Annotated in this window: 57 protein-coding genes and 1 riboswitch (2 of these 58 running past the window's edge); of the genes, 33 read left to right on the forward strand and 24 right to left on the reverse strand. The window is 67.5% G+C overall.

From position 1 onward, the window contains the following. Together LCI23_RS03100 and petA are read right to left on the reverse strand one after the other, a co-directional pair. Positions 1-586: the start of a cytochrome b N-terminal domain-containing protein gene (locus tag LCI23_RS03100; RefSeq protein ID WP_224943874.1), read on the reverse strand. The gene continues 830 nt to the left of window position 1, outside the view; only the first 586 of its 1,416 coding nucleotides appear in the window; the start codon lies at positions 584-586; its stop codon lies off the left edge, out of view. Position 587: 1 nt separating this feature from the next. After that, a complete protein-coding gene (petA, locus tag LCI23_RS03105) occupies positions 588-1,202 on the reverse strand; it encodes a ubiquinol-cytochrome c reductase iron-sulfur subunit (RefSeq protein WP_224943877.1) in 615 nt (204 codons plus the stop codon). Between the two features lie 236 nt (positions 1,203-1,438). Between petA and mscL the strand changes: the two genes are divergently transcribed. From mscL to LCI23_RS03125, 4 genes are all read left to right on the forward strand, one after another. After that, positions 1,439-1,852, forward strand: a complete 414-nt coding sequence (gene mscL, locus LCI23_RS03110) for a large conductance mechanosensitive channel protein MscL (protein WP_224944274.1) — start codon at positions 1,439-1,441, stop codon at positions 1,850-1,852. 85 nt (positions 1,853-1,937) lie between these two features. Next, positions 1,938-3,068, forward strand: coding sequence for a Do family serine endopeptidase (locus LCI23_RS03115; RefSeq protein ID WP_224944280.1), 1,131 nt, complete (start codon positions 1,938-1,940; stop codon positions 3,066-3,068). A gap of 16 nt (positions 3,069-3,084) precedes the next feature. Further along, a complete protein-coding gene (locus LCI23_RS03120) occupies positions 3,085-3,792 on the forward strand; it encodes a DUF2461 domain-containing protein (protein WP_224943880.1) in 708 nt (235 codons plus the stop codon). Between the two features lie 20 nt (positions 3,793-3,812). Continuing rightward, positions 3,813-4,187: a cupin domain-containing protein gene (locus LCI23_RS03125; protein ID WP_224943883.1), complete on the forward strand. Its 375-nt coding sequence runs from the start codon at positions 3,813-3,815 to the stop codon at positions 4,185-4,187. An 8-nt stretch (positions 4,188-4,195) separates the two neighbouring features. On the opposite strand, the gene LCI23_RS03130 is transcribed toward LCI23_RS03125, so the two are convergent. From LCI23_RS03130 to LCI23_RS03150, 5 genes are all read right to left on the reverse strand, one after another. Beyond that, on the reverse strand, positions 4,196-5,227 hold the full coding sequence (locus tag LCI23_RS03130) for an NAD(P)H-dependent glycerol-3-phosphate dehydrogenase (RefSeq protein WP_224943886.1): 1,032 nt from the start codon (positions 5,225-5,227) through the stop codon (positions 4,196-4,198). A gap of 14 nt (positions 5,228-5,241) precedes the next feature. Then, positions 5,242-5,694: an SH3 domain-containing protein gene (locus LCI23_RS03135; RefSeq protein WP_224943889.1), complete on the reverse strand. Its 453-nt coding sequence runs from the start codon at positions 5,692-5,694 to the stop codon at positions 5,242-5,244. An 88-nt stretch (positions 5,695-5,782) separates the two neighbouring features. Further along, entirely contained in the window at positions 5,783-6,241 is a 459-nt protein-coding gene (gene secB / locus LCI23_RS03140; RefSeq protein ID WP_224943893.1) for a protein-export chaperone SecB, read from the reverse strand. A 143-nt stretch (positions 6,242-6,384) separates the two neighbouring features. Next, positions 6,385-6,648: a glutaredoxin 3 gene (gene grxC, locus LCI23_RS03145; RefSeq protein ID WP_224943897.1), complete on the reverse strand. Its 264-nt coding sequence runs from the start codon at positions 6,646-6,648 to the stop codon at positions 6,385-6,387. Between the two features lie 23 nt (positions 6,649-6,671). Next, the gene (locus LCI23_RS03150) at positions 6,672-7,073 is read right to left on the reverse strand and encodes a rhodanese-like domain-containing protein (RefSeq protein WP_224943899.1); all 402 of its coding nucleotides are present in this window, start codon (positions 7,071-7,073) and stop codon (positions 6,672-6,674) included. 100 nt (positions 7,074-7,173) lie between these two features. On the opposite strand from LCI23_RS03150, the gene gpmA reads away from it, so the two are divergent. The 18 genes from gpmA (at position 7,174) to LCI23_RS03240 (ending at position 26,692) form a co-directional block, all read left to right on the forward strand. Further along, positions 7,174-7,920, forward strand: coding sequence for a 2,3-diphosphoglycerate-dependent phosphoglycerate mutase (gene gpmA / locus LCI23_RS03155; RefSeq protein ID WP_224943901.1), 747 nt, complete (start codon positions 7,174-7,176; stop codon positions 7,918-7,920). Positions 7,921-7,929: 9 nt separating this feature from the next. After that, complete coding sequence (locus LCI23_RS03160) at positions 7,930-9,342, forward strand: murein hydrolase activator EnvC (protein WP_224944282.1); 1,413 nt, start codon at positions 7,930-7,932, stop codon at positions 9,340-9,342. Positions 9,343-9,352: 10 nt separating this feature from the next. Further along, entirely contained in the window at positions 9,353-10,825 is a 1,473-nt protein-coding gene (locus tag LCI23_RS03165) for a S41 family peptidase (protein WP_224943910.1), read from the forward strand. 96 nt (positions 10,826-10,921) lie between these two features. Next, the gene (locus LCI23_RS03170) at positions 10,922-11,713 is read left to right on the forward strand and encodes a HesA/MoeB/ThiF family protein (RefSeq protein ID WP_224943912.1); all 792 of its coding nucleotides are present in this window, start codon (positions 10,922-10,924) and stop codon (positions 11,711-11,713) included. Between the two features lie 103 nt (positions 11,714-11,816). Further along, on the forward strand, positions 11,817-12,260 hold the full coding sequence (gene gspG, locus LCI23_RS03175) for a type II secretion system major pseudopilin GspG (RefSeq protein WP_224943926.1): 444 nt from the start codon (positions 11,817-11,819) through the stop codon (positions 12,258-12,260). A gap of 8 nt (positions 12,261-12,268) precedes the next feature. Further along, entirely contained in the window at positions 12,269-12,748 is a 480-nt protein-coding gene (locus tag LCI23_RS03180) for a GspH/FimT family pseudopilin (RefSeq protein ID WP_224943927.1), read from the forward strand. Between the two features lie 9 nt (positions 12,749-12,757). Further along, on the forward strand, positions 12,758-13,138 hold the full coding sequence (gene gspI / locus LCI23_RS03185; protein WP_224943928.1) for a type II secretion system minor pseudopilin GspI: 381 nt from the start codon (positions 12,758-12,760) through the stop codon (positions 13,136-13,138). Further along, positions 13,135-13,770 carry a type II secretion system protein J gene (locus LCI23_RS03190; RefSeq protein WP_224943929.1) on the forward strand — a complete coding sequence of 212 codons (636 nt, stop codon included), beginning with the start codon at positions 13,135-13,137 and terminating at the stop codon, positions 13,768-13,770. Before gspI ends, LCI23_RS03190 begins: the two co-directional genes overlap by 4 nt. After that, positions 13,770-14,828 (forward strand): type II secretion system minor pseudopilin GspK, encoded by a 1,059-nt coding sequence (gspK, locus tag LCI23_RS03195; RefSeq protein ID WP_224943930.1) that lies wholly within the window; start codon positions 13,770-13,772, stop codon positions 14,826-14,828. The genes LCI23_RS03190 and gspK overlap by 1 nt, the downstream gene beginning before the upstream one ends. A gap of 16 nt (positions 14,829-14,844) precedes the next feature. Further along, the gene (gene gspL / locus LCI23_RS03200) at positions 14,845-16,086 is read left to right on the forward strand and encodes a type II secretion system protein GspL (RefSeq protein WP_224943934.1); all 1,242 of its coding nucleotides are present in this window, start codon (positions 14,845-14,847) and stop codon (positions 16,084-16,086) included. After that, positions 16,083-16,613 carry a type II secretion system protein GspM gene (gene gspM, locus LCI23_RS03205; RefSeq protein ID WP_224943937.1) on the forward strand — a complete coding sequence of 177 codons (531 nt, stop codon included), beginning with the start codon at positions 16,083-16,085 and terminating at the stop codon, positions 16,611-16,613. Before gspL ends, gspM begins: the two co-directional genes overlap by 4 nt. After that, positions 16,610-17,383 carry a type II secretion system protein N gene (gene gspN, locus LCI23_RS03210; protein ID WP_224943940.1) on the forward strand — a complete coding sequence of 258 codons (774 nt, stop codon included), beginning with the start codon at positions 16,610-16,612 and terminating at the stop codon, positions 17,381-17,383. The genes gspM and gspN overlap by 4 nt, the downstream gene beginning before the upstream one ends. Continuing rightward, positions 17,383-19,734, forward strand: coding sequence for a type II secretion system secretin GspD (gene gspD / locus LCI23_RS03215; protein ID WP_224943943.1), 2,352 nt, complete (start codon positions 17,383-17,385; stop codon positions 19,732-19,734). Before gspN ends, gspD begins: the two co-directional genes overlap by 1 nt. 7 nt (positions 19,735-19,741) lie before the next feature. Further along, the gene (gene gspE, locus LCI23_RS03220) at positions 19,742-21,163 is read left to right on the forward strand and encodes a type II secretion system ATPase GspE (protein WP_224943946.1); all 1,422 of its coding nucleotides are present in this window, start codon (positions 19,742-19,744) and stop codon (positions 21,161-21,163) included. A gap of 16 nt (positions 21,164-21,179) precedes the next feature. Further along, positions 21,180-22,400: a type II secretion system inner membrane protein GspF gene (gene gspF, locus LCI23_RS03225; protein ID WP_224943950.1), complete on the forward strand. Its 1,221-nt coding sequence runs from the start codon at positions 21,180-21,182 to the stop codon at positions 22,398-22,400. 22 nt (positions 22,401-22,422) lie between these two features. After that, positions 22,423-23,082 carry a hypothetical protein gene (locus LCI23_RS03230; RefSeq protein WP_224943953.1) on the forward strand — a complete coding sequence of 220 codons (660 nt, stop codon included), beginning with the start codon at positions 22,423-22,425 and terminating at the stop codon, positions 23,080-23,082. 107 nt (positions 23,083-23,189) lie between these two features. Beyond that, positions 23,190-24,482 (forward strand): amidohydrolase family protein, encoded by a 1,293-nt coding sequence (locus tag LCI23_RS03235; protein ID WP_307727695.1) that lies wholly within the window; start codon positions 23,190-23,192, stop codon positions 24,480-24,482. A 98-nt stretch (positions 24,483-24,580) separates the two neighbouring features. Next, entirely contained in the window at positions 24,581-26,692 is a 2,112-nt protein-coding gene (locus tag LCI23_RS03240; protein WP_224943955.1) for a hypothetical protein, read from the forward strand. 109 nt (positions 26,693-26,801) lie between these two features. On the opposite strand, the gene LCI23_RS03245 is transcribed toward LCI23_RS03240, so the two are convergent. The 13 genes from LCI23_RS03245 to LCI23_RS03305 form a co-directional block, all read right to left on the reverse strand. Next, positions 26,802-27,458 (reverse strand): hypothetical protein, encoded by a 657-nt coding sequence (locus LCI23_RS03245; protein ID WP_224943963.1) that lies wholly within the window; start codon positions 27,456-27,458, stop codon positions 26,802-26,804. Positions 27,459-27,911: 453 nt separating this feature from the next. Beyond that, positions 27,912-28,646 (reverse strand): helix-turn-helix transcriptional regulator, encoded by a 735-nt coding sequence (locus tag LCI23_RS03250; protein WP_224943965.1) that lies wholly within the window; start codon positions 28,644-28,646, stop codon positions 27,912-27,914. A 179-nt stretch (positions 28,647-28,825) separates the two neighbouring features. Next, positions 28,826-29,029 (reverse strand): hypothetical protein, encoded by a 204-nt coding sequence (locus tag LCI23_RS03255; protein WP_224943966.1) that lies wholly within the window; start codon positions 29,027-29,029, stop codon positions 28,826-28,828. Between the two features lie 19 nt (positions 29,030-29,048). Continuing rightward, positions 29,049-30,392, reverse strand: coding sequence for an ATP-dependent protease ATPase subunit HslU (gene hslU, locus LCI23_RS03260; RefSeq protein ID WP_224944284.1), 1,344 nt, complete (start codon positions 30,390-30,392; stop codon positions 29,049-29,051). A gap of 14 nt (positions 30,393-30,406) precedes the next feature. After that, positions 30,407-30,943 (reverse strand): ATP-dependent protease subunit HslV, encoded by a 537-nt coding sequence (hslV, locus tag LCI23_RS03265; RefSeq protein WP_224943969.1) that lies wholly within the window; start codon positions 30,941-30,943, stop codon positions 30,407-30,409. Positions 30,944-31,053: 110 nt separating this feature from the next. Then, positions 31,054-32,346, reverse strand: coding sequence for a hypothetical protein (locus LCI23_RS03270; protein ID WP_224943971.1), 1,293 nt, complete (start codon positions 32,344-32,346; stop codon positions 31,054-31,056). Between the two features lie 219 nt (positions 32,347-32,565). Continuing rightward, positions 32,566-33,018, reverse strand: coding sequence for an RNA polymerase-binding protein DksA (gene dksA, locus LCI23_RS03275; RefSeq protein ID WP_224943975.1), 453 nt, complete (start codon positions 33,016-33,018; stop codon positions 32,566-32,568). Between the two features lie 245 nt (positions 33,019-33,263). Further along, positions 33,264-34,331, reverse strand: coding sequence for a GTP-binding protein (locus LCI23_RS03280; protein ID WP_224943978.1), 1,068 nt, complete (start codon positions 34,329-34,331; stop codon positions 33,264-33,266). Positions 34,332-34,474: 143 nt separating this feature from the next. Continuing rightward, positions 34,475-35,410, reverse strand: coding sequence for a tyrosine recombinase XerC (gene xerC, locus LCI23_RS03285; protein ID WP_224943983.1), 936 nt, complete (start codon positions 35,408-35,410; stop codon positions 34,475-34,477). Between the two features lie 4 nt (positions 35,411-35,414). Next, a complete protein-coding gene (locus LCI23_RS03290; RefSeq protein ID WP_224943986.1) occupies positions 35,415-36,080 on the reverse strand; it encodes a DUF484 family protein in 666 nt (221 codons plus the stop codon). A 106-nt stretch (positions 36,081-36,186) separates the two neighbouring features. Further along, a complete protein-coding gene (locus tag LCI23_RS03295) occupies positions 36,187-37,467 on the reverse strand; it encodes a porin (protein ID WP_224943988.1) in 1,281 nt (426 codons plus the stop codon). A gap of 225 nt (positions 37,468-37,692) precedes the next feature. Further along, positions 37,693-38,745 (reverse strand): porin, encoded by a 1,053-nt coding sequence (locus tag LCI23_RS03300; RefSeq protein WP_224943991.1) that lies wholly within the window; start codon positions 38,743-38,745, stop codon positions 37,693-37,695. A gap of 445 nt (positions 38,746-39,190) precedes the next feature. Further along, positions 39,191-40,105: a LysR family transcriptional regulator gene (locus tag LCI23_RS03305; RefSeq protein WP_224943994.1), complete on the reverse strand. Its 915-nt coding sequence runs from the start codon at positions 40,103-40,105 to the stop codon at positions 39,191-39,193. Positions 40,106-40,175: 70 nt separating this feature from the next. Between LCI23_RS03305 and LCI23_RS03310 the strand changes: the two genes are divergently transcribed. Continuing rightward, positions 40,176-40,547, forward strand: coding sequence for a cupin domain-containing protein (locus LCI23_RS03310; protein WP_224944016.1), 372 nt, complete (start codon positions 40,176-40,178; stop codon positions 40,545-40,547). An 89-nt stretch (positions 40,548-40,636) separates the two neighbouring features. Continuing rightward, on the forward strand, positions 40,637-41,488 hold the full coding sequence (locus LCI23_RS03315) for an oxygenase MpaB family protein (RefSeq protein WP_224944023.1): 852 nt from the start codon (positions 40,637-40,639) through the stop codon (positions 41,486-41,488). A 9-nt stretch (positions 41,489-41,497) separates the two neighbouring features. On the opposite strand, the gene dapF is transcribed toward LCI23_RS03315, so the two are convergent. From dapF to LCI23_RS03330, 3 genes are read right to left on the reverse strand one after another with little or no spacing between them, the layout of a single operon-like run. Next, the gene (gene dapF / locus LCI23_RS03320; RefSeq protein ID WP_224944024.1) at positions 41,498-42,349 is read right to left on the reverse strand and encodes a diaminopimelate epimerase; all 852 of its coding nucleotides are present in this window, start codon (positions 42,347-42,349) and stop codon (positions 41,498-41,500) included. Between the two features lie 17 nt (positions 42,350-42,366). Beyond that, positions 42,367-43,230 carry a lipid A biosynthesis acyltransferase gene (locus LCI23_RS03325; RefSeq protein ID WP_224944027.1) on the reverse strand — a complete coding sequence of 288 codons (864 nt, stop codon included), beginning with the start codon at positions 43,228-43,230 and terminating at the stop codon, positions 42,367-42,369. Then, positions 43,227-44,078 (reverse strand): lysophospholipid acyltransferase family protein, encoded by an 852-nt coding sequence (locus tag LCI23_RS03330; protein WP_224944030.1) that lies wholly within the window; start codon positions 44,076-44,078, stop codon positions 43,227-43,229. Before LCI23_RS03330 ends, LCI23_RS03325 begins: the two co-directional genes overlap by 4 nt. 200 nt (positions 44,079-44,278) lie before the next feature. On the opposite strand from LCI23_RS03330, the gene metK reads away from it, so the two are divergent. The 4 genes from metK to metF all read left to right on the forward strand — a co-directional run bounded on the left by metK (position 44,279) and on the right by metF (position 48,349). Beyond that, positions 44,279-45,445, forward strand: a complete 1,167-nt coding sequence (metK, locus tag LCI23_RS03335; protein WP_224944047.1) for a methionine adenosyltransferase — start codon at positions 44,279-44,281, stop codon at positions 45,443-45,445. A 106-nt stretch (positions 45,446-45,551) separates the two neighbouring features. Then, positions 45,552-45,623: riboswitch (S-adenosyl-L-homocysteine riboswitch) on the forward strand. Positions 45,624-45,651: 28 nt separating this feature from the next. Continuing rightward, positions 45,652-47,067 carry an adenosylhomocysteinase gene (gene ahcY / locus LCI23_RS03340; RefSeq protein WP_224944048.1) on the forward strand — a complete coding sequence of 472 codons (1,416 nt, stop codon included), beginning with the start codon at positions 45,652-45,654 and terminating at the stop codon, positions 47,065-47,067. A gap of 108 nt (positions 47,068-47,175) precedes the next feature. Then, positions 47,176-47,532: a phage holin family protein gene (locus LCI23_RS03345; RefSeq protein ID WP_224944049.1), complete on the forward strand. Its 357-nt coding sequence runs from the start codon at positions 47,176-47,178 to the stop codon at positions 47,530-47,532. Beyond that, positions 47,519-48,349, forward strand: a complete 831-nt coding sequence (metF, locus tag LCI23_RS03350; protein WP_224944050.1) for a methylenetetrahydrofolate reductase [NAD(P)H] — start codon at positions 47,519-47,521, stop codon at positions 48,347-48,349. Before LCI23_RS03345 ends, metF begins: the two co-directional genes overlap by 14 nt. A 215-nt stretch (positions 48,350-48,564) precedes the next feature. On the opposite strand, the gene LCI23_RS03355 is transcribed toward metF, so the two are convergent. After that, positions 48,565-49,164 (reverse strand): 5-formyltetrahydrofolate cyclo-ligase, encoded by a 600-nt coding sequence (locus LCI23_RS03355; RefSeq protein ID WP_224944051.1) that lies wholly within the window; start codon positions 49,162-49,164, stop codon positions 48,565-48,567. A gap of 188 nt (positions 49,165-49,352) precedes the next feature. Here LCI23_RS03355 and LCI23_RS03360 point away from each other — a divergent pair, with 188 nt between their 5' ends. From LCI23_RS03360 to LCI23_RS03380, 5 genes are all read left to right on the forward strand, one after another. Further along, the gene (locus LCI23_RS03360; RefSeq protein WP_224944052.1) at positions 49,353-51,230 is read left to right on the forward strand and encodes a lytic transglycosylase domain-containing protein; all 1,878 of its coding nucleotides are present in this window, start codon (positions 49,353-49,355) and stop codon (positions 51,228-51,230) included. Positions 51,231-51,344: 114 nt separating this feature from the next. Further along, positions 51,345-52,064: a glutathione S-transferase family protein gene (locus LCI23_RS03365; RefSeq protein WP_224944286.1), complete on the forward strand. Its 720-nt coding sequence runs from the start codon at positions 51,345-51,347 to the stop codon at positions 52,062-52,064. A gap of 14 nt (positions 52,065-52,078) precedes the next feature. Further along, positions 52,079-53,296 carry a multifunctional CCA addition/repair protein gene (locus tag LCI23_RS03370; protein WP_224944288.1) on the forward strand — a complete coding sequence of 406 codons (1,218 nt, stop codon included), beginning with the start codon at positions 52,079-52,081 and terminating at the stop codon, positions 53,294-53,296. A 65-nt stretch (positions 53,297-53,361) separates the two neighbouring features. Next, positions 53,362-54,936, forward strand: coding sequence for a DAHL domain-containing protein (locus LCI23_RS03375; RefSeq protein ID WP_224944053.1), 1,575 nt, complete (start codon positions 53,362-53,364; stop codon positions 54,934-54,936). Positions 54,937-54,968: 32 nt separating this feature from the next. Beyond that, positions 54,969-55,497: the 5' portion of a GNAT family N-acetyltransferase gene (locus LCI23_RS03380; RefSeq protein WP_224944056.1), read on the forward strand. 128 nt of this gene lie beyond the right edge of the window; 529 of the gene's 657 nt are visible here — the first part of the coding sequence; the start codon lies at positions 54,969-54,971; its stop codon lies off the right edge, out of view.

The raw sequence follows: 55,497 nt of genomic DNA on the forward strand, positions 1-55,497 counted from the left end.
TCGCGTCGGAGACCACGTAGTCGCCGCGGATCCACAGCGACAGGTCCGGGCCGATCACGGGGATCGCGCCGAACAGGTTGACGATCACCTGGGCGCCCCAATAGGACATCTGGCCCCACGGCAGCAGGTAGCCGAAGAAGGCTTCGGCCATCAGGCACAGGAAGATCGCGAAGCCGAACAGCCAGATCAGCTCGCGCGGCTTGCGGTAGGAGCCGTACATCAGGCCGCGCGCCATGTGCAGGTAGACCACGATGAAGAACATCGAGGCGCCGGTCGAGTGCATGTAGCGCACCAGCCAGCCCCACGGCACTTCGCGCATGATGTATTCGACCGAACCGAAGGCCAGGTTGGCGTCCGGCTTGTAGTGCATGGTCAGGAAGATGCCGGTGACGATCTGCAGCACCAGCACCAGCATGGCCAGCGAGCCGAACAGGTACCAGACATTGAAATTCTTGGGAGCGTAGTACTTGCCCCACTGGTCATTCCACAGCTTCGACAGCGGGAAGCGGTCGTCGACCCAGGCCAGCGCCTTCTGGCCGACCGGTGCGTCCGCAGCGACCTGCGTTTCCTTGAATGGGCCGCCCATGTTATGCCTCGCCTTTCTCGTCTTTGCCGATCACCAGCTTGTTGTCGGACAGGTACATGTAAGGGGGAATGTCCATGTTGGTCGGCGCCGGCTTGTTCTTGAACACGCGCGCCGACAGGTCGAAGGTCGACCCGTGGCAGGGGCACAGGAAGCCGCCCGGCCAGTTGTCCGGCAGGTTGGGCTGCGGTCCGGATGACAGGCGCGAGGACGGCGAGCAGCCGAGGTGCGAGCAGATGCCGACCGTGACCAGCACTTCCTTGTGCTCCTTGCGGGCACGGTAGGGATTCTGGGCGTATGTCGGCATCGGCAGCTGGTACACTTTTTCGGAGTTCGGGTCGGCCAGCTCGGCGCTGTCCTTTTCCAGGGTGGCCAGCATCTCCGGCGTGCGGCGCAGGATCCAGACCGGCTTGCCGCGCCATTCGACCACTTTCATTTCGCCCGGCTTGACGTCGGAGATGTCGACCTCGACCGGGGCGCCGGCGGCTTTCGCGCGCTCCGACGGCTGGAAGGTACTGACAAGAACTCCCGCCGTGGACACCCCGACGACGCCACCTGCAGCGCATGTCGCGACGAGCAGTCCGCGTCGGCCTGAATCGACCTGCTTTTCATTACTCATACCAACCCCACTCCGTGAAAAACGAATCTTAAGAATCAATAAAGAGCTTTCAGCAACACAAAATTATATGTGAAGGGCAATACCGATTGGAAAAAAATTATCAAGCGGATACATTCAACACGAATAGCTGTGCGCGGAACCCACAGTCTGGAGGCAGTGCGGACGTCGTTTTCGGCTTGCGGTATGATGATTTCGTTTGTATCAAGTTTGTATCAATAACAATGAAAGGGATGGCCATGTCCATGATGGGAGAGTTCAAAACCTTTGTAATGCGCGGCAACGTCGTCGATCTCGCGGTCGGCGTGATCATCGGCGGCGCGTTCGGGCGCATCGTCGATTCGCTGGTAAAGGATGTGATCATGCCGCCGATCAGTATGTTGTTTGGCGGCCTCGATTTCGCCAATTACTACCTGCCGCTGAATGGCCAGGACTCCAGCCTGCCGCTGGCGGAAGCGCAAAAGGCCGGCGCCGTGCTCGCCTACGGGAATTTCCTGACCATTCTGATCAACTTCATCCTGCTGGCCTTTGTCATCTTCCAGATGGTGCGCGTGGTGAACCGCCTGCGCGGCCCGGCCCCGGCGCCGGAAACGCTGGCCACCCCGGAAGACATCGTCCTGTTGCGCGAAATCCGCGACTCCTTGAGGAAATAAACGGGTGAAAGACGGCGTCCATGAACTCAGGCCGCAGGGCACGCGCCCGCGGCGCCAGCCGGGAACGTTCAGGCGTTTCTGGCTGCTGTTCGCGCAGGCCGTCACGGTGGCGCTGGCGCTGTATTTCGTGGTGGCCGCACTACGGCCGGACTGGCTGCAGCGCGCGCCGACCCGGCTCGCGCTCGGACCGGCGGGCCAGGCGGTGCCGGTGCTGCAGGGCGCCAGCGTGCCGGCCAGCGGCAGCTACCGTGAGGCGGCCGGGCGCGCCATGCCGGCCGTCGTCAACATCCTCACCAGCAAGACGTCGCGCGAGACGCATCCGCTATTGAAGGATCCGTTCTTCCGCCGCTTCTTCGGCGACCGGCTGCCGCCCGACGAGCGGATGGCCAGCCTCGGCTCGGGCGTGATCGTGAGTGCCGATGGCTACATCCTGACCAACAACCACGTGGTCGAAGGCGCCGACGTCATCGAGGTCGGCCTGGCCGACGGGCGCAAGGCGCCGGCGCGCATCGTCGGCACCGATCCGGAAACCGACCTGGCCGTGATCCGCATCGCGGCGCGCCAGCTGCCGGTGATGGTGCTGGGCGACCCGGACGCGGCGCGCGTGGGCGACGTGGTGCTGGCCATCGGCAACCCGTTCGGGGTGGGTCAGACCGTCACCCTGGGCATCATCTCGGCGCTGGGACGCAACAACCTGCACATCAACCATTTCGAGAATTTCATCCAGACCGACGCCGCGATCAATTTCGGGAACTCGGGCGGGGCGCTGGTCGATACCCATGGCCAGCTGCTCGGGATTAACTCGGCGATTTATTCGCAGACCGGCGGCTCGGTCGGGATCGGCTTCGCGATTCCCGTCACCACGGCGAAATCGGTGCTGGACGCCATCGTCAAGCACGGCCAGGTGGTGCGCGGCTGGATCGGCATCGAGTCGCAGGACATCACGCCCGAACTGGCCGAGAGCTTCGGCCTGGGCCGTTCGAGCGGGGCGATCATCGCCGGCGTGGTGCGCGGCGGGCCGGCCGACCGTGCCGGCATGCGCCCGGGCGACATCCTGGTGGCCGTCGGCGGCAAGACGGTGGCGAACACGGGCGAGATGCTGAACCTGATCGCCCAGCTCGAGCCGGGAGAAAAGACCCCGATGCGCGTCCTGCGCAAGAACCGCGAGTCCACGCTCGACGTCACCGTCGGCAAGCGGCCGCGCCCGCCCCAGTGATTTTTTGGAAGCCCGCATGCACCTGCGTGACCTGACGCAATTCCTGACCGAACTCAGCGAAAACAACAACCGCCCCTGGTTCCTGTGGAACAAACCCCGCTACGACATCCTGCGCGCCGAATTCCTGCAGGTAGTCACCGAACTGATCCAGGAACTGGGCAGCTTCGACAAGGCCGTGGCTGGCTGCGATCCCAGGAAAGCCCTGTTCCGCATCCACCGCGACGTGCGCTTCGCCAAAGACAAGCGTCCGTACAAGACCCATTTCTCGGCCGGGATCGCGCCGTTGAACAAGCGCCGTCCGAGCGCGGCCGGCGGGCCGACCTATTACTTCCATATCGAAGCCAACGGCACCCTGCTGTTCGGCGCGGGCGAGTACCTGCCGCCGGCGCACCGGCTGAAGGCGATCCGCCAGCACGTGGTCAACGATGCGACAGGCTTCAGCAAGATGTTGAAGAATAAGCATCTCCGCGCGACCTATGGCGACCTGCAGGACGAGGATAAACTGCAGCGCCCGCCGAAGGGTGTCGATCCCGCCCACCCGCTGGTGGAATACCTGAAGCTGAAGAGCTTTTTCGTGTGGGTCGAGGTGCCGCTGCTGCTGAACGCGCCGGAGTTGCTGGTGCCGCAGCTGGCAAGCGGCATGCAGGATGCGTTCGCGCTGGTCAGCTGGCTGCGCGGCGTGCCCGAGCTGCCCGAGCCGGCCGGGGAAAGCGCCGGGGATTAACCGTACAAAGGAGGGGCGACATGGCCTTGCAACACGCAGTATCGGGCGAGCGCATCGCATTGCAGCGCGGCGACGACGACATCGCCCATTTCACGTCGATCGCGCTGGTCAAGACCGAGCACATGGAACTGATCCGGCTCGTGCTGCCGAAGGAAAAACCGATGCCGGAGCACCGGGTCGAGGGTGAGATGACCCTGGTCTGCCTGGAAGGCGAGATCGCCTTCGATGCGCACGGGCGCACCACGATCCTGCGGCCCAACGAGATGGTCTACCTGGCCGGCGGCGAGCCGCATGCGGTGCGCGCCAACAAGGATGCGGTGGCCCTGCTCACCATCCTGCTGGGACCGGTGCGCACGGGCGGGCCGACCCGCGATCCGCGCGGCTCGGGCAACTGATCCATGCACTAGGCCAGCTCGTCGCGCGGATCGCGCGCCAGCAGCTGCTGCGTCATCTCGGCGGCCGATTCGCCGTCGAACAGCACCGCCGCCACCGCATTCGTGATCGGCATGTCCACTCCCAGCCGGTGCGCCAGCGTGCGCACCGATTTCGCACACGGCACGCCTTCGGCCACGTGGCCCAGTTCGGCCACGATGGTATCCAGCTGCTTGCCCTGGGCCAGCGCCAGGCCGACGCGGCGGTTGCGCGACAGGTCGCCCGTGCAGGTGAGGATCAGGTCGCCCATGCCGGCCAGGCCCATGAAGGTGGCGGGCTGGGCGCCGAGGTGCACGCCAAGCCGGGTGATCTCGGCCAGGCCACGCGTGATCAATGCCGCACGCGCGTTCAGGCCCAGGCCCAGGCCGTCGGCGGCGCCGGTGGCGATCGCCATCACGTTCTTCACGGCGCCGCCTACTTCCACGCCGACCATGTCGTCGCAGGAATAGACACGCAGATTGTCGCCGTGCGCCGCGGCCACTACGCGGTCGCGCAGCGCTTCCGAGGTGGAGGCGACCGTCAGCGCGCAGGGCAGGCCGCGCGCCACTTCCTGGGCGAACGAAGGGCCGGACAGGGCCGCGCCCGGCACCGCCTGGCCCAGCACCTCGTCCTTGACCTGGTGCGGCAGCAGGCCGGTGCCGGCTTCGAAGCCCTTGCACAGCCAGACCACATTCGGCACCGCGCGCCCCTTCAGCTGTTCCAGCAGCGGACGCAGGCCGGCCACCGGGCAGGCCAGGACCAGTAACGGGGCCTGCTCCGGATCCGCCTCGACCACGTGCGCCAGGGCGGCATCGAGGTCGGCGCCCAGCTTCAGGTTCGCGGGCAGCGGGTAGCCGGGCAGGTAGTGCAGGTTTTCGCGCGCCGCTTCGGTCTCGGCCATCTGGGCCGGGTTGCGGCCCCACAGCAGGACGTCGTGGCGGCGGGCCAGGGCGATCGCCATGGCCGTGCCCCAGGCGCCGGCGCCGAGGACGGTGATCTTGGAGGGAGTTTTTTGTTCTTGCATGCTTGAGCTGGGCCTCACCGGCCCCAGACGTCGTTGGCGCGGACATAGCCGTCGATGCCGTCGCGGTGGCGCACCCGGGCCCAGGCGGCGGCGTTCGGATCGAGCAGCTCGAGGACGACACCCTTGTCGGCGGTCATCAAGACCTGGCTCGATTCATCCGGGCCGGCGTATACCCGGGCGCCGGGCGTGCGCACCACCAGCCTGCGCACCGCGCTCAGGCCCCTGGCCTGGGTCCAGGCCAGGTCGCCGTCGGCGTCGCGCACCTTGACCCAGTCGCCATAGCTCGATACCACCTGCAGCGGCATGCCGCGCGGCGCCAGGTACATCCGGGTGCCTTTGGCCGAGGGAGTGTCGTACAGGATCACCGGGGCCGCGCCGACGCTCTTGAAGTCGAGGGCGGATGCGGACGGCGTCGCCGGCAGGAGCAGGAGCAGGAGCAGGCTGGCGAGGAGACGGGCTGGAATCATGGCGGGCCGAAGACGAACGGAAGACCGTAAATGAACCGGGGCGCCGGAGGAACGGACGCCGCGCTGCGGCGTCCGCGAGAGGTAGTGCTTATTGTGCCGGAGCGGCGGCAGCCTGGGCCATTGCCTGCTGGCGCTGCTGGTAGAAGGCTTCGAAGTTGATCTCGGCCAGGTGCACCGGCGGGAAGCCTGCGCGGTTGATGATGTCGGCGATGTTGGCGCGCAGGTACGGGTACACGATGTTCGGGCAGCCGATGCCCAGCAGCGGATCCATCTGCTCGGCCGGGATGTTGCGTGCTTCGAAGATGCCTGCCTGCTTGCCTTCGACCAGGAAGGCGACCTTGTCCTTCAGCTTGGCGGTGACGGTGATGGTCACGGTGCTTTCGTAGATGCCATCGGCGATGCTTTCGGCGCCGACGTCCAGCGACACTTCGATGCTCGGAGCTTCTTGCTCGAGGAAGATGGCTGGCGAATTCGGTTGTTCCAGCGACATGTCTTTCAGGTAGACGCGTTGGATTTGGAATACGGGTTGCAGGTTTTCGTCAGACATGGAACGCTTTCTAAATTAAGGGTGGACGGGCGCGCCGTCCCGGTACTTTGGTCAAACGCGACGGCAATTGTATCAAAATCAATTTGGATGCAATACCCCTGCCGCCGTTGGCCGGAGCCCGTCAAATCGGGCTCTCCTGTCGTTCAGGCGCCTTTCAGCATCGGGTCGAGACGGCCCGCCTGGTCGAGTGCGTACAGGTCGTCGAAGCCGCCGACGTGGGTGTCGTCCACGTAGATCTGGGGCACGGTGCGGCGGCCGGTGCGCTGCATCATGATCTGGCGCTGCTCCGGGTCGAGGTCGACGCGGATGCGTTCGATGTCGGTCACGCCCTTGGCTTCGAGCAGGCGCTCGGCGCGCACGCAATACGGGCAGTTGGCAGTGTGGTAGAGAACGACGTGTGCGGACATGGATGCTTCCTCCTGAATGTTTATTACTTGGTCACCGGCAAGCCAGCCGCGACCCAGGCCGCCTGGCCGCCTTCGAGCGCGTGCGCGTCCGCGAAGCCGGCCGCCGTCAGCAGGCGCACGGCCTTGTCGGCGCGCGCGCCGCTCTGGCAGACAACGATCACGGTGCGGTTCTTCGACTTCTCCAGCTCGCCGATCCGGTTGCCCAAGTCTGCCAGTGGGATGTTTTTCGCGTCGCGCAGGTGGGCGCTGCCGAATTCCTCGGCGGAACGCACGTCGAGCACGAGGGTCTTGCCGCGGTTGATCATCTGCGTGGCCTGCAGCGCGGTAGCGCGCTTGCCGCGCGGGGCCAGTGCCGGCCAGAGCAGGGCGCCGCCCGAGATCACGGCGATCGCCACCACGAAAATATTATCGAGAATGAAATTCACAAGGGTTCCGTTGGTTGAACTGAATCGGGGCATTATAAAATAAGATGCTGGACCGGATTTCAATCGCAGTTTCGCACTTGTTCAACTTAAAGAAGAGCTTATGTACAAAATCGTATTCATGCGCCATGGCGAGTCCACCTGGAACCTGGAAAACCGCTTCACCGGCTGGACCGATGTCGACCTGACCGAGAAAGGCATCAGGGAGGCGAAGACGGCCGGCCGCGTGCTCAAGGAAGCCGGTTTCACCTTCGACCTGGCGTATACCTCGGTGCTCAAGCGTGCGATCCGCACCCTGTGGCTGGCGCTGGACGAAATGGACGCGATGTACCTGCCGATCAAGAACGACTGGCGCCTGAACGAACGCCACTATGGCGCCCTGCAGGGCCTGGACAAGGGCGAGACCGCCGCCAAGTACGGCGACGAGCAGGTGCTGGTCTGGCGCCGCAGCTACGACACCCCGCCTCCTGCACTGGAAGAAAGCGACGAGCGCACCTCGTTCAAGGACCCGCGCTACGCCGGCCTGGACAAGGCGCAGATCCCGCTCACCGAATGCCTGAAGGACACGGTGGCGCGCGTGATGCCGGCCTGGAATGAAGAAATCGCCCCGGCCATCCGCGCCGGCAAGAAGATCCTGATCTCGGCCCACGGCAATAGCTTGCGCGCCATCATCAAGATGCTGGACAACATCAGCGACAGCGACATCGTCGGCCTCAACATCCCGAACGGCCAGCCGCTGGTGTACGAACTGGACGACAACCTGAAGCCGATCCGGCACTACTACCTGGGCGACCAGGAAGCGATCGCCGCCGCCATGGCGGCCGTGGCCAACCAAGGGAAGGCGAAGTAAGTCTTGCGTTTGCCATCCACGAAGCCGGCCGGCGCGCTGCTGTGCGCGCTGCTGGCGCTTGCCTTTTCCGATTCCGCCCTCGCCCAGCGCCAGACCGACCGCAGCCGCCAGAAGGCGACGGCGGAAAAGCAGCGCGTCGGCATCCAGCAAAAGCTGGAAGCGATCAAGCGCGACATCGCCCGCACCGAAGACGCGCGCGACGATGCCGCCGACGAACTGGCGGCCTCGGAAGCCGCGATTTCCGACGCCAACCGCGCCCTGCGCGACCTGGCCGAGGAACAGGACGCGACCAGCACCCGCCTGCACGCGCTGTCGACGGAAGGCGAGCGCCTGCAGCAAACAATTGTTAATCAAAAGAAACAATTGTCGCAGCTGCTGCGCGAGCACTACGTGGCCGGCAACGAAGACCGGATCAAGCTGCTGCTGTCGGGCGACAACCCGAACCGCATCCACCGCGACCTGCAGATGATGGCCTATGTATCGCAGGCCCAGGCGAAACTGCTGACCTCCTTGCGGGCCAACCTGGCCGAGGTCGAGACCAACCGCGACAAGGTCGAGAACGCCCAGCAGGAGTTGCAGGAAATCGCCGACGAGCAGCGCCAGCAGAAGGACGTGCTGGAAAAGCAAAAGGCGAAACGCGCCGCGCTGCTGCAGAACCTGTCCACTCGCCTGGCCGACCAGCGCAAGCAGGCCGACCGCCTGCAGCGCGACGAGCAGCGCATGTCCGGCCTGGTGGACCGCCTGACGCGCCTGATCCGCGAGCAGGAAGAGGCCGAGCGCCGGCGCCAGGCCGCGCTGGCCGCGGCCAAGGCCAAGGCCGAGGCGGAAGAAAGGGCGCGTGCCCTGGCCCGCGCCAAGGCCGCCGCCGAGAGGGCCGAGCGCGAGCGCATCGCGCGCCAGAATGCCAAGCCCGGTAGCAAGCCGGTGCCGGAACCGGAACGGCCGCGGGTGGCCGAGCAGCCGGTGCCGGAAACGAAACCGAGCGCGCCGCCGCCGCCCGAGGTCGCGCTGCCGCCAGTGCCGGCCGGCGCCTTTGCCGGCATGAAGGGCCGGCTGGCGGTGCCGGTGCACGGCAGCGTCGCGGCCCGCTTCGGCAGCCGGCGCGGCCAGGGCCCGAGCTGGAAAGGCATGTTCATCAAGGCGCCGGAAGGGGCCGAGGTGCGCGCCGCCGGCCCGGGCCGCGTCGTGCATGCCGACTGGCTGCGCGGCTGGGGCAATGTGATCATCATCGACCATGGCGGCGAATACCTGACCACCTACGGCAACAACTCGGCCCTGCTGAAACGGGCTGGCGACATGGTCAAGGCCGGGGAGGTGATCGCGAGCGCGGGCAACACCGGCGGCAACGAGGAATCGGGGCTATACTTCGAGCTCAGGCATCGCGGCCAGCCCCTGGATCCGGCCGGCTGGATCAAATTCTAGGGACACGATTATGGGTAAGGCAAAGAACATTGGGCTGATCGGACTGGGCATGGTGGCCGGCGTGGCCGCCTCCTTCCAGTTCTCGGCCCATGCGCAGAAGGAAACCGCCGCGCCACTGCCGCTTGACGAGCTGCGCCAGCTGGCCGATGTGTACGGCCTGATCAAGTCCGACTACGTCGAGCCGGTCGAGGACAAGAAGCTCCTCACCGAAGCCATCGGCGGCATGGTCGCCTCGCTCGACCCGCATTCCGTCTACCTCGACCAGAAGTCCTTCCGCGAGATGAAGGAATCGGTGCAGGGCAAGTTCGTCGGCGTCGGCATCGAGGTCGCCAGCGAGGACGGCTACGTGAAGATCGTCGCCCCGATCGAGGATTCGCCGGCGCACAAGGCCGGCATCAAGTCCGGCGACCTGATCACCCGCATCGACAACGTCCCGGTGCGCAATATGTCGCTCGACGAAGCGGTCAAGCGCATGCGCGGCAAGGCCGGCAGCAAGGTCACGCTCACCATCGCCCGCCGCGGCGAGGACCGTCCCTGGGTGGTGCAGGTAGAGCGCCAGGAAATCGCGGTGGCCAGCGTCAAGGCGAAGATGGTCGAACCGGGCTATGCCTGGCTGCGCGTGAGCCAGTTCCAGGAAAACACTGTCGAAGAACTGGCGAAGAAGGCCAAGGGCCTGTATGCCGAGAATCCGGACATCAAGGGCCTGGTGCTCGACCTGCGCAACGACCCGGGCGGCCTGCTGCCGGGCGCGATCGGCGTCTCGGCCGCCTTCCTGCCCCAGCCGGACCAATTGATCGTCTCGACCAAGGGGCAGTTGCCGGATTCGAACCAGCAGTTCTTCGGCCGCCGCGAATACTATGCGCAGCGCGGCGCCGACCCGCTGGCCGGGCTGCCGGCTGGCCTGAAAACCGTGCCGATGGTGGTGCTGGTCAATGGCGGCTCGGCCTCGGCTTCCGAAATCGTGGCCGGCGCGCTGCAGGACTACAAGCGCGCGATCGTGATGGGCAGCCAGACCTTCGGCAAGGGTTCGGTGCAGACCCTGCGCCAGCTGTCGCCCGACACGGCCGTGAAGCTGACCACGGCGCGCTACTACACGCCGAAGGGTCGCCCGATCCAGGCGGTGGGCATCGTGCCCGACCTGCGGGTCGATGAAACGGCCGAGGGCGACGCGCTGGCCGCGCTGCGCGTGCGCGAGGCCGACCTCGAGCGCCACCTGGCCGGCGAGGCCGAGAAAACCCCGGCCGCCAAGGACAAGAAGGCCGCCTTCGACGCCCAGCAGCGCGCCCTGGCCCAGCTGAAGGACCGCAAGCCGCTCGACTACGGCAGCAAGGACGATTTCCAGCTGATGCAGGCGATCAATCATTTCAAGGGGCAGCCGGTGCAGCTGGCCAAGTCCGCGCCGCAGGCCGCCAAGCCCGCCGCCCCCAAGACCCTGCCCGGAACGGAGCAGAAACCGCCAGAACTCAAGGCACCCAAAAAGTAGGGTGGGCGGCTCCTCCGCCCACGCGGTGATCGCTACAGGGTCCGAGGTCGCGCAGTCGATCTCGCCCTGATCCTTGATGCAAGCCCATCCAGCCGCATGAACGACTCCCAACTCCTGCGCTATTCGCGCCACATCCTGCTCGACGAGATCGGCATCGACGGCCAGCAGCGCCTGCTCGACGCCCACGCCCTGCTGATCGGCGCCGGCGGCCTCGGCTCGCCCGCCGCCATGTACCTGGCCTCCGGCGGCATCGGCCGCATCACCCTGGTCGACGATGACGAGGTCGACCTGACCAACCTGCAGCGCCAGGTGATGCACACCACCGCCCGCATCGGCCAGCCCAAGGTCGCATCGGGACGCGAAGCCCTGCTTGCCATCAACCCCGACATCGACGTGCGGGCCCTGCGCGAACGCGTTGCCGGGGAACGCCTGCGGGAACTGGTACGCGAAGCCACGGTCGTACTCGATTGCAGCGACAACTTCGCCACCCGCCATGCCGTCAACCGTGCCTGCGTGGAAGAGGGCAAGCCGCTGGTTTCCGGCGCCGTGATCCGCTTCGACGGCCAGCTCGCGGTGTTCGACACGCGCCGGCCCGAGGCGCCGTGCTACGCCTGTCTGTTTCCCGAGGACAGCCCGGTCGAGGACGTCGCTTGCAGCAGCATGGGCGTGTTCGCGCCCCTGGTCGGGGTGATCGGCACCATGCAGGCGGCCGAGGCGATGAAGCTGGTGGCCGGCATCGGAGACAGCCTGGCCGGGCGCCTGTTGCTGCTCGACGGCCGCGCGATGGCGTGGAGTGCGATGCGCATCGGGCGCAACCCGTCCTGCCCGGCCTGCGCCAGCCGCGCCGGGAAATGCGTACAAAAACAAGACCGTTTGAAGACAGAATGAAATCCGCGTCCCGCGTACAATTTCTGGCGCATACCGGATAGCCCTCCTTCCGCGTGTGGCCTTATACTGTTAGGCTTCAGCGACGTCCTTACAAAGATTACTCATGTACATTGATTTGCAACGCAAGCAGCGCCGCTCCCGCGGCTTCACCCTGGTCGAGATCATGGTGGTCGTGGTGATCATCGGCATTCTCGGTGCCCTGGTGGTGCCCAAGCTGCTCGGCCGCACCGGCGAGGCGCGCGTGACCGCCGCCCGCACCGACATCGCTACCATGATGCAGGCGCTCAAGCTCTACAAGCTCGACAACCAGCGCTACCCGACCACCGAGCAAGGCCTGCAGGCCCTGATCACCAAGCCCACCTCGGGACCGGCCGCCAACGGCTGGAAGGCCGGCGGCTACATGGAAAAGCTGCCGAAAGACCCGTGGGGCAATCCTTACCAGTACCTGTCGCCCGGCATCCATGGCGAAGTGGACATCTTCTCGCTGGGCGCCGATGGCCAGCCGAGCGGTACCGGTGAGGATGCCGACGTCGGTTCCTGGGAATAAGGGAGCCGATGCGGGCCGGGCGCGCCCAGGGACGCAGCGGCGGCTTCACCCTGGTGGAGCTGCTGGTCGTGATGGTCATCATCGGCATCACGCTCGGGCTCGCTTCGCTGAACGCCATCCCGTCGCCGCGCCAGGACCTGCAGCAGGAAGCCCAGCGCCTGGCCCTGCTGCTGCAGCTGGCGCGTGACGAGGCCATCGTGCGCAACCGCCAGGTCGCCTTCGAGGCCAATCCCGAGCGCTACCGCTTCGTGGTGCGCAACGACACCGGCTGGGAGCCGGTCACGCGCGACGACCTGCTGCGTGAACGCACTTTCCGCGGCGCCCCGCTGCAGCTGGCGCTGGAACCTTCTACCACTGTCGAGCCTGGAACCGTGCGCGTCACCTTCGGCCGCGAGCCGGTCGACAAGCCTTTCGTGCTGACCCTGGCCACCGGCGGCAACGCGGTGGCGATCCGGGCCGACGGCATCGGCCATTTCACCGTCGAGTAAGGAGCGGGCATGCACGCACGCACCACGTCCGGCTTCACCCTGCTCGAAGTGCTGGTGGCCCTGGTCATCGTCGGCACCGCGCTCGGCGCCGGCCTGCGCGCGGTGGGCAGCCTGACCGCCAACAGCGACGGCTTGCGCGCCTCCATGATGGCGACCTGGTCGGCCGAGAACCGGCTGGTGCAGATCCGCCTCGGCCGGGAATTCCCGGAAGTCGGCAAGCGCAACTTCCCTTGCGCGCAGGGCGACCTGAACCTGGTCTGCGAAGAAGAAGTGCTGACCAGCCCGAACCCGCAATTGCGCCGGATCGAGGTCTCGGTGTTCGACGCCGAACGTCCCGAGCGCCGCATCGTCAAACTGGTCCAGCTCGTACTGAGGCCTGCCCGTACATGACGCCCGCCCGCACCCGCCATGGCCGCGCGCGCCGCGGCTTTACCCTGGTCGAACTGCTGGTGGCGATCAGCATCCTGGCCATCCTCGCCGTACTCGGCTGGCGCGGCCTGGACGGCATCGTGCGCGCCCGCATCGCCCTGACCGAGCAGATGGAAGTCACGCGCGGCATGCAGCTCGCCTTTGCCCAAATGCAAAGCGACTGCGAGCACCTGGCCGGACGCGAGATCGTCGGCCGCCGGTCCAACCTGGCGTGGGACGACGGCCGCCTGACCCTGGTGCGCAAGGTCTACAACGAGAACCAGCCCGCACAGCTGGTGGTCGTGAGCTACCGCGTGGTGGACGGCATCCTGGTGCGGCGCGAAACCCCCGGCACGCGCGACCTGGCCCAGCTCGAGGCGCTGTGGCAGGCCGCCGCCAGCGATGCGCCGTCCGAATCGGCGCCGCCGGTGGCGCTGCAGACCGGCGTGGCGGCGATGCAGGTCCAGGTCTGGCAGGCCAACGCCTGGCGTGCCGAGGTGCAGGGCGCGCCCGACGGCGCCCAGGCCCCGGACCCGGAAGGCATCCAGGTCGGCCTGACGGCGGCCGGGCTGGCCCAGCCCATGGTCAAGTCCTTCCTGCTGGGAGGTACCTGATGCGGCGGGCGCAGCACGTCCGGCGCCAGCGCGGCGTGGCGGTGGTCACCGCGCTGCTGCTGACCACGCTGGCGATCTCGATCGTCGCCAGCCTGTTCTGGCAGCAGCAGGTGCAGGTGCGCTCGATGGAAAACCAGCGCCTGCACCTGCAGACCAAGTGGATCCTGCGCGGCGCGCTCGACTGGGCCAGCCTGGTGCTACGCCAGGACGCCTACACCTCGCAATACACCTCGCTCGACCAGGTGTGGGCCACCCCGCTGGCCGAGACCCGGCTCGACCAGTACATCGAGCGCGAGCGGGTGGCGGGCGAAAACTTCGATGCTACGCTGTCCGGCAACATTCTCGACGCCACCTCGCGCTACAATCTCGCCAACCTGGCAAGGAACCGCAAGAAGGATGGCGAGCAGGTCCGGATCTTCGGCCGCCTGCTGGACAACCTGCGCCTCGACCGGCGCCTGGCCAACCGGGTGGCGGATTTCGTCGCCCAGGGGCAGCAGGTGGTGGCGCAGGTGGACCTGGACAATCCGAATCCGGTGGTGACGCCGGAGACCCAGGACGGGCAGGAGGCAACGGATCAGGACGGGGCCAACCCGGCGACCGCCCTGCCGCCGGTGCCGGCCACGGCGGGCGTGCCGATGCCCTTGCTGGGAGTGGACGACCTGCTGGCGGTGGAGGGCGTCACACCCCAGGTGCTGGCGCAGCTGCGCCCCTTCCTGGTGGTGCTGCCGCAGCGGGCCGAGGTGACGAAGCTGAACGTGAATACCGTACCGGCCGAGCTGCTGGCGGCGATCGTGCCGGGCATGTCGCTGTCCCAGGCCAACACCCTGGTGGCGCGGCGCAGGACGGCGGCGTGGCGCACGCCGCTGGATTTCTCCAGCCAGGCGGGCGGCAGCGGCCAGCTGCCCACCGAGACCTGGGATGTCAAGAGCAGCTGGTTTATCGTACAGAGCCGTATCCGGCTCGACCGCGCGGCCCTGAATGCGGAAGCGCTCATCGAGCGTACTCCCGTCATCAGCGTCGGCGGAGGCACCAGGGTCATCTGGACCCGCCAGAACTAGAAGAAAGCGAGACAGTTTGACGACTCTTTATATTCGGCACCCGGCCCGCGCGGAAGGCGAGGGCGCGCTGTGCCGCTTTGCGGTGGTGCACGATGGCGGCAGCATCGCGCAGCAGGGCGAGGGCGCCCTCGACAAGCTGGGCGACCTGGTCGCCGCCAGCCGCCGCGTGGTGGTGGTGCTGGCCGGCGCCGACGTCAGCCTGGTGCCGGTGCAGGCCCCGCCGCTGGCCGGCGCGCGCCTGCGCGCGGCGCTGCCGGCCCTGGTCGAGGAACACATCCTGGGCGACCCGCTCGACTGCGTGCTGGTGGCCGGCCCGGCCCTGCCGGACGGACGCCGTCCGGTGGCCGTGGTGCAGCGCGACTGGCTGGAACCGATCGTCCGTACCCTGCTGGGCATGGGCGCGCGCGCCGTGGCCGCCGTGCCGGCCCAGCTGTGCCTGCCCCTGCAGCCGGGCAGCGTCAGTGCCGCGATCGGCCACAATGAACTGCTGCTGCGCCAGGGCCAGTACGAAGGCTTCGGCCTGGCCCTGGACGGCAACCCGACACTGACCCTGCAGACGGCGCGCGCGCTGGCCGGCGACGCGCCCCTGCACCTGTACGTGCCCCCTGACCAGCGCGGCGAATACCAGGCCCTGCTGGCGGAGGCCGGTCCCGGCATCACCCTGGACAGCGAGGCCTGGGAACACTGGATCGCCGGCGCCCGCAGCAGCGGCATCGACCTGGTGCCCGGCCTGGGCACGGCCGGCGTCGCCCAGCGCGACTGGAGCCGCTGGCGCTGGCCGCTGCGCCTGGCGCTGGCCGCGATCGTGGTCAACATCGTCGGCCTCAACATCGAATGGATGCGCCTGGAGCGCGAAGCGGATGCGGTGCGGCAGGAGATGGCGCAGACCTTCCGCAGCGCCTACCCGGGCCAGCCGGTGATCGATCCGGTGGCGCAGATGCGCCAGAACATCGCGCGCGCCAAGGCCGCCAGCGGCCAGGTCAGCCAGGAAGAATTCGGCTGGATCGCCGGCGCCTTCGGCGAGGCGGTGCGCGGCCTCGGGCGTCCGCCCGGGATTGCCTCAATGGAGTTCCGGGAACGGACCCTGACCGTGCGGGTCAAACCCGACAGCATCGACCCGGCCTCGACCGGCCAATTGCGCGCCGCCCTCGGCGCGCGCAACCTGGGCCTGGAAGAGACGCCGCCGGCCACCTGGGTCATCCGCAGCACCGGCCCCGCGGCCGCGCCCGCAGCCGCCACGACAGGAGCGACGCCATGAAGGCCGCCACCAATCTCCGCACCCAGGCCGCCGCCCTGCGCGAGCGCGCACTCGCCTGGTGGCTGGCACGCACCGACCAGGAGCGCAAGTTCCTGGCCGTGGGCGGGGCCATCGCGCTGGTCGCGCTGGTCTACGCGCTGCTGCTGGCGCCCGCCATCGAAGGCCGCGACCGCCTGCGCCGCTCGCTGCCGGAGCTGCGCCAGCAGGCCGCCCAGCTGCAGACCCTGGCCGCCGAAGCCTCGGCCCTGGCCGCGAACCCGGCGCCCCAGGTACCGCCGATGACGGCCGAGGCCCTGAACGCCAGCATGGCCCAGTACAGCCTGAAGGCGGGCTCGCTGACCATGACCGGCGAATACGCCAAGCTCCAGTTCAACGGCGTGTCCTTCGCCAACCTGGTGACCTGGCTCGATGCCCAGCGCCGCGAGAACCGGGTGCAGGTGCAGGACGCCGCCTTTACCGCCCTGGGCGCCGCCGGCCAGGTCGACGCCACCCTCACGCTGCGCCAGGCCAGCGCCTCGGCCCCATGAGGCGCGCACTGCTGTGGCTGGTGCTGGTGCTGCTGGCCGTGCTGCTCACGGTGCTGGCCTTCCTGCCCGCGTCCTGGCTCGGACCGCTGGTCGAGCGCCAGACCGGCGGCCGTTTGACGCTCGGGGATGCGCAGGGTACGCTGTGGAACGGCTCGGCCTTCGTCGGCGGCGCGCCGGGCGAGGGCGGGGCCGTCACGCCGCTGCTGCCGGGACGTTTTTCCTGGCGCCTGTCGCCGCTGGTGCTGTTCGGCCAGGTCGACATGGAAATCGCCAACCCGCAGGCGCTGGCCCATCCGGTGCGCATCGACGGCAGCTGGTCGCAGTGGCAGGTGAGCAGCGGCGAACTGCTGCTGCCGGCCGCCGGGCTGGCCGGACTCGGCGCGCCGCTCAACACGCTGGCGCCGACCGGCACCATCCGCCTGGTGTGGAACACCCTGGACCTGCTGCGCCAGCCGAATGCGGTGGCGGTGCAGGGCAGGACGGTATTGAGCATGAGCGACATGGGTTCGCGCATGTCGCCGATCCGGCCGCTGGGCAGCTACGAAATGGCCTTCGACTGGCGCGGCAGCCAGGCCGACCTGAGCCTGCGCACGGTACGCGGGGCCTTGCTGCTGTCGGGCTCGGGTATGCTGCGCAATGGCCGGCTGCGCTTTTCCGGCCAGGCATCGGCCGCCGAAGGATATGAACAGACGCTGGGCAATATGCTCAACCTGCTGGGCCAGCGCCGCATGGTGAACGGCAAAAACATAATCGCACTCGAGTTCAGATAATGAATAACACATTCCGTACCACCGCACGCCCGACCCGCCGCCTGCCGGCGCTGCGCCGCCTCGCCGCCGGCGCCATGCTGTGCTGCTTCGCCACCACCACCGTGGGCAGCCTGGTCGCCCTGCCGGCCCGGGCCCAGGACAGTGCGAACGCCGCGGCGCTGAGCTTCGTCAACGCCGACATCGAGTCGGTGATCAAGGCGATCGGCCACTACACCGGCATGACCTTCATCATCGACCCGCGCGTCAAGGGCACGATCACGCTGGTGTCGGAACGGTCGCTGACCAAGACCCAGGCCTTCGCCCTGCTGACCTCGACCCTGCGCCTGCAGGGCTATGCCGTGGTCACCAGCGGCGACGGCTATGCCAAGGTGGTGCCGGAAGCGGAAGCCAAGGCGCAATCCTCGCCGACCCAGGTGGGCGGCGTGCGCGCCAGCCGCGCCACCGGCGACCAGATCGCCACCCAGGTGTTTTATTTGTCCTACGAATCGGCGGCCAACCTTACCGCCGTGCTGCGGCCCCTGATCTCGCCGAACAATTCGATCATGGCGAACCCGGGCAACAACACCCTGGTCATCACCGACTACGCCGACAACCTGCGGCGCCTGGCCAAGATCATCGCCGCGCTCGACACGCCGGTGGCGGCCGACCTCGACGTGATCCCGATCCGCAACGCGATCGCCAGCGACATCGCGACCCTGGTCACGCGCCTGATGGAACCGAGCGGGGCCGGCGACTCCGGCCGCGTCACCGTGCTGGCCGATCCGCGCACCAACTCGGTGGTGGTGCGTGCGCCCTCGCAGGCGCGCGCCAACCTGGCCAAGTCGCTGATTGCGCGCCTCGACCAGCAGACTTCGACGCAGGGCAATATCCACGTCGTCTACCTGAAGAATGCCGACGCCTCGCGCGTGGCCCAGACCCTGCGCGCCGTGGTGTCGCAGGACGCATCCGCGGTGCCGGTGCAGCAGCAGGGCACCTCGGGCGGTTCGATCCAGGCGGGCGCCACCACCGGCACCGGCGGCACGGGCGGCCTCGGCGGCCAGCAGGGCCAGCAGAGCAGCATCGGCATGGGCGGCACCGGCAATACCTACGGCCAGCAGAGCCAGCTCACCGCGGGCGGGGCCGCCGGCGGCCAGGGTTCCGGCTTCATCCAGGCCGACGCCTCGACCAACAGCCTGATCATCACGGCGCCGGACGCCGTGTACCGCAACCTGCGCAGCGTCATCGACCAGCTCGACGTGCGCCGCGCCCAGGTCTACATCGAGGCGCTGGTGGTCGAGGTCACGTCCAACAAGGCGTCCGAATTCGGTGTGCAGTGGATCGGCGCCTCGGGCGACAACGACAGCAAGTACCGCGTTGGTGGCGTGCAATCCTTCACTGGCGGCGCCCAGGGCAGCAGCATCCTGAACCTGGCGGCGGCGGCGCGCAGCGGCCTGTCCGGCACCAGCCTGCCGACCGTCCCGGGCGGCCTGACCTTCGGCCTGTTCCGCCAGGTGGGCGGCGAACTCGGCCTGGGCGCGGTGGCGCGCGCCCTTGAAAACGATGGCAACGCCAACATCTTGTCGACACCGAACATGATCACGCTGGACAACGAGCTGGCGACGATCAAGGTGGGGCAGAACGTTCCGATCATCACCGGCTCTTACACCACCACGGCGACCACCGGCGGCGGCAATCCGTTCACCACGGTCGACCGGCGCGACGTCGGCCTGCTGCTCAAGGTGCGTCCGCAGATCTCGGAAGGGGGCACGATCAAGATGTCGATCTACCACGAGAACTCGAGCGTCGACCCGTCCACCCGGAATGCACCGTCGGGACTGACTACCAACGTGCGCGCGATCGAAAGCAATGTGCTGGCCGACGACGGCCAGATCATCGTGCTCGGCGGCCTGATCGAGGATACCGAGGGCGATGGCGAAGAGAAAGTACGCGGCCTGGGCGACATCCCGGTGCTGGGCAACCTGTTCAAGTACCGCAACCGCACCCGGGTCAAGACCAACCTGATGGTGTTCCTGCGCCCGGTGGTGGTGCGCAGCAAGGAAGCCTCGCATGCGCTGGCCATGGACCGTTACGAATACATGCGCGCCGCCGGCGCTTCCGGCCAGATCTCGCAGGAGGATTCGGTCCTGCTGCGCAACCTGGGTTCGCCGCAGCTGCCGCCGCTGACGGGCGGCCAGCCGCCGGTGGGCGGCACCATGGCCACCGCGCCGGTGCAGGCGGCGCCGGCCGCCGGCAGCGCCCCGGGCGCCGCCACCGGCCAGGCGACCCAGGAGCAGATGCGGCGCGGACAGCCGGTACCACCGGTACAACCAGCCCCGCAGTTCCGCCCGGCGACGCCATCGAACCAGAAATAAGCTGACCATGAACAATTTGTTGCCTTTCGCCTTCGCCCGTGACCACGGCGTGCTGGCGCGCGGCGGAGATGAACCCGGCCAGGCAGTCGAAGTGCTGGTGTCCGGCGCCACGGCGCCGAGCGCGATCGCGGAAGTCTCGCGCCGCTTCGGCCGCATCACCCTGCGCCGCCTCGAACGCGGCGAGCTCGACGACGCCATCGCCAAGGCCTATGCCGGCGCCGGCGGCGACGCCTCGCAGGTGGTGGACGAATTCGACGCCGACCTCGACCTGACCCGCCTGCTGCAGGACGTGCCCGCCATCGAAGACCTGCTGGAATCCTCGGACGACGCGCCGGTGATCCGCATGATCAATGCGCTGCTGACGCAGTCGCTGCGCGAAGGCGCGTCCGACATTCATATCGAGCCCTTCGAGCAAACGTCGGTCGTGCGCTTTCGCGTCGACGGCGCGCTGCGCGACATCGTGCGCCCGAAGAAGGCGATCCACGCGTCCCTGATTTCGCGTATCAAGATCATGTCGCAGCTCGACATTGCCGAGAAGCGCCTGCCGCAGGACGGCCGTATCACCCTGCGCATCGGCGGTAAACCGGTCGACGTGCGCGTCTCGACCCTGCCCACCGGGCACGGCGAGCGCGCGGTGCTGCGCCTGCTGGACAAGGAAGCGGGCCGCCTCGACCTGGGCCACCTGGGCATGAGCCCGGACATGCTGCCCCAGTTCGACCGCCTGATCAACCAGCCGCACGGCATCGTGCTGGTCACCGGCCCCACCGGTTCCGGCAAGACCACCACGCTGTACGCGGCGCTGTCGCGCCTGAACGCGTCGACCACCAACATCATGACGGTGGAAGACCCGATCGAATACGACCTCAACGGCGTCGGCCAGACCCAGGTCAACGCCAGGATCGACATGAGCTTCGCCAAGGCCCTGCGCGCGATTTTGCGCCAGGACCCGGACGTGATCATGATCGGCGAGATCCGCGACCTGGAAACGGCGCAGATCGCGGTGCAGGCCTCGCTCACCGGCCACCTGGTGCTGGCCACCCTGCACACCAATGACGCGGCCTCGGCCGTGACGCGCCTGCTGGACATGGGCATCGAGCCGTTCCTGCTGTCGTCCTCGCTGCTGGGCGTGATGGCGCAGCGCCTGGTGCGCAAGCTCTGCGTGCACTGCCGGGTCAGCGACGCCAGTGGCTGGCACGCGGTCGGCTGCGAGCGCTGCGGCCACACCGGCTACCACGGCCGGGTCGGCGTCTACGAGCTGCTCGAGACCACCGAGGAAATCCGCGCCCAGATCCACAACCAGGCCTCGGAAGCCGAGATCCGCGCCGCCGCCCAGAAGACCGGCATGAAGATGATGCGCGAGGACGGCGAGCGCTGGCTGCGCGATGGCACCACCACCCGCGCCGAGCTGGTGCGCGTGACCAAGGACTGAGCCCAGGACCGACCCGATGCCAGCATTTCGCTACGAGGCCGTCGACGCCGGCGGCGCTACCAGGAAGGGCGTGGTCAACGCCGACAGCCCGCGCTCGGCACGCGCCGATCTGCGGACCCAGGGCCTGACGCCGCTCTCGGTCGAGCAGATCGCGGCCCAGGTCGACGCCAGCGGCGCGACCCGCTCGCGCGGCCTGGGCGAGCGCCTGTCGCAGGTCGAGCTGGCGCTGTTCACGCGCCAGCTGGCCAGCCTGCTCGAGGCCGGGCTGCCGCTGGAACAGGCGTTTACCGCGCTGCTGGAACAGGCCGAGCGGCCCTACGTGCGCGACCTGATCGCCTCGATCCGCTCGGAAGTCATCGGCGGCTCGGCCTTTTCCAGCGCGCTGGCGCGCCACCCGCGCGACTTCGCCGAGATCTACCGCGCCCTGGTGTCCTCGGGCGAGCAGATCGGCCAGCTGTCGCGCGTGCTGTCGCGCCTGGCGGACTACATCGAGCGCCGCAACGCGCTGGTGCAGAAGGTGCGCCTGGCCTTCACCTACCCGGCCATCGTCACCGTGGTGGCGTTTGCCATCGTGATCTTCCTGCTTACCTACGTGGTGCCGCAGATCGTCTCGGTGTTCGCGAATACCAAGCAGAAGCTGCCTTTCCTCACCGTGATGATGCTGGCGATCTCCGACTTCTTGCTGGCCTACGGCATTTATGTCGGCATCCTGCTGGTGGGGGCCTTCTGGCTATGGCGGCGCGCGCTGCGCAACCCGGACCTGAAACGCCGCTGGCACACCTGGCTGCTGAGTGCCCCGGTCTACGGAAAATTCGAGCGCAGCCTGAACACGGCGCGCTTCGCCAGCACGCTGGCGATCACCACCGGTTCCGGCGTGCCCATCCTGCGCGCGCTGGAGACCAGCCGCGACACCCTGTCGAACGTGGCGATGCGCGAGCTGGTCGAGTCGGCCACCGCCAGCGTGCGCGAAGGCGTCAGCCTGGCGCGCGCGCTGTCGGCGCAGAAGCATTTCCCGCCGATGCTGGTGCACATGATCCGCGCCGGCGAGATCACCGGCGAGCTGCCCGCCATGCTGGAGCGCGCCGCCAACTCGCAGCAGGCCGACCTCGAGCGCCGCACGCTCACCATCGCCGGCCTGCTGGAGCCGGTGCTGATCCTGGCCATGGGCCTGGTGGTGCTCCTGATCGTGCTGGCGGTGCTGATGCCGATCATCGAGATCAACCAGCTGGTGCGCTAACGCGAACAATAACAAGGAAACCATGAACAAGCGTTTGCCTCTCCTGTTTACCCTGCTGGCGCTGGTGCTGCTGGCGGCCTCGGTCGCCTACTGGTTCCTGCAGCTGTACAAGCCGGCCCAGCGCCCGCTGGCGCCGCCACCGGCCATGGCCCAGGCCGAGCCGAGCCCGGAAGCGGCGGCTTACCTGTTCGGTGGACAGCCGACGGCAGTGGCGATTTCCAACTACCAGCTCACCGGCATCATCGCGGCCGGCCCCAACAGCGCGGTGATCCTGGTAGCCGAAGGTTCGCCGCCGATGGCGGTGCGGATCGGGCGCGAGATCGTGCCGGGCGTGACGGTGGCCGAAGTACATCCGCGCTACGTGATGCTGTCCGAAGGCGGCGTTCTGAAGCGGGTCGACCTGGCGCCCGATACCGGATCTTCGTCCGGTGGCATGCCGCCGCCGCCGCAGCCGGTCGTCATGCCGGACGCCGACACCCAGGCCGGACCCGGCGCCGTCACGGTGCCGCCCACGATGCAGTCGGTGCCGCCACCGGGCGGTGGACCGCAGGGCACGCCGACCACGCCGGAGAATGCGCAGCCGGTGGCCGAACCGCCGGTGGATCCCGGCGTGCCGCAGGCACCGCCGCCGCAAGGCGCTGCGCCGGGCAGCCCGGTGGCGCAGCCCAGCCAGGTGCAATGAACGCCGCCCTGCGGCGTGTTTGTTGAACGGGGAGGCGCTGGACGCGCGGTACATATCCCGGTATAAAGTTGCAAGTTGTTAATAACATTGCACACCGGAGATCAGCCTTGAAACCACCCCATGTCCTGCTGTCGCGTATTGCCCTTTCCTGCCTGGCTGTGCTGGGCTGTTCCATGGTGAAGGCGGCCGATGTCGCCATCACCGCCGACCGCCTGCTCGACGTGCGCAGCGGACGCATGGTGCAGAACCCCGAAATCCTGGTGCGCGACGGCCGCGTGCTCAGCGTCCGCCAGGCCGGCACCGCCCCGGCCCCCGAGGGCGCCACCCGCATCGCCCTGCCAGGCATGACCCTGGTGCCGGGCCTGATCGACATGCACGTCCATCTCGATTCCGACCCGACCTATGGCGGCTACAGCAACCTCGAGTACAACGACCGCTTCTGGTCGGCGCTCGCCGTCGCCCACGCCGGCAAGACCCTGGATGCAGGCTTCACGACGGTGCGCAATGTCGGCGCGTCGGACTGGAACGACGTCGGGCTGGGCCAGGCGATCGCGGCCGGCAAGGTGCGCGGCCCGCGCATCATCCCGGGGGCCTGGTCCTTCGGACCGACCGGGAGCCACTGCGACAGCACGTATTTCCCGCCCTCGATGGAAGAAAAGAATCCGTATACGGCCGATGGTCCGGACGAGGTGCGCAAGTCGGTGCGTGCGCTGCGCAAGTACGGCGCGCAGGTAATCAAGGTGTGCGCCACCGGCGGCGTGTTCTCGCGCAACACAGAACCGGGGCAACAGCAGATGAACTATGCGGAGCTGCGCGCCGCGGTGGAGGAAGCAAATCAGTGGGGCCTGCGGGTGGCGGCCCATGCGCATGGCGCGGCCGGCATCAAGGACGCGATCCGCGCCGGCGTCACCACCATCGAGCACGCCAGCCTGATCGACGACGAAGGCATCGCCCTGGCCAAGAAGCACGGCGCCTGGCTATCGATGGACATCTACAACGGCGACTATACGGCGGCGGAGGGCAAGAAGAACGGCGTGCTCGAAGACAACCTGCGCAAGGACCGCGAGGTGACGGAAATCCAGCGCCAGAATTTCAGGAAGGCGCACGCGGCCGGGGTGAAGATGGTGTTCGGCACCGACGCCGGCGTGCATCCGCATGGCGGCAACGGCAAGCAGTTCGCGATCATGGTGAAGTATGGCATGAGCCCGCTCCAGGCGATCCAGGCCGCCACCGTGAATGCGGCCGAAGCCTTGGGCAGCAAGGATGTTGGCATCGTCGAAGCCGGCCGCTACGCGGACATGGTGGCGGTGCGGGGCGATCCGCTGGCGAACGTGCAGCTGCTGGAGGCGCCGGCGGTGGTGATCCAGGGCGGGACGGTCGTGAAGGGCAGTGCTCCCTGAGCCACGACCCTTGACGGCATAGTTGCCTAAAATCAATACCTCACTGGACTCCTTCGCTAAGCTGGGCTGACGACGGATACCAGTGAGGAGGCGCCAGCATGCCGCGCGGATGGACGAAACCCAGTCACTGGGCGCTTGCCCTGTTCCTTGTTCTGGTACTCGCTGCGATCGGATGGCTGGCCCATGCGGCCCACGCGGCCCATCAGGCACGTGAGCCAGCCGCGCAGGCGCTGCTGCCGCCAGCCCCGCTCCTCGAAGGAGGACTCGACAATCCGGCATTCCTTGCCTGGCTGGGACCACTGCCTCGCGGGCTGACGCAGGCGTCCCTGGATGCACGGCTGGAAGCGGTGGCGAACAAGATCGTCAAGGATATGTCTGATGAGCCGGCGCTTGCGCGCTTCCGGTGCAAGACGCCGGCCGAGATCGGCAACGTGGCCTTGATGAATGCGGTAGAGGCGTATATCGATGGACTGCCGGAAAGCCGCGATGACGACAAGCTGCTGCATGGCCTCAACGAAGCCGCGCGCAATGGCAACTGGGTCGCGCGCGCGCAACTGTTTCTCCTGCTGAGCGAGCGCCGCGATGCGGACCTGGCGACCCAATACCGCAGCGTCCAGCTGATGGAGTGGATGTATGAACGCCGGCTCGGTTCACTCTATGCCTACATGGGCGACGCCATCGCCGCGTCCGGCTTTTACCAGGGCCATGCGCGCAACGAGGCGACCGGTCCGGAACTGTTCGCCGCCCTGCATGGCAGCTATCCGGCCCAGTTCAAGGTCGGCGCCCATCTCCGCAACAGCGATGACCCGCAACACGCACGCATCGGCAAGCGCATGCAGGACTGCGCGCTGGCCTCGCTTCCCGCCTTTGCGCGCGTGTTCACCGGCGAAGCGGAACAGGCGCGTGCGCGCCGGCGCGAGCACGCGCACGAAGCGAGTTTCCAGCCGCTGCACCGTGCCGTGCGCGACCGTGACCGCGCATTGGTCGAGCGCTTGCTGGCCATGGGCAGCACCGACGTCAATGGCAAGACCGGGCGCGGCCAGACCGCGCTGGACCTGGCCTTTCTCGGCACCACACCGGATGCGGCGATCATCGGGGCGTTGATCGCGCATGGCGCCGACGTGGCCGGCAATGGAGCGGTCGACAAGCGCGCCGGCCCGCACGACGATGACGAACTGCTGAACCGGGCGGTGAAAGCGCGTCCGGTCGATCTCGATGTCATCGCAATGCTGGTGCGCGCCGGTGCCGAGCCGTTCAAGACGACCGAGGTCAACGACTTCATCGGCGCTACCCCGTTTCGCGATGCATTCGATGCCTACGAGTCGGGCGAGAACACGGAAGTGCTCGACTTCTTCCTGCGGACCGGCAAGCTCGATCCGCGTTCCGAGCTGGCTGCCGAGTACCTGGAAGATGCGGTCGCCTACCCGAAGGTCATGGCGCGCCTGCTCGCCTACGGTATCGCGCCGGAGCATGCGGAAGATCTGCTGTCCGAATTTGCGCAGGCAAGCGTGCGTGCCGCGACCCCGGTGCTGCGGCAGCGCTACATCGACAAGGTGTCGGAACTAGTCCGTACGTATCCGGCGCTGCTGCGCGCGGTCCGTGGTGAAGCCGGCAGCGAAGCCCTCGACCAGGCCGCCTATGTCTGCAACTTCGAATACGCCAGCTGGCTGCTGGACACGGGCGCCGTGCCGGACGCGTCCAGGTCGCACGCACCGGGGACACTGCTGTCGACCGTGGTCGACCGCTGCGACAAGGAGCATGCGCGCGACCCCGACCTGGACGCGCTTGCCGACCGCGACCGCTGGCGCCAGGTCTTTCTTGAAAAGCTGAAGGCGAAGCGCTATGACTTCAATGCCAGGGTCGGCCGCTGTCCGGCATGGTCGTCGAACGGCAGCCTGTGCGAGGCGCCCGAGGACGACGCGCTGCTCGCGCTCCTGCTCAAGCTCGGCGCCGACCCTTATCTGCTGTATCCGGACCAGGATGACAGTGCGCTGGCCTCGGTGATCCAGCGCTGCAGGCGCGGCATGGTCGACCTGATGCTGGCCAGGCCCCCTGCCAGGCTCGATGCGCAGGTGCGGCAAGGGCTCGCACTGGCCCTCGAAGAGACCACCCGCGAGCCCTGGTCCGGCCTGCACTGTCCGCCTGACTTCATGAGCAACACGGCCAGGAAACTCGTTTCCTATGGCGCCCAGCCCGGCGCCAGGCCGTGAACGCCGTGGTGGCCACGAACTGGAACCGGGTGCAAGATAAGGCTCGACAAGCAGCCTGCGTCCGCCTGCCATGCCCGGCCGTGCCCTGCCGTGCGAGAAAGGGCGCCTGTCAATCGCGCGCCGTACGCCACACCTGCGCCTTGGCCGGCGTTTCATCGCGCGGGCAGCTGGTCAGCCTGATCTTGCCGTGCATTTCGATCATCTCGACATTGGTGACGGGCGAGCGTTCCGTGACGCAGTAAGTGCCGCGGCCGGTCACCACGCGCGTGCGCCGCGCGCCGTCGCCCGTGTTGTTCACCAGCTCCTCGACCTTGGGCGCTTCCCACAGGCGCGTCGGGGCCAGTGCGCGCGCCTGCTCCATGCCCTCGCGCATGCGCAGCGTCGGACTGTCGGGTGGCGCGATGATGAGGGGCTTGCTTTCCTTGCGCAGCGCGCGGTCGATGGCGCCGGCACTGCGCACGGCGGTTTCCAGGATCGCGCGGGCATTCTGGGCAGGAGCAGCGGGGGGCGCCGGCGCTGTCGGCGCTTCCGGTACCAGTCCGGGATCGGACGGCCCTGCTGGCGAGCCAGCAGGCGCGACCGGCAGGGCGTCCGTACGGGCAGCGCGCGCCGGCCCTGGCTGCGCAGGGCGCTTCAATGGGGGCTGCGAACCCGGAAGCTTCTCCGGTGCAGGCACAGGTAGCGCATCCTCGCGCGGCGCCCGGGCCGGCAGTTGAAGCCACTGCATGCCGTCTTCCCTTCCTTCCGCATCCGTCTTCACGGGCATGCGTGTCTGCTGCCAGCCGATGAACAGGACCGCGTGGACGAGCAAGGCAAGCAAGGCGACACCGAGGCGACGAGCGCGAACCGGGCGTGGAGCAGATGGCGGATACGGGTAGGGAGAATAGGGCATTCGGCACAGTATAACGACGGAAAGTAGCCGCTGGCCGAGCCTCCAGCGCCTGGCAGCGATTAAAACGGCAACTACGAGGCTGCAGGTAGCGGCGGCGCCGTCAAGATGGTCCTTCCAGGCGACCACGTGGCCGTGTCGAACCCGGCCAATCTGACCAGGAACACGTTCAACGGCACCGCCACGGCCAGTTCGGACATCGACTGGACCGGTTTCCTGAACGCTGAATACAGCAACCTGCTGCACGCCGCACAGTCGTTCAGCCTCGATGCCGACCAGAACGAGCTGACCCTGGATTTCGGCACGCTCTACATCGGCGGAGTCTCCACCTCATCCGCGGCGCAAGGCCGTGAACGCCGCGAACTCCCACGACCGGAAACCCAGCAGCAGGGTATAGCCCTCGCGCTCCTGCGCCGGCAGGCGCCGGTCGTTGCGGTGCAGGCGCGCCAGCTCGCCCGCCAGCTGCGCGATCTTCTGGCCCAGTTCCTGGGCACTGGCGCCGGACAGCCGCGCCGGCAGGCACATCAGGGCCTCGCCCGGCCGGTCGAAGCCGCCCGCAAAATAATCCTGTACCACGTGTTCGCGGAAGAAACGCTGCACCGGGCCATCCGGCAGCCAGCGGAAGGCGTTCGATACCCGCAGGCTGTAGCGGTTCAAAGGTTTCAGCTTGATCAGTCCTAGCCGGTCGAGTTCGGCGAGCAGGGTAATGCAATCCGGTTCGCTCAGGCGATAGGTTTCGATCACCTGTTCCACCGACCAGTGCCCCAGGCAGCAGATCGCCATCAAGAGCAGGCGCGGGTTGGCAACCAGCGAGGTTTCCTGCGGCAGCGTGAGGGTGTCGGCCTGCGGGCGCGCGTCCGCGGCGCGGCGCAGCACGTCTTCCAGCGCGATGCCGGTCACCTGGCAGATCTGGGCCAGGCGCGAGAGCGTCATGTCCTTCTGGCCGAACATGCGCTTCACGCTCGACTCGCTCACGCCGATACGCTCGGCCAGGCCCTTGTAGGTAATGCCGGTGGCGCGCAGTTCGGCGCGCAGGACGTCGAGGACCTGTTCGGGAGAGCTCATGGTGTTCCTGTATTGGATGGCGACGGCTGAATGTACCTGCGAATGCGGTGCCGGGCAATATGCCGGCGCGCCGCGCCATGCTGCTGCGCCCACGAGCGCAGCAGTCCCGTTCACCGTGCGGGCGTAAAAAAGGCGGGCACGCTTGCGCGGCCCGCCAAGGGGAAATCGTGCCGGACGGCTTATTCGTCCTCGTCCGCGACCAGTTTTGCTTTCTTCAGCAGGCGCTTGGCCTCCTGCCGTTCGCTGGAGAGCGGCTTGGCATGCGGCCCGGCCGACCTGGCCTTGGCCAGGGCCGCAATCGGGTTGCGCGGCTTGCCGAACGCCTGGGATGGTTCCACCCGCAGCCGCATCTTTTGCCGGGTTGCCAGAGCCTTGTTTGCCATTTCCTCTCTCCCGCGTTGCTTACAGGACGTAGCGCGACATGTCCTCGTTGACCGCCAGCGCATCCAGGCGCGCATTGACGTAGGCGGCGTCGATGGTGACCAACTGCTCCTTCTCCAGGCCGGCCGAGAACGAGACTTCCTCGAGCAGCTTTTCCATCACCGTGTACAGGCGGCGCGCGCCGATGTTCTCGGTACGTTCGTTGACGGAGAAGGCGATTTCCGCCAGGCGGTGGATGCCTTCGCTCGTGAAATCGACCTTCACGCCCTCGGTTGCGAGCAGCGCTTCGTATTGCTTGGTGAGACTCGCGTCGGTCGAGGTCAGGATGCTCTTGAAGTCGTCGATCGACAGCGATTCTAGTTCCACGCGGATCGGGAAGCGGCCCTGCAATTCAGGAATGAGGTCCGACGGCTTGGACAGGTGGAAGGCACCCGAGGCGATGAACAGGATGTGATCCGTCTTGATCATGCCGTACTTGGTGTTCACCGTCGTGCCCTCGACCAGCGGCAGCAGGTCGCGCTGCACGCCGGCGCGCGAGACGTCGGCGCCGCCGTGTTCGGAACGGGTCGCGATCTTGTCGATCTCGTCCAGGAACACGATGCCGTTCTGCTCGACGTTGGCGATCGCTTTCTGCTTCAGCTCGTCCTCGTTGACGAGCTTGGCGGCTTCCTCGTCGACCAGCAGCTTCATCGCGTCCTTGATCTTCATCTTGCGCGGCTTCTTGCGCGCGTTGCCGACGCCGGCGAACATCGACTTGATCTGCTCGGTCATCTCTTCCATGCCGGGCGGGGCCATGATCTCCATCTGCGGCGCGGCGTCGGCCACGTCGATCTCGATCTCGCGCTCGTCGAGCGAGCCTTCGCGCAGGCGCTTGCGGAAGGTCTGGCGGGTGGCATCGCCGTCCTTGCCGTCGCCGCCCGCGTTGCTAGCGACGTTGAAGCCGAAGTCGCGCGCCGGCGGTACCAGGATGTCGATGACGCGGTCTTCGGCCGCATCCTCGGCGCGCTGGCGCACCTTCTTCTGCTCGCTCAGGCGGGTCTGCTTGACGCCGATGTCGATCAGGTCGCGGATGATGGTGTCGACGTCGCGGCCGACATAGCCGACCTCGGTGAACTTGGTCGCTTCGATCTTGATGAAGGGCGCGTCGGCCAGCCTGGCCAGGCGGCGCGCGATCTCGGTCTTGCCGACGCCGGTCGGGCCGATCATCAGGATGTTCTTCGGGGTGATCTCGTGGCGCAGCGGCTCCGCTACCATCTGGCGGCGCCAGCGGTTGCGCAGCGCGATCGCGACCGCGCGCTTGGCCTTGCCCTGGCCGACCACGTGCTTGTCCAGTTCCGAGACGATCTCGGGCGGGGTCATGTTCATGATGGGGGACTGGTTCATTCCAGGGTCTCGATGATGTGGTTCAGGTTGGTGTAGATGCACAGCTCGCCGGCGATGGTCAGCGCCTTCTTGACCACTTCGGCTGGTGGCATGTCGGTGTTCTCGTACAGGGCCTTGGCTGCCGACTGGGCGTACACGCCGCCCGAACCGATCGCGCCGATGCCGTCGGTCGGCTCGAGCACGTCGCCGTTGCCGGTGATGATCAGGGTCGATTCGCGGTCGGCGACCAGCAGCATCGCTTCCAGCTTGCGCAGCATGCGGTCGGTACGCCAGTCCTTGGCCAGTTCGACCGAGGCGCGCATCAGGTTGCCCTGGTGTTTTTCCAGCTTGGCTTCGAAGCGGTCGAGCAGGGTGAAGGCGTCGGCGGTAGCGCCGGCAAAGCCGCACAGGACCTTGCCCTGGTAGAGGGTGCGCACCTTGCGCGCCGAGCCCTTCATGACGACGTTGCCCAGCGTGACCTGGCCATCGCCGCCCAGCGCAACCTGGTTGCCGCGCCGCACACTGACGATGGTGGTGCCGTGAAATTGTTCCATTTTATGCCTCGTGGTTGTCTAGCACCCCGCAGATGGGGTGGGGGCATAAAATTGCAAGACAAACGCGGCTAAAAACTGTCGAGCAGGCAAAACCGCCCGCGTGACTGGTCTCAGTAGCGGTGCGGATACAGACGGATCGTATCGCCACCCTGTCCATAGCCGAGCAGGCGCAGCAGGGCCGCCACCAGGTGGTTCAGCTCGCGCAGCTCGACGCGCCGTTCCTGGCCAGTATGGACGCGCAGCCGGGCCTGCAGCGCGGTGGCGAAGCCGTAGTCCATGCGCGCCAGGCGCGCGCAGTCCAGCACCAGCACCGTGCGTCCGTCGGCGTAGGCGTCGATGGCGTCCAGCAGGGCGCCACCGTCGCCCAGCGCCAGCGCGGGCAGCAGGAAGCGGTCGCCCGCCCGCGGCGCCGGGGGCGCGGTCGAGACCCGTTTGGGCGCCTCGAACGAAGGCGGCGACACCTCGAAGGTGACGCAGTAATCCATCGCCGACTCTTCGAAATCCTTCTCGCGGTTCGACAGCAGCAGCAGTTCCAGCAGCAGCAGCCAGGGCGCCTGGCCGCCCGCGCGCTCGCCGACGGCGAGCATGGGACGCAAGGTCGCCATCAGGGTGTCGGCGCCGGCCAGCACCAGTTCGCGGCCGTCCTCCCGCAGCGCCTGCAGGGCCGCCAGCAGGCGCGCGCAGCCGTCGGCATCGGCGCTGCGCACCGCGCCCAGGTCGATGCGCACCAGCGGGGAGCTGGCCGCCAGCAGGCGCGCCAGGCCGGGGGCGATGCCGGCGTCCAGCACCGGGCCGAAGCGCTCGGCGGCGGCCACGCCGGCCAGCGGGGGCGCGTCCTGGTCCGGCACCAGTGGCTGCCAGGCCGGCGGCGAGGTCTCGAAATGGCTGGCGTAATCGATCGCGATGCTCTCGAATTCAGCTTCCTGTCCGGTGGCCTGGTACAGGTCGAACAGCATCCACCATGGCAGGCGCTCGCTGTGGCCGAAGCCGGCCAGGCTGTCGCGCAGCAGGCGCTCGGCGGCGGCGGCCTGGCCGTTGGCGTACAGGATGGCGCTTTCCTCGACGGCCGGCGCGGTGGCCGGTTGGGCCGCGGCGTCGGGCAGCTCGTCCATGCCGGTTTCCGGCGCCGCCAGCGGCGCGCTGGCCGCAGCGGCGGCGGGATGACGCGCGCCGCTGCCCCAGGCCGGCTCGTCGTCGAAGATCACCGAGGCCATCTCCAGCTCGATCTCATCGATCTTGGCCGCGGTGGCGCGCGCGATGGCACGCTGGCGTTCGCGTTCTTCCTGCGCCTGGGCGCCGCCAAGGCGCGAGGGGGTGCCCGCGCGCAGGCGCGTGTCGATGCCGTCCCGGAGCTCTCCGGCCGGCGCGTCGCTCTTTTTCTTCAGGAAGGAAAACAGCCCCATGACCCCAATGGATGAATGGACAAGTCCGTCGTACGGGCATGACGGTAACACGGCTGTGCGCAGCCGGCGCTGCGCGCACACGCCCACGGCGCCAGTCGTGTCACGCTAGTATCCCATAGGAAATAGAAAGATATGCACACTTGAAAACCGTGCGCAAAAGAAAAAAGCATGCACCTCACGGCACATGCTTTCTTCATTGGAGCACCAGGGACAGCGCGATCAGTCGCCGTACAGTTTCTGCTTGAGCTCGCGGCGCTGCTGGGCTTCCAGCGACAGGGTCGCGGTCGGACGGGCGATCAGGCGCGCGACCCCGATCGGTTCGCCGGTTTCATCGCACCAGCCGTATTCGCCGTTCTCGATGGCCTGCAGCGATTGCTGGACCTTCTTGAGCAGCTTGCGCTCACGGTCGCGGGTACGCAGCTCCAGCGCGTGTTCTTCCTCGATGGTCGCGCGGTCGGCCGGGTCCGGCACCAGCACGGTTTCGCGCAGGTGCTCGGTGGTTTCGCCGGCATTCTTCAGCAATTCCTTCTCGAGTTCCTGCAAGCGGTGGCGGAAGAAGGCCAGCTGCGCCGGATTCATGTAGTCGTCGTCGCCCATCGCCCGAATTTCTTCTTCCGTCAGAAGGCGTTCTTCAGGCTGCGCGGCGGTATTCGGTTTCGTTGTTTTAGTCATGATGCCTTCGATACGACAGAGGTTTTCATTTTAGCAGCAAACTCAGCATTAACACCCTTGCAACAGGTGCGTGCGGAGAGCCGCTGCCCCGGACGGCATTTGCCGTCCTGCACTGCCTGTGCCGGCTCGCCCGCGGCGCGCCGGACGCTGTCCGGAATAACGCTTGGCGCCTTGGGGGCGCCCGGCCGCCAACTGTCGCGGCTGGCCGTCAGCGGGTTCGGACCGACCCGCAAAACTGATGTAGTTTATACCAAACACTGTTCAAGTCCGCTGATAAATACGTCTTTTGGCAAATTTTTACCAATAAAGACCATTTTACTGGCGCGGGTCTCGCCCTCGGCCCATTTTGCGCCGAGGTCGCTACCCATGATCTGGTGCACGCCCTGGAACACGACCTTGCGATCGGCGCCCTGCATCGACAGCACGCCCTTGTAGCGCAGCATCTGCGGACCGAAGACCTGCACCATGCTGCCCAGGAACTGGTCGAGGCGCTCGGGATCGAAGGCGCGCTCGCTCCTGAACACGAAGGCGGCGATGTCGTCGCTGTGGTGGCTGTGGTGGTGGTCGTGCGCATGGTCGTGGTGGGCGCAGGCTTCGCCATGGGCGTGATCGTGGCCGCAGTCTTCGCCATGCGCGTGATCATGATCGTGCTCCTCGGCGCGCAGGAAGTCCGGATCCAGCTCCAGCTTGTCGTTCAGGTTGAAGCCGCGCAGGTCCAGCACCTCGGCGATCGGCGCGCGGCCGAAGTCGCTGGTGGCGATCGGGGCGCGCGGGTTGATGCGGTGCAGGCGCGCCTTCAGGGCTTCGACGGCCGCGGCATCGACCAGGTCGGTCTTCGACAGCAGGATCTTGTCGGCGAAACCGACCTGGCGCTGGGCTTCCTCGTGGCGGTCCAGCTGGTCCATCGCATGGCGCGCATCGACCACGGTCACGACCGCGTCGAGCAGGTAGTTGGCGCCGACTTCCTCGTCCACGAAGAAGGTCTGCGCCACCGGCCCCGGGTTGGCCAGGCCCGTGGTCTCGATGACCACGCGATCAAAAGCGATCTCGCCGGCGGCGCGCTTTTGCGCCAGGTTGCCCAGGGCCACGATCAGGTCGCCGCGCACGGTGCAGCAGATGCAGCCATTGTTCATTTCGACGATCTGCTCGCCGCTGTCGCGCACCAGGATCTCGTTGTCGATGTTTTCCTGGCCGAACTCGTTTTCGATGACGGCGATGCGCAGGCCGTGTTCCTCGTGCAGGATGCGGTTGAGCAGGGTGGTCTTGCCTGCGCCGAGGAAGCCGGTGAGGATGGTGCTGGGGATGGGTTCCATGTTCGCTTTGCTGTCAGTGAGGTCCGCACCAGGCGGGAGAATCGGGCGATTATGCCGGATTTCGTGTTACACCACCATCAACCGTGTAGCGTCTTGACGCTGCTCATGCCTGCGTCGCGAGCCGGACCGAGTTCAGCGCGCGCTCACTTGGACTTCGCGCGCGGATGGGCCCGGTCGTACACGGCAGCCAGGTGCTGGAAGTCGAGCGCCGTATAGATCTGGGTCGAGGTGATGCTGGCGTGGCCGAGCAGTTCCTGGACGGCGCGCAGGTCCCCCGAGGATTGCAGCAGGTGCGAGGCGAAGGAATGGCGCAGCACGTGCGGGTGGACGTGCACCGGCGTGCCCGCCCGCAGCGCATGGGCTTTCAGGCGGGCCTGCACGACGCGCGGCGTGATGCGCACGCCACGCGCGGACAGGAACAGGGCGGCGCTGCCGTCGCGGGCAGCGGGCCGCACGGCCAGCCAGGCCACCAGGGCGCTGCGCGCCGGCGCGCCGACCGGCACGCGGCGCATGCGCCGGCCCTTGCCGGTGACGACCACCTCGCCCGCCGGCAGGTCGAGCCAGCCGAGCGAGGCCGGGACGCCATTGCCGCCTTCGGTATAGACCATGTCGAGGCCGACCAGTTCCGCCACCCGCAGGCCGCTCGAATACAGCAATTCGAACATAGCGCGGTCGCACAGCTCGGCCGGTTCCGGATGGCCGCGGGTATTCGCTTCCATCAGCTGCACCGCATCGTCCACCGACAGTGCCTTGGGCAGGGTCTTGGGGCGGCGCGGCGCGCGTACGCCGTCGACCGGATTGGCCGGCAGCGCCTGCTGGCCGGAGAGCCAGTCGTAGAAGCCGCGCCAGCCGGACAGCTTGCGCGCGATCGAGCGCGCCGACTGGCCGCCGGCGTGCAATTTCGCCGCGAAGCGGCGGATATCGTGGTGGGTCAGGCGCGCCCAGTCGGCATGGCCGGCCAGGGCGGCCAGTTCCTGCAGGTCGCGGCGGTAGGCCGCAACCGTGTGCGGCGACAGCTGGCGCTGGGTGGCCAGCTCGCCCAGGTAGCGCGCGGCCAGTCCGTCCTGCGCCGCCGTCATGGCGTCAAGCGCGCAGCGGCGCCAGCGCAGTGCTGGCGGTGGCGGCGATGTGGACCAGGAAGTCGGTCGCCATGGTCGAGGTGAAGCGCTCGGCATCCGGCGCGCCCAGTACCAGCAGGCCGAAGGTCTTGCCTTCCAGGGTGAGCGGCATCAGCACGGTCGAACGCACCGCGGCCGGCTCGTCGAGCCAGCGCACCGCCTCGAAGTCGTTGTTCAGGCCGCAGTAAGGGGCGCGCAGGCCGGTGGCGAACAGCCGGGCGTCTTCCGACACGCCGCTCGCGAACCAGGCGTCGCGGTGTTCCGGCGCCACGTTCCACAGGCGCAGCGTGACCTGTGGCACCATGAATTCGGTGCGCAGCGCGTCGACCAGGTCGCGCGCCATCGCGGCGCCGCCGCCGGAGGCGAGCAGGGCCTGGTTCCAGGCGTGGAAGCGGTTCGCGATCGCGTGGTTTTCCTCGGCGCGGCGGGTCAGTTCGGCCAGGCGCAGTTCGAGTACCCGGTATTTTTCGCGCATGACTTCCATCTGCCGTTCCTGCAGCGATACCGCGCGCCCGGTCAGTGGGCTCGACAGCTTTACTTCGCCCAGCAGCCTGGCGTGTTCCTCGAAGAACTGCGGGTGGTCGATCAGGTATTGGGCGACGGCCTGGGCGTCGAGGGTCTCGTTGGTCATGAAGTAAGAAAGTGAAGATATCCGTCCGTCATTTTAACCGACGGGCCAAGCGCGAAGGACATAAAAAAAGACGCCCCGCAGGGCGTCTTCTCTGGAGGGCGAACGCTTAGAAGCGGTGACGCACGCCGATCTGCAGGGCGCGGCCGTCTTCGCCCGGACGCTTGGTGAAGCCGCCCGGATTGCCCGAGGTGCCCGGCGAGTACTGGGCGTCGTTCGAGTTCCTGATGATGGCTGCCACGGTGTACAGGTCGGTACGCTTGGACAGGAAGTGGTTGTAGCCGATGGCGTACAGGTCGGCGTCGCTGTTCGAGACCAGGCGGTCGTTCTGGTGTGCGTAGGACGCCATGATGCGGCCGTTGCCCACCTTGTAGTGGCCGCCCACCTGCCAGCTGTTGGCGTCCTGCTTGGTGTTGTTGGTGATATTGGTCACGAACACGTTACGCAGGAAAGCCTGGGTGGCGGCAGGCAGGCCTTGCTGCACCAGCGCCGGGGTCACGCCGGCATCCCAGCCGTTGATATAGTCTGCCAGCAGCGCCGAGTTCTGGTTGCGCTGGCTGTGGAAGCCGGCGAACAGTTTCCAGCTGTCGTTGATGGCGTAGGAACCGCCCACGGTGGTGGTGCGCAGGCTCGGACGGTTCTGCTGGTCGTAGCCGTGGTTGTAGCCGATGCCGACGTCGAAGCCGTTCGCGCTATAGGTCAGGGCGCCGGCGCGGAACTTGTTGTAGCGGCCCAGGTAGCCCGAACCCTTCGGACCGTACATCAGCGAACCGCCGACGCCGTTCGGCAGGGCGATGCGGTACTGGATGGCTTCCTGCGAGCGGATGTCCGCGCCCAGTGCGGTGAAACCGGCGGTGCCGCCGGTCACGTGGCCCCAGGTACCGGCAGTGCCGGATTCGAAGGTGTCGGCCTTGTTGAAGACTTCATAGCCAGGGGTGTACATGCGGCCCAGCAGGATGGCGCCGACCGGGGTGATCACGCCGACCATGGCGGTACGGTCGAACAGGGCGCGTTCCTGGTTGACGGCCGGGCCGCCCGGCGGCTGGATCAGGGATTGCAGGCGCGAGCGGATCGTGGCCGGAATCGCATCCATGCCCTTGAGCAGGTAAACACCCGGATTGTCGTTCATCAGGGTCGGCTGCTGGGTACCGGTGTCGAGCTCGACGCGTGCCTCGAGATTGAAGATGGCCTTGTAGCCGTTGCCGAGGTCTTCAGTGCCCTTGAAACCGATGCGCGAACCGTCGGCGCCGCCGCTGAAGATCTTGGTCGGGCCACCTTTCTGCCACATCACGCCGGCGTCGGCGATGCCGTAGATTTGCACGCTGGTCTGCGCGAAGGCCGAGGTTGCGAAACAGGTGCCGAGCAGCGCGGCCAGGATACTTTTCTTCATTGCATCTCCATTTATTTACGAACGAGCGTTTTCTTACTAGCCTTGCCAATATGCCATTGCGGCTGTGCACTGTACAGATTCCCGATGCACGGCGGGCGGAAGGCAGTGCTAACGTTGCTTAAAAACTACAAAAACGTGCTGGAAACAACAGGGGCGGGCATGGTGACCATGTCCGCCCCTGTCAGGAGCGTGGGCCCGTTGTCCCACGCTTGGCCGGAATACCGGTCAGAACGAGTGGTTGACGCCCACGTCGTAGTGGTTGACGCTCGACGGGAGCGTGCTCAGGCCTTTCTTGCGCGAAGCGTCGACGTACAGGTAGGTACGCTTCGACAGACTGTACTCGTAGCCGAGCGAGAATTGCTTGACCTTCTGCAGGCCGTCCGTGTCTTTCTGGCCGTAGCCGGCGAGGAACTTGCCTGGGCCCATGGTGTAGTTCGCGCCCAGCACCCATGCATTGGTGTTGGCGTTCGCGAAGCGGTTGTGTTCCTGGTCCTGCTTCGAGTACAGGCCCATCAGCTTCAGTTCCGGGGTGGCGGCAAAGGATGCGCCGATCGACCAGACCTTCGATTCGATGGCGTTGCGCTCGTAGCCGGCCATGAACGCGGCCGGACCATTGTTGTAGGTGCCGGTGATCGAGAACGGATTGACCGATGCCTCGGCGCCCACCGGATACTGCGGCGCGGTCGCGGTGCCGCGGCCGATCACGGCCGGGCCGCCGCCGTTTTCCTTGGTGGCGAAGGCGGCATTCACCTGGAAGCCGTTGGTCAGCGGCGAGTTGTACCAGGCGGCGTTCGCGAAGCGGTTATTCGAATAGCCTGCCACGTCGAGCGGCTGGGAGGTGTAGCCGGCGACCGCGAGGTCGGTCCAGAAACCGGCTGGGCTCGGCGAAGCGTGGAAGGGCTCGAACGCACCCACGGTTTCGTGGTACGGGGTCAGGCCGCGGCCGATGCGCACCATGCCGAAGTCGCCCTGCAGGCCGACCCGGCTCTGGCCCTGGAACAGCGGACGCTGGGTGCCATTGGCGCCGATTTCATTGGTGCCGGTATCCGGCTCGTAACGCATTTCGAGTTGGAACAGTGCCTTGAGGCCATTGCCCAGTTCTTCGGTTCCCTTGAAGCCGAGGGTATTCGAGGCGCGCTTGCCGATGTTCAGGCTCTGGCCGCTGCGCTTGATGAGGCCGGCGTCGACGGTGCCATAGATCTGCACCGCGGTTTGTGCATGGACGCTGCCGGCAGCGATTGCGCCAAGCAGTGCGACGACCATGAGGGATTGTTTCATTGTTCGTGTTCCTTTTCTTAAGTGAATCTCGGTGGCCCGGCAGGCATCGTGGGCATAGACAGCGCATCCAGGTCACCAACCTTCAATACTTGACTCGTCAAGATTGTCGGTTTTGTCAATTATGACTGTCGAGATTGGTCCAAAGCCAATAAATCCAATCGTGCTGTTGTATTTTTGAAACGCGGATGATGGCCATGTCACATTTCTCCTGCATAAGAATCCGCCGCGAATGCGGGTTTGCGCTACATCAACGAAGACCGGGCGACTGCAGCCCATCCGGGCCAGAAGGAAACTACCGCCAGCGGCTGTAGCGGCTGCGCGGCATGGTGGGCAAAGCGGCCAGGGCAGGCGAAGCGCAGGTGGCGCCGCGAGAGACCGGACTGGTGGCCGGATGGCCTGATCGCCGCGCTCACGCCGCGCCGGTCGCAGGCGGGGTCGGCCCCGGTTAGGTGCGGAACATGTCGCGCGCCATGTCCACGAAGGCGCGCGTCTGTGCCGGCAGCCAGGGTGCGCCGGAAAATACCAGGTTCACTTCAAGCGGCGCCGGCCGGTAGCCGGGCAGGACCTCGACCAGCCGCCCGGCATCGATCTCGGCCTGCGCCAGCAGCAGCGGCACCTGGATCAGGCCGAAGCCGGCGAGCGCCGCCTGCACCAGGGCCTGGCCGTCGTTGACGATCGCCTGGGCCTGCCACGAAGCGGATTCCGGCAGCAGTTCCACCGGGCGCGCGCGGCCGACGTCGGGCCGGCGGAACAACACGCCCTGGTGCCGCGCCAGCTCGGCCGGCGTGGCCGGCGTGCCAGCCTGCGCCAGGTAGGCGGGCGCAGCGCACACGACCAGCGGCGACTCGGTGAGCCTGAGCGCGCGCAGCCTGCTGTCCTTGAGCTGGCCGAAGCGCAGGGCAAGGTCGTTGCGGTCGCGCACCAGGTCGCTGCGGCCGTCGGTCACGTTCAGGCACAGCTGGACGCGCGGCCAGGCGGCGCGGTAGCGGGCGAGCAGGGGCGCGAGCCAGGCCAGGCAGCCGCTGGGAATCGACAGCGCAAGCTGCCCGGCCAGGCCGTCCGGCGCCGCCAGTTCCTGCTGGACCTGGTCGAGCCGCGCGATCAGTTCGCTCCAGGCCTCGAAAGCCTGCTGGCCGCGCACCGTCGGCGCCAGGTGGCGGTTGTCGCGCGCCAGCAGGCTGGTGCCGAGTTCCGCTTCCAGGCGCGCGATGTTCTTGCTCACCGCCGAAGGCGTCAGCCCGAGCAGGCGCGCGGCGCTGCTGATGCCGCCGGTGCGCACCACCTGGACGAAGCAGCGCTGCTTGACCAGTTCCGGCGCCCCGTCGCCACCTTTGACTTTGTGTCCATCCGGTTTGGACATGCCGTGTAGTGTTCCCGATCCGTGCGGACGGCGATAATCCGCTCCATTCCCTGTCAATACGGAGTCCGCCATGCAAGTACGCCACCTGCACACCATCCCGGCCGTCGAACTGCCGGGCATCACGCACCAGACCCTCGCCTCGCGCGCCGGCCAGATCGGCTCCTTCGAGGTATGGCAGCAGTCGCTGTCGCCGGGCGCGGTCACGCCCCTGCATCGCCATGATTGCGAGGAAGTTATCATATTTACGGGCGGTACAGGCATCATGCGCCACGACGGCCAGGACACGCCGTGCGGCGCCGGCACGGTGCTGCTGTGCCAGCCGAACGAGCTGCACCAGATCCTCAACACCGGCAGCGCGCCGCTGACCCTGTACGGCATCCTGGCGCTGTCGCCGGTCCCGGTGGTCGACGAACATGGGGACGCGATTCCCTTGCCCTGGTAGCGTGCCTCGGTGGCGCCGCGGCAGGCGCATCCTGCTTATTGTCTGCTGGCTGGCGCAAGCGCGAACCCGCCGAGAGAAGGAGCATGCCGATGCTGGACAGGATACGGGAACTGATGGCGCCGCCGCCGGGCATGGCCTTCGACTTCAGCCAGCCGGCGGGCGAGCCGGCGCTGGCGCCGCGCGATGGCGTGGCCTGGCAGGTGTTCGCCAATCCGGTGGCGCTGTTCATCGGCGGGGTGGCCGCGGTGCTGCTCGAGCTGGCCGAGCCCTCGGTACGGGCCGGGGTGTGGGACCACAGCAGCTTCCGGCGCGACCCGGTGATGCGCCTGCGCCGCACCGGCTTCGCCGCCATGATGACGGTGTACGGCCCGCGCACGGCAGCCGAGGCGCTGATCGCGCGCGTGGTGCGCATGCACGGCCGGGTCGAGGGCAGCACCCCGGACGGCGGGCGCTACCATGCAAGCGATCCGCGCCTGCTCGACTGGGTGCATGCGACCGCCACCTTCGGTTTCACCGAGGCCTATCACCGCTATGTGCGGGCGCTGTCGGCGGCCGAGAAGGATGCCGCCTTTGCCGAAGGCCGGCCGGCCGCCCTGCTGTATGGCGCCAGCGGTTCGCCCGCCAGCTGGCGCGAATGGGAAGCGCTGCTGGCCGCGACCGCGCCCGGCCTGCGCGGCTCGGAGACGCTGGCCGCCTTCCTGCACACCATGGGCGCGGCGCCGATCGCACCCGCGCCGCTGCGGCGGCTGCAGTCGCTGCTGCTGCGCGCCGCGGTGGAGATCGTGCCGGAGCCGGTGCGCTCGCTGCCGGAGCTACGCGGTCAAGGCCTGCGGCCCGGGGAGGGATGGCTGGTCGGCGCGCTGGCGCGCAGCGCCGGGCTGCTGCCGCTGGGCGACACGCCGCCGGTCCAGGCCGCGCGCCGCCTGGCGGCGCCAGCCTAGCGCGCCGCGTCAAATCTCGATGGCGCCTTCGAACACGGTCACGGCCGGACCGCTCAGGTAGACCGGCTGGCCGGGGCCGTCCCAAGCAATGCTGAGTTCGCCTCCCCGGGCCGCGACCCGTACCGGCGAGTCGAGCAAGCCGCGCCGGATGCCGGCCACAACGGCCGCGCAGGCGCCGGTGCCGCAGGCCAGGGTTTCGCCGGCGCCGCGCTCGAAGACGCGCAGCCTGATGTGATGGCGGTCGACCACCTGCATGAAGCCGGCGTTGACCTTGTTCGGGAAGCGCGGGTGGGTCTCGATCGCGGGACCCAGCGTTGCCACCGGGGCGCTGTCCACATCCTCGACCACCTGCACCGCGTGCGGATTGCCCATCGAGACCACCGACAGGAACACGGTCTTGCCACCCAGCGGCAGCGGCCAGGTGGTGTCCGCACCCTCGGCCCGGGCGGCCAGGCCGGCACTGTCGAAGGGCACCTCGGCCGGGTCGAGGCGCGGCGCGCCCATGTCCACGGTGACGCTGCCATCGTCCTCGAGACGCGGGGCGATGACGCCTTTCATGGTCTCGACGCGGATGCTGCGCTCGCCCGACAAACCCTTGTCGCTGACGAAGCGGGCGAAGGCGCGCGCGCCATTGCCGCACTGTTCGACTTCACCGCCGTCGCTGTTGAAGATGCGGTAGCGGAAGTCGACGCCGGCCGATCGCGGGCGCTCCACCACCAGGATCTGGTCGGCGCCGATGCCGAAGCGGCGGTCGGCCAGGCGGCGCCACTGCTCCGCGCTCAGGTCCACTTCCTGGTGGATGGCGTCGATGACGATGAAGTCGTTGCCCGCACCGTGCATCTTGGTGAATTTCAGTTTCATGTTTCGGTCCTGCTTCATCAATCGTAGAACGAGGGCTCGCCCGGCGGCCGGGTCTTGAAGCGTTTATGGGTCCAGAAGTATTCGGCCGGCGCCTCGCGCACGCGCTCCTCGATGAAGGCGTTCATGCGGCGCGTCGCCTCGACCATGTCGTCGCCCGGGTAATTCTCCCACGCCGGGTAGAAACGCACACGCCAGCCCCGGTAGTCCGGCAGGTAGGTGGCGACCACCGGGATCACCTTGGCGCCGGTGGTGGCGGCGATGCGGCCCAGCGCGGTGAGGGTCGCGGCCGGGATGCCGAAGAAGGGCACGAACTCGGCATCCTTTTCGCCAAAGTCCATGTCTGGCAGCATGAAGTAGGGCAGGCCGTCGCGCAGTGCGCGCAGGATCGGCTTGATGCCTTCCTTGCGCGTCACCAGGCGCACCGGGCCATAGCGTTCGCGGCCGTGGCGCAGCAATTTGTCGAAGGCTTCGTTCTTTTGCGGCACGTACATGCTGCACACGGGGATCACGCGCGCCGCCACGCCGGCCACGTCCAGGCACACGAAGTGCGGGCACAGCAGGATGGTGGGGCCGCTTTCCATCTCGGCCTGCGGCACGCCTGGCTCGACATGGATGTAGCTGCGCACGCGCTCTTCCGGCGCCCACCACAGGATCGCGCGCTCGAAGATGCTGCGCGCATAGGCGCGGAAGTGCTGCTTCGCGATCGCATGGCGCTCGCTGTCCGACTTTTCGGGCATGCACAGGCGCAAATTGGTCAGCGTGATGCGGCGGCGCTTGCCCATGATCAGGAACATCAGGCTGCCGACCGCTTCGCCGAGGCGCCCCAGGATGGGCAGCGGCAGGAAGTGCAGCAGCCACAGTAAACCGAGCAGGAGCCTCATGCCGCGGCTCCGCTTTCCGGGCCGGCCACGCCTTCCGGCTGCTTGTAGCGGTTGTAGCTCCAGAAGTACTGGGCCGGGCAGCGCGCGATCAGCTGCTCCATGGCGCGGTTGATCGATGCCGCCTGCTCGGCGGCGCTGCCGTCCAGGCTGCCCTCGAAGGGCACGAAGCGCACGGTGTAGCCGCGGCCGCGCGGCAGGCGCTCGGCGTACACCAGCAGGATGTCGGCCTTGCCCAGCTGGGCCAGCTTGGCAGGCAGGGTCATGGTATAGGCGCTGCGGCCGAACCAGGGCGCCCACACGCCTTCGCCTTCCTGCGGCACCTGGTCGGGCAGCAGGCCGATCGGCTGGCCCGCCTTGAGGGTCTTGGCCAGGATGCGCACGCCGGCCAGGGTGGCCGGGGCCAGGTGCAGGTTATGGCGCGCGCGCGCGCCTTCGACCAGGGGTTTCAGGGCGCTCTTGCGCGGCGGACGGTACATCACGGTGAGCGCCGTGTGCAGCGCGATCTGCTGGGCCGTCATTTCGAAGCAGCCCAGGTGCGGGGTCAGGAACACGATGCCGCGGCCGGCGTCGAGGCGCTGCTGCACCAGCTCCCAGTTCTCGACGCTGGCGTGGCGCGCCACCCGCTGCGGGTCCGCGCACCAGACGAAGGCGAGTTCGATGATGGCCTTGCCGGCTTCGGCGACGGCCGCGTTCAGCTGGCTTTCATAGCCGGCCTGGGCCAGGTTGGCGCGCAGGCGGCGGCGGTAGGAACCGGACGATAAATAGACGAGCCAGCCGAGGCCCGCGCCGAGAGCATGCAAAAACGGCAATGGAAATACCGATAGTGCACGGAATAAAAGAACTAACATGCGATTGATCAGGCTTGAACGAGGTGGGCAAGGTAGAGCAAAATTCCCGAAGGAAGCGTAAAATACCACTTTATGCAGGATCCGCCGAGTTAATAGACAACTTGCGAAGCGGAATATAAATGTCGCTAAAGCGTCGCAGGCACCCGTTGCTGCGGCATCTCATCCAACACCGTACAACCGCAGCAGTAACTGGAGCCCACATGTCCAACGACTACCTCTTCACCTCCGAATCCGTCTCGGAAGGCCATCCCGACAAGGTCGCCGACCAGATTTCCGACGCCATCCTCGACGCCATCCTGGAACAGGATCCGCGCGCGCGCGTCGCCGCCGAAACCCTGTGCAACACCGGCCTGGTGGTGCTGGCGGGTGAAATCACCACCCACGCCAACGTCGACTACATCACGGTGGCGCGCAACACCATCAAGCGCATCGGCTACGACAACACCGACTACGGTATCGACTACAAGGGCTGCGCCGTGCTGGTCGCCTACGACAAGCAGTCGCCCGACATCGCCCAGGGCGTGGACGAAGGCGCCGGACTCGACCTCGACCAGGGCGCGGGGGACCAGGGCCTGATGTTCGGCTATGCCTGCGACGAGACCCCGGAACTGATGCCGGCCGCTATCTATTATTCGCACCGCCTGGTCGAGCGCCAGTCGCAGCTGCGCAAGGATGGCCGCCTGCCGTGGCTGCGTCCGGACGCCAAGTCGCAGGTCACCCTGCGCTACGTCGACGGCCGCCCGGTCGCCGTGGACACCGTGGTGCTCTCCACCCAGCACCACCCGGACGTGAGCCACTCGCAGATCGAGGAAGCGGTGATCGAAGAGATCATCAAGCCGACCCTGCCGCGCGAGTGGCTGGAAGGCACCCGCTACCTGGTCAACCCGACCGGCCGCTTCGTCATCGGCGGTCCGCAGGGCGACTGCGGCCTGACCGGCCGCAAGATCATCGTCGACACCTACGGTGGCGCGGCCCCGCACGGCGGCGGCGCCTTCTCCGGCAAGGACCCGTCCAAGGTCGACCGCTCGGCCGCCTATGCCGCGCGCTACGTGGCCAAGAACATCGTGGCCGCCGGCCTGGCGCGCCAGTGCCAGGTGCAGGTCAGCTACGCGATCGGCGTGGCCAAGCCGATCAACATCACCGTCTACACCGAAGGCACCGGCGTCATCCCGGATGAAAAGATCGCCCAGCTGGTGATGGAGCACTTCGACCTGCGCCCGAAAGGCATCGTCCAGATGCTCGACCTGCTGCGCCCGATCTACTGCAAGACCGCCGCCTATGGCCATTTCGGCCGCGAAGAGCCCGAGTTCACCTGGGAGCGCACCGACAAGGCGGCCCTGCTGCGCGCCGAGGCCGGCCTGGCCTGAGCCCGAACCCGGTCCCGGTCCGGGCCGGCTTCGGCCGGTCGATTACCGGGCGCGGCGGGATCACCACAGTGGCGGCCGCTGCGCCGCCACTCATGGTAAACTCGCCTATTCCGAGGAGCGTTGCGACGAAGATGCCCATCTTCGCCAGGCTCGGATATCAACACCGCGCTCACGTTACTTTTTTCAACCATTGAAAGGAGGGCGTGATGAACGCCGTACTGAAAGACACCACCCAGGATTACCTCGTTGCCGACATCGGCCTGGCCTCGTGGGGCGAGAAGGAAATCCGCATCGCGGAAACCGAAATGCCGGGCCTGATGGCGATCCGCGAGGAATACGCCAGCGCCCAGCCCCTGAAGGGCGCGCGCATCGCCGGTTCGCTGCACATGACGATCCAGACCGCGGTCCTGATCCGCACCCTGGAAGCCCTCGGCGCGCAAGTGCGCTGGGCGTCGTGCAACATCTACTCGACCCAGGACCATGCCGCCGCCGCCATCGCCGCGGTCGGCACCCCGGTGTTCGCCATCAAGGGCGAAACCCTGGACGAGTACTGGGAATACACCCACCGCATCTTCGAGTGGCCGGCGGACAACCACGCCAACATGATCCTGGACGACGGCGGCGACGCGACCCTGCTGCTGCACCTGGGCGTGCGCGCGGAACAGGACATCTCGGTGCTGGACAAGCCGGGTTCGGAAGAAGAAATCTGCCTGTTCAACGCCATCAAGGGCCGCCTGGCGCGTGACCCGCAGTGGTACTCGAAGCGCCTGCCGTGCATCCTGGGCGTGACCGAAGAGACCACCACCGGCGTGCACCGCCTGTACCAGATGCACCAGGAAGGCAAGCTGGCCTTCCCGGCGATCAACGTCAACGATTCCGTCACCAAGTCGAAGTTCGACAACCTGTACGGCTGCCGCGAATCGCTGGTGGATGGCATCAAGCGCGCCACCGACGTCATGATCGCCGGCAAGATCGCCGTGATCGCCGGCTATGGCGACGTGGGTAAAGGTTCCGCCCAGGCCATGCGCGCGCTGTCGGCGCAAGTGTGGGTCACCGAGATCGACCCGATCTGCGCCCTGCAGGCCGCGATGGAAGGCTACCGCGTCGTGACCATGGACTACGCTGCCGAGTTCGGCGACATCTTTGTCACCTGCACCGGCAACTACCACGTCATCACCGAAGCGCACATGCAGAAGATGAAAGACCAGGCCATCGTCTGCAACATCGGCCACTTCGACAACGAGATCGAAGTCGCCGCGCTGAAAAAATATGAGTGGGAAAACATCAAGCCGCAGGTCGACCACGTGATCTTCCCGGATGGCAAGCGCATCATCCTGCTGGCCGAAGGCCGCCTGGTGAACCTGGGCTGCGGCACCGGTCACCCGTCCTACGTGATGAGCTCCTCGTTCGCGAACCAGACCATTGCCCAGATCGAGCTGTTCGCCAACACCGACAAGTACCCGGTCGGCGTGTACACGCTGCCGAAGCACCTGGACGAGAAGGTCGCCCGCCTGCAACTGAAAAAGCTCAACGCCCAGCTGACCACGCTGACCGACGAGCAGGCCGCCTACATCTCGGTGAGCAAGGAAGGTCCGTACAAGCCGGACCACTACCGCTACTGATCGATTCCTGACCATGCGGGCGCTGCGTTCAAACCGGCGCCCGTTTTTTCAACAGCCGGGCATTTCGGCCGCATGCCGGAACGCCCGCGTACCACGAAAGCCGATGCGATGCGCCTCCTCATTACCTGGCTGATCAATGCCGCCGCCCTGATGGCCCTGCCATTTCTGATGTCGTCCGTTTCCGTGTCCAATTTCACGAGCGCGCTGATCGCCGCGCTCGTGCTCGGGCTGGTCAATACCCTGATCCGCCCGGTGCTGGTGATCCTGACCCTGCCGGTCACCGTGCTGTCGCTGGGCCTGTTCATCCTGGTCATCAACGCCTTCCTGTTCTGGATGGTGTCGCGCTGGGTCGATGGCTTCAACGTCGGCGGATTCGGTTCGGCCTTCATCGCCGCCATCCTGTACAGCATCATTTCGTGGGCGCTCTCTGCCTTGCTTCTCAAAGACAAAGATGGAAACTCCTAATTTCAGTATCGAGTTCTTTCCGCCCAAAACGGAAGAGGGTGCGCAGAAGCTGCGCGCCGTACGCCAGAAACTGGCTGAACTTCGCCCGACCTATTTTTCGGTGACCTTCGGCGCCGGCGGCACCACCCAGCAGGGCACGCTGCAGACCGTGCTCGAGATCAAGGCCGAAGGCCACCAGGCCGCACCCCACCTGTCCTGCGTGGGCGGCAACCGCGCGTCGCTGCGCGCCATCCTGCAGCAGTTCCAGGACCATGGCATCCGGCGCCTGGTGGCGCTGCGCGGCGACCTGCCGAGCGGCTATGGCGGCGGCGGCGAATTCCGCTACGCCAGCGAGCTGGTCGAATTCATCCGCCAGGAAACCGGCGACTGGTTCCACATCGAAGTGGCGGCCTATCCGGAAATGCACCCGCAGGCCCGCTCGCCCCAGGACGACCTGCAAGCCTTCGCGCGCAAGGTCCAGGCCGGCGCGAACGCCGCGATCACCCAGTATTTCTACAATGCCGACGCCTACTTCGACTTCGTCGACAGTGCCCGCAGGCTGGGGGTGGACGTGCCGATCGTGCCGGGCATCATGCCGATTACCAACTACACCCAGCTGATGCGCTTCTCGGACATGTGCGGCGCCGAGATCCCGCGCTGGGTGCGCAACCGGCTGGCCAGCTTCGGCGACGATTCGGCCTCGATCAAGGCCTTCGGCCTGGACGTGGTCACCAGCCTGTGCGAGCGCCTGCTGGCCGGCGGTGCGCCGGGGCTGCATTTCTACAGCATGAACCAGGCCGTGGCGACCACGGCGATCTGGCAGCGGCTGGTGAAATAAGCGACGGCGCGGCGGCGATCTGGCGCCGGTGTCCGATCCGCCGCGTCCCGTAGGGTGGGCGGCTCTACCTGTGCCGGATGGTCGGTCGCACAAGCAAGGCCGCCCACGCGTCCAGGCACTGCCCGGAGAGCCGCACAGGCAGCATCACCGTGATGTGGACGCGTGGGCGGCGCCCAGGGCGCGGCTATCCACTCACCACGATGGAGCCGCCCACCCTACAGCTCCGTGACGATCCGATCGAGCGGAATGTCATGCTCCCCGATGGCGAACTGCGCCTGCTGGCACGTATACGCGACGCCCAGCGTGCGCGGCCGCGGTGGCGCGGCCAGGGTCCTGTCATAAAACCCCCCGCCATAGCCCAGGCGGTAGCCGCGCGCATCGAAGCCCAGGCAGGGTACCAAGAGCGCATCCGGGCGCGCCACCAGCCGTCGCTCGGCCGGCACTGCCACCCCCAGGCTGTCGGCCACGGTCGGCTCACCCGGCACCCATTCGGCAAAACCGAGCGCCGCGTCGCGTGCCAGTACCACCGGCAAGGCCAGCCGTACGCCCGCCTCGGCCAATTCCGCGTAGGCTGGACGCAAGTCCGGCTCGCCCGCAAGCGGCCAGTACACCCCCAGCACCGCGCCGGGATCGGCATGCCACCAGGCCAGCACCCTGGCGCCAATCCGGTCGTCCCAGACGCGCCTGGTGGCGGGATCGATGGCGCGGCGCCGGTCTTTCAGGGTCCGGCGCAACTGTGGTTTATCGGTCAGGAGGCTTGCGCCCGTGCCTGGCGGGAGCCCGGGGGCACATGGTATTCTTGATTCGCCGGTCATGGTATGAATGCAGCGTACAGTGAGAGTTGTGGATGTTTCAATCGAAATTGACAACCGGCGTCATGCCGGCCGCCCTTGCCTTCGTTATCGCCAGTTGGACGCTGCCGCTTGGCGCAGTCCATGCAGAACCCCTCCCAGCCGCCCAGGGCGTAGCACCCGTCCCCGCCGGCGCGCCGTCCGTACCGATCATGCCGGGCGCCCCCACGACGGATGCGCGCGCCGACGATGACAACTTCCTGCTGCTGCGCGAAGCGGCGCGCCAGAACGATGCGGCGCGCGTCAATGCGCTCGCCTCACGCCTGCCGGGGAACTATCCGCTGGCGTCCTATGTCGACTATTATCGTCTGAAACCCCGGCTGCGCGACGCCGCGCCCGATGAGGTGCGCGAGGTCCTGCGCCGCCACGAAGGCACCGTCGTGGCCGAACAGCTGCGCAGCGAATGGCTGCTCGAGCTGGGCCGGCGCCGCGACTGGGCCGGTTTCGAGCGCGAAGCGGGGCAGCTGGCGCGCGGCGACAACCTGCAGATACGCTGCTATGCCCTGCTGGCGCGCGCCAGCCGCGGCGAACAGGTGGGGCAGGAAGCCCGGGCCCTGCTCGGCAATCCGCCCGCCTACGGCGAAGCCTGCGCGGCGCTGGTCGCGCAGCTGTCGCAGTCCGGCCAGTTCAGCGAAGCCGACCTGCTGTGGCAGCTGCGCCTGGCCGGCGAAGCCGATGCCACCGGTCCGGCGCGCCGCATCGCGCTGCTGCTCGGTGCCTCCGACACCCGGGCCGCCCAGGCCGTCGACGTGCCGGCGGTCGCGATGGCGCGCGGCATCGGCAACACCCGCGCCGAGCGCGCCATCTACCTGGTGGCGGTCGGACGCATGGCGCGCACCAGCCTGAAGCTGGCGACCGTGGGCCTGCAGAAGAACAGTCCGAAGCTGAGCCCCGAGGAGCGCGCCATCGGCTGGGCCAGCATCGCGCACGCCGCCTCGATCGCGCTGGCGCCGGAGGCCGCCACCTATTGGCAGCGCGCGCATGGCGTGCCGCTGACCAATGAACAGCTGCAGTGGCAAACCCGGATCGCCCTGCGCCATGGCAACTGGAAACTGGTGCGCGCCAGTATCGAGGCGATGCCGCCGGCCTTGCGCGCGGAGAGCGCCTGGACCTACTGGCTGGCGCGCGCCGACAGGCATGAGGGCCGCACGCAGGAAGCGAATGCCGTGTTCGAGCGGATCGCCAGCCCGCACCACTTCTACGGCCAGCTCGCGCTCGATGAGCTCGGCCGGCAGGTGGTGGCGCCGGCCCCGGTGCCGCCCGTCACAGCGGCGGAGGTGGCGGCGGTTGGCGCCAACCCGAGCCTGCAACGGGCGCTGAGGTTCTACGCCTTGCGCCTGCGCGCCGAAGGCAACCGCGAATGGAGCTGGGGCCTGCACGGCATGACCGACCGCCAGCTGCTGGCTGCCGGAGAACTCGCGCGCCGTAACGAACTGCTCGACCGTACCGTCGAGACCTCGCTGCGCACACGCACCGAGTTCGACTATGCACAGCGCTTTCCGGCGCCGCACCTGGAGGTGCTGCAGCCAGCCGCGCAAAGCCTGGGCCTGGACAAGGCCTGGGTATACGGCCTGATCCGCCAGGAGTCGCGCTTCATCACCGATGCACGTTCCGGCGTCGGTGCGTCCGGCCTGATGCAGGTGATGCCTGCCACCGGCAAGTGGGTGGCGGCCAAGATCGGCATGGACAACTTCGTGCACGGCATGCTGAACGACCTGCGGACCAACATCACGCTCGGCGCCAACTACATGAACATGGTGCTGGAAAACTTTGACGGCGACGAGATCCTGGCCACGGCGGCCTACAATGCCGGGCCTTCGCGTGCGCGCGCCTGGCGCGCCAGGCTCGACGCGCCGATGGAGGGTGCGGTCTTTGTCGAGAGCATTCCGTTCTCCGAGACCCGCAATTACGTGCGTAACGTGCTGGCCAATGCCACCAACTACGCCGCCGTGTTCGAGAACAAGCCGCAGTCGATCCGGACCCGCCTGCGTCCGGTGCAGCCGCGCGCCCGCGCCGCCTTCCTGCCTTGAGGGCCCCGCGCGCGCGAACGCAAGCCTTGACAGCGGCGGCGGGGGGAATCAAGCTCACATCGGGCGTGCCGGACGATGCCGCGCCCCCCTACCATGACGCACAACCAGGACACCATGCAGACCATCGAACTCGACCCGACCCTGTCTTCCACCCTCGAGCAGGCGCGCCAGCCTGGACTGACCCTCGTCATCGGCAACAAGAACGTGTCGTCCTGGTCGATGCGCCCATGGGTGGCGGCGGTGGCGTTCGGGATCCCGTTCACCGAGGTGCGCGTGCTGCTCGACCAGCCGGAGACCGCCGCCAACATCGCGCGCTATTCGCATGCCGGCCGGGTGCCGGTGCTGCTGGCGGGCGAGATGACGATCTGGGACAGCCTGGCGATCGTCGAGTACCTGGCCGAGCAGTTCCCGGACAAGCACATGTGGCCGCAGGACGTGGCCGCGCGCGCGCTGGCGCGCTCGATCGTGGCCGAGATGCACTCGGGCTTCGCCGAGCTGCGCAGCGCGATGTCGATGAACATCCAGGCGCGCCTGCCGGGCCGTGGACGCACGCCGGGCGCCCAGGCCGACATCGGCCGGATCTGCGAGATCTGGGAAGACTGCCTGGCACGCTTCGGCCACCACGGCTTCCTGTTCGGCGATTTTTCCATCGCCGACGCCTTCTATGCGCCGGTGGTGTGCCGCTTCAAGACCTACGGGGTGGCGCTGGCGCCGGCGCTGCAGGCCTATTGCGATCGTGTGCTGGCCCACCCGGCGGTGGCGCGCTGGGTCGACGAGGCGATGCGCGAGATCGATCCGACCCCGCAGCACGACATCGACCTGCCGCGGGAGTGATGGTGGCCGGCCGCATGCGCAGCTACGTGGTCGGTGGCGCCGTACGCGATGGCCTGCTCGGGCGTCCCGTGACCGACCGCGACCACGTGGTGGTCGGCGCCACCCCGCAGGACATGCTGGCGCTGGGCTACCGCCCGGTGGGCAAGGATTTCCCGGTCTTCCTGCATCCCGACACGCATGAGGAATACGCGCTGGCGCGCACCGAGCGCAAGACCGCGCCGGGCTACCATGGCTTCGTGTTCCATACCTCGCCCGAGGTCACGCTGGAAGAAGACCTGGTGCGGCGCGACCTCACCATCAACGCCATGGCGCGCGCCGAGGATGGCAGCATCGTCGACCCCTACGGCGGCCAGGCCGACCTGCGCGGGCGCGTCTTCCGCCACGTCTCGGGGGCCTTTGCCGAAGACCCGGTGCGCATCCTGCGCCTGGCGCGCTTTGCCGCGCGTTTCCCGGAGTTCCGGGTGCACGCATCGACCCTGGCCCTGATGCGCGCGATGGTCGCGGCGGGGGAGGCCGACGCCCTGGTGCCGGAGCGGGTCTGGCAGGAACTGGCGCGCGGGCTGATGGAGGAGCGGCCCTCGCGCATGTTCGCGGTGCTGCGCGACTGCGGCGCGCTGGCGCGCATCCTGCCCGAACTCGATGCGCTGTGGGAGCGGCAGCCGCCGCAACAGGACACGGCCAGCGCCCCGCCCGCCATGCGCGTGCTCGACCATGGGGCGGCACTGGGGCTGCCGCTCGAGGTGCGGTTTGCCGCCCTGCTGCAGGACCTCGACCGGGACCCCGCGGCCGGCGTCCAGCTGGTGATGGCCGTCTGCCAGCGCCTGAAGGTGCCCAACGAATGCCGCGACCTGGCCCAGATGAGCGCCCGCGAGCGCGACGGGGTGAGGAATGCCCTGGCGCTGCCGCCGGACGGCATCGTCGGCCTGTTCGAGCGCTGCGATGCCTTCCGCAAGCCGGAACGCTTCGTCCGGATGCTGCAGGCCTGCGCCTGCGCCTGCGCCGGGGACAGCCACGCAGGAGAGGCGGCGCGGGTGCCGGACCTCGGGCAGCAGCCCGGGCTGCAGAACCTTGAGCAGCAGCCCAGGCTACTGCGGGCGCTGGACGCGGCGCGCGCCGTCAACGCCGGCGAGATCGCCGCACGCTGCGCGGACCGGCGCGAGCGCATCCCCGCAGCGGTGCACGCGGCCCGCGTGGCGGCGGTCGAGGCAGCGCTACAGGACGTGCGCGACTGAAAAAGCCGGGTTTTGCTATCCTTCTCCAGGTCAAGAATGTGAAACCGATGTAAACGGAGGAGAAGATGGTTGCCGTGCTGGCGCAGCGCGTAGCGAGCTCGACCCCGCGGCGCCGCCTGCAGCTTGCCGGCCTGGCCGTGCTGGTCCTCGCCCTGCTGCTCGCTTTCCTGTATATCCGCTCGGAAGCGGCCGATCCCGAAGTCCGCAACGACGTCATGCTGAGCCTGCGCGAACTCGAAAAGCTCGACGCCGAGTGGGATGCCAACATCCTGCGCGCCCACATCGGTCGGGCGCCCGCCACCCCCCAGCTCACCACCCAGCTGCCGCGCATGCGCGAGCTGGTGGCGCGGCTGGGCGAGACGGTCCCCGAAACAGGCAGCGTCCCGGTAGGCGCCGCCTACACGCAGCTGCGCGAAGCCCTGCAGCGCAAGGAAGTGCTGGCGACACAGTTCGCGCGCCACAATCCGCCGCTGCGCGACGCCCTGACTTACCTGCCGCCGGCCGTGGCCGACCTCAAGACCGAACTGGGTGGCATCGAAGGTGCGCTGGCGCCGGCGCGCCTGGTGGTGCGGCTGGATGCCTCGCTGAATGCCCTGTTGAGCGAAATCCTGCGCTATAACGTGGCGCCGAGCCCGGCACTGGCGGCGCGCATCGACGAGACCCTGGGCGACATCGCGGCGCAGGAGATCGCGTTCTCGCCAGCCGTGGTCGAGAAGATGGATGCGATCATCAAGGCCGCGCGCGTGATCCTGGAAAAGCGGCCGCTGGGCAACCGGCTCGAGGCGCAGATCGCCAGCGCCGCCCTCGACACGGCCCTGGACCGACTGGGGCGCGAGTTCACGCGCTCGTTCGACGCCGCGCTGGCCGTGCGCGAACGCTATCGCGGCTACCTGTTCGCCTACTCGGCCGTGCTGTTGATGCTGCTGGCCTATGCCGGCATGCGGCTGCGGCGCAGCTACCGCATCATCGGCGAGGTCAACCAGCGCCTGCAGGCGGCCAACGAAACCCTCGAGCAGCGTGTGGCCGAACGCACCGCCGAGCTGGAGACGCAGTCGAAGCAGCTCGAGCGCCTGGCCCAGCACGACAGCCTGACCGGCCTGATCAACTACCGCCAGCTGACCCGCCTGCTGGAACGGGCGCTGGCGCGCGCCAACCGGCGCGACTCGGTGGTGGTCATCATGTTCATCGACCTGGACGGCTTCAAGGCGGTGAACGACACCTATGGCCACGCCACCGGCGACCTGGTGCTGCAGATGGTCGCGCGCCGGGTGCAGGAAAAGCTGCGCGCCGAGGATGCGCTGGCGCGCCTCGGCGGCGACGAGTTCGTCATCATGCTGGAAGAAGTCGCCTCGCGCGAAGGCGCGCTGCGGGTGGCCCAGCTGGCCCTGGACCAGATCAGGTCGGTAACCGAGGCGGATGGCAATCCGGTGGCGATTTCCGCCAGTATCGGCATTTCGAGCGCACGCGGGCATGAGGCCGCGGCGCGCGGCTCGGCGGCCCTGCTGGCCGAAGCGGACAAGGCCATGTACGAGGCCAAGCAGTCGGGCAAGGGCGTCTTCGTCATCAGCCCGCAGGCCCAGTGGCCCGCGCTGCCCGCAGTCCCGGAGGGCGGCGGCCACGAACGGAATCGGCTAGAATAGCGCCTATGTTGCACCGCACAAAAGGAATCCGCATGCTGGACAATCGCCTGGCCCGTTGGCTGAAGGGCCTCGGCGGCAAGGGCAAGCCCGGCCGGCCGACCGTACTCGTGAAGGAACTGGGCGAACGCGATCGCCGCCGCATCCTGCGTCATTTCCTGGCGCTGGACGACAGCGACCGCCTGCTGCGCTTCGGCAGCATCATTTCCGACGAGGCGATCACGAAGTATGTCGGCAAGATCGACTTCAGCCACGACATCGTGTTCGGCGTGGTGAACCGCGTGTTCCAGCTGGTGGGCGTGGGGCACCTGGCCTTCGCCAAGGCCGATGGCGGCAAGCCGACCCAGAAGACGCGGGTGGCGGAATTCGGGGTGTCGGTGTCGAAGTCGGCGCGCGGGCAGGGCGTCGGCTCGCGCCTGTTCCAGCGGGCGGCCATCCATTGCCGCAACGCGGACGTGGACACCCTGTACATGCAATGCCTGACCTCGAACCAGACCATGATGCACATCGCGCGCAAGGCAGGCATGGAAATCAAGCGCGAACATGGCGAGGCGGACGCCTACC

Source organism: Massilia sp. MS-15 (genome assembly GCF_020176695.1).
Lineage (GTDB): Bacteria > Pseudomonadota > Gammaproteobacteria > Burkholderiales > Burkholderiaceae_D > Telluria > Telluria hydrophila.

Excerpts from the sequence above, each read along its gene's own strand:
- LCI23_RS03290 (WP_224943986.1), bottom strand. The coding sequence starts at position 36,080 with ATGACCAACGAGACCCTCGACGCCCAGGCCGTCGCCCAATACCTGATC.
- LCI23_RS03270 (WP_224943971.1), bottom strand. The coding sequence starts at position 32,346 with ATGGGGCTGTTTTCCTTCCTGAAGAAAAAGAGCGACGCGCCGGCCGGA.
- gspF (WP_224943950.1), top strand. The coding sequence starts at position 21,180 with ATGCCAGCATTTCGCTACGAGGCCGTCGACGCCGGCGGCGCTACCAGG.
- LCI23_RS03310 (WP_224944016.1), top strand. The coding sequence starts at position 40,176 with ATGCAAGTACGCCACCTGCACACCATCCCGGCCGTCGAACTGCCGGGC.
- hslV (WP_224943969.1), bottom strand. The coding sequence starts at position 30,943 with ATGGAACAATTTCACGGCACCACCATCGTCAGTGTGCGGCGCGGCAAC.
- LCI23_RS03250 (WP_224943965.1), bottom strand. The coding sequence starts at position 28,646 with ATGAGCTCTCCCGAACAGGTCCTCGACGTCCTGCGCGCCGAACTGCGC.
- LCI23_RS03315 (WP_224944023.1), top strand. The coding sequence starts at position 40,637 with ATGCTGGACAGGATACGGGAACTGATGGCGCCGCCGCCGGGCATGGCC.
- LCI23_RS03245 (WP_224943963.1), bottom strand. The coding sequence starts at position 27,458 with ATGCCCGTGAAGACGGATGCGGAAGGAAGGGAAGACGGCATGCAGTGG.
- LCI23_RS03370 (WP_224944288.1), top strand. The coding sequence starts at position 52,079 with ATGCGCAGCTACGTGGTCGGTGGCGCCGTACGCGATGGCCTGCTCGGG.
- metF (WP_224944050.1), top strand. The coding sequence starts at position 47,519 with ATGGAAACTCCTAATTTCAGTATCGAGTTCTTTCCGCCCAAAACGGAA.
- LCI23_RS03190 (WP_224943929.1), top strand. The coding sequence starts at position 13,135 with ATGACGCCCGCCCGCACCCGCCATGGCCGCGCGCGCCGCGGCTTTACC.
- LCI23_RS03355 (WP_224944051.1), bottom strand. The coding sequence starts at position 49,164 with ATGACCGGCGAATCAAGAATACCATGTGCCCCCGGGCTCCCGCCAGGC.
- dapF (WP_224944024.1), bottom strand. The coding sequence starts at position 42,349 with ATGAAACTGAAATTCACCAAGATGCACGGTGCGGGCAACGACTTCATC.
- LCI23_RS03170 (WP_224943912.1), top strand. The coding sequence starts at position 10,922 with ATGAACGACTCCCAACTCCTGCGCTATTCGCGCCACATCCTGCTCGAC.
- LCI23_RS03330 (WP_224944030.1), bottom strand. The coding sequence starts at position 44,078 with ATGTTAGTTCTTTTATTCCGTGCACTATCGGTATTTCCATTGCCGTTT.
- LCI23_RS03120 (WP_224943880.1), top strand. The coding sequence starts at position 3,085 with ATGCACCTGCGTGACCTGACGCAATTCCTGACCGAACTCAGCGAAAAC.
- LCI23_RS03230 (WP_224943953.1), top strand. The coding sequence starts at position 22,423 with ATGAACAAGCGTTTGCCTCTCCTGTTTACCCTGCTGGCGCTGGTGCTG.
- LCI23_RS03130 (WP_224943886.1), bottom strand. The coding sequence starts at position 5,227 with ATGCAAGAACAAAAAACTCCCTCCAAGATCACCGTCCTCGGCGCCGGC.
- LCI23_RS03375 (WP_224944053.1), top strand. The coding sequence starts at position 53,362 with ATGGTTGCCGTGCTGGCGCAGCGCGTAGCGAGCTCGACCCCGCGGCGC.
- ahcY (WP_224944048.1), top strand. The coding sequence starts at position 45,652 with ATGAACGCCGTACTGAAAGACACCACCCAGGATTACCTCGTTGCCGAC.
- gspI (WP_224943928.1), top strand. The coding sequence starts at position 12,758 with ATGCACGCACGCACCACGTCCGGCTTCACCCTGCTCGAAGTGCTGGTG.
- petA (WP_224943877.1), bottom strand. The coding sequence starts at position 1,202 with ATGAGTAATGAAAAGCAGGTCGATTCAGGCCGACGCGGACTGCTCGTC.
- LCI23_RS03165 (WP_224943910.1), top strand. The coding sequence starts at position 9,353 with ATGGGTAAGGCAAAGAACATTGGGCTGATCGGACTGGGCATGGTGGCC.
- mscL (WP_224944274.1), top strand. The coding sequence starts at position 1,439 with ATGTCCATGATGGGAGAGTTCAAAACCTTTGTAATGCGCGGCAACGTC.
- gpmA (WP_224943901.1), top strand. The coding sequence starts at position 7,174 with ATGTACAAAATCGTATTCATGCGCCATGGCGAGTCCACCTGGAACCTG.
- LCI23_RS03345 (WP_224944049.1), top strand. The coding sequence starts at position 47,176 with ATGCGCCTCCTCATTACCTGGCTGATCAATGCCGCCGCCCTGATGGCC.
- LCI23_RS03125 (WP_224943883.1), top strand. The coding sequence starts at position 3,813 with ATGGCCTTGCAACACGCAGTATCGGGCGAGCGCATCGCATTGCAGCGC.
- LCI23_RS03255 (WP_224943966.1), bottom strand. The coding sequence starts at position 29,029 with ATGGCAAACAAGGCTCTGGCAACCCGGCAAAAGATGCGGCTGCGGGTG.
- xerC (WP_224943983.1), bottom strand. The coding sequence starts at position 35,410 with ATGACGGCGGCGCAGGACGGACTGGCCGCGCGCTACCTGGGCGAGCTG.
- LCI23_RS03135 (WP_224943889.1), bottom strand. The coding sequence starts at position 5,694 with ATGATTCCAGCCCGTCTCCTCGCCAGCCTGCTCCTGCTCCTGCTCCTG.
- dksA (WP_224943975.1), bottom strand. The coding sequence starts at position 33,018 with ATGACTAAAACAACGAAACCGAATACCGCCGCGCAGCCTGAAGAACGC.
- LCI23_RS03295 (WP_224943988.1), bottom strand. The coding sequence starts at position 37,467 with ATGAAGAAAAGTATCCTGGCCGCGCTGCTCGGCACCTGTTTCGCAACC.
- LCI23_RS03300 (WP_224943991.1), bottom strand. The coding sequence starts at position 38,745 with ATGAAACAATCCCTCATGGTCGTCGCACTGCTTGGCGCAATCGCTGCC.
- gspG (WP_224943926.1), top strand. The coding sequence starts at position 11,817 with ATGTACATTGATTTGCAACGCAAGCAGCGCCGCTCCCGCGGCTTCACC.
- LCI23_RS03180 (WP_224943927.1), top strand. The coding sequence starts at position 12,269 with ATGCGGGCCGGGCGCGCCCAGGGACGCAGCGGCGGCTTCACCCTGGTG.
- LCI23_RS03325 (WP_224944027.1), bottom strand. The coding sequence starts at position 43,230 with ATGAGGCTCCTGCTCGGTTTACTGTGGCTGCTGCACTTCCTGCCGCTG.
- hslU (WP_224944284.1), bottom strand. The coding sequence starts at position 30,392 with ATGAACATGACCCCGCCCGAGATCGTCTCGGAACTGGACAAGCACGTG.
- LCI23_RS03305 (WP_224943994.1), bottom strand. The coding sequence starts at position 40,105 with ATGTCCAAACCGGATGGACACAAAGTCAAAGGTGGCGACGGGGCGCCG.
- gspM (WP_224943937.1), top strand. The coding sequence starts at position 16,083 with ATGAAGGCCGCCACCAATCTCCGCACCCAGGCCGCCGCCCTGCGCGAG.
- gspK (WP_224943930.1), top strand. The coding sequence starts at position 13,770 with ATGCGGCGGGCGCAGCACGTCCGGCGCCAGCGCGGCGTGGCGGTGGTC.
- secB (WP_224943893.1), bottom strand. The coding sequence starts at position 6,241 with ATGTCTGACGAAAACCTGCAACCCGTATTCCAAATCCAACGCGTCTAC.
- gspE (WP_224943946.1), top strand. The coding sequence starts at position 19,742 with ATGAACAATTTGTTGCCTTTCGCCTTCGCCCGTGACCACGGCGTGCTG.
- LCI23_RS03365 (WP_224944286.1), top strand. The coding sequence starts at position 51,345 with ATGCAGACCATCGAACTCGACCCGACCCTGTCTTCCACCCTCGAGCAG.
- grxC (WP_224943897.1), bottom strand. The coding sequence starts at position 6,648 with ATGTCCGCACACGTCGTTCTCTACCACACTGCCAACTGCCCGTATTGC.
- metK (WP_224944047.1), top strand. The coding sequence starts at position 44,279 with ATGTCCAACGACTACCTCTTCACCTCCGAATCCGTCTCGGAAGGCCAT.
- LCI23_RS03240 (WP_224943955.1), top strand. The coding sequence starts at position 24,581 with ATGCCGCGCGGATGGACGAAACCCAGTCACTGGGCGCTTGCCCTGTTC.
- gspN (WP_224943940.1), top strand. The coding sequence starts at position 16,610 with ATGAGGCGCGCACTGCTGTGGCTGGTGCTGGTGCTGCTGGCCGTGCTG.
- LCI23_RS03280 (WP_224943978.1), bottom strand. The coding sequence starts at position 34,331 with ATGGAACCCATCCCCAGCACCATCCTCACCGGCTTCCTCGGCGCAGGC.
- LCI23_RS03360 (WP_224944052.1), top strand. The coding sequence starts at position 49,353 with ATGCCGGGCGCCCCCACGACGGATGCGCGCGCCGACGATGACAACTTC.
- gspD (WP_224943943.1), top strand. The coding sequence starts at position 17,383 with ATGAATAACACATTCCGTACCACCGCACGCCCGACCCGCCGCCTGCCG.